The following is a 57,671-nucleotide window of genomic DNA, read 5'->3' as shown; positions in this document are numbered from 1 at the left end:
CTCATGCTCGTTCCGGCACAGACGATAACGGATGCTCCCTTCTGCGCCGCCTCTTTGATGGTGTTTTCATAGTCCTCTGTTGTCCGTCCTGCCGGAACACTTGCTTCATATTTCAGACCGCTCTCGTCTCCATACTGCGCAAGACCGTTCCATGCTGACTGATACACGGCATCGGAAGCTACCTCACTGCCGTCGGTTACCAGCACCAGATCCACTGGTTCCGTCTTTTCTTTTCCGCAGCCGCCCAGCAGCAGCAACGACACTACGCCAAGACAGAGCGCCCATTTCCAGCTCTTTCGCATGTTTACTCCCCTTGTATTTTTATTTTCCAGATTTTTTCTTTTGTATTTCTGATCTGCGTCTTTCACGCACCTTCTAGTATAGACAATTCCAGCGCAAAAAGAAAGAGAGAATACACGAACTACAAAGTTTTTTTGTATTCTCTCTTATTTTTTATAGAAGATATTTTACTGGAACAGATCGTTCAGGATTTCTGCCGGTTTCTTCCTGCGGTAGCCTTCACTGTCACTTAAGATACTGCTGCTCCAGGTGAAATGATTCACACCGGTCAGATAGGACCGGTCAAGAACTTTTACACCATACCGCTCATACGCAACCGGATAATACATTTTCATGTATTCATTTGCCAGCTCAATAGCTTCACTGTTAATACTTCCTGTTGAAGAAACGGTTCCGCCAAGCTGAATATACGGCGGTGTCGCATGAATGACAACCACGCTGCCGTCCGAGCACTGGCCAATGACAATCCAGACATGACCGCTCTTGCTGACCACATCACCCGGCGTAAATTTCTGGGACGTATCGCCTGTCACGCAGGTTCCCCAGCCTTTTCTTGCAAAGTAGGCCGGCATTCCAGTGGAGGTTGTCGTTGCATACTCTTTCGTCACCTGATGTGCGGTCCATCCGACATAGCCGGAACAGTCAAGACCTTTTCCGTACTCATACAGATGATCGGAATAGTTGTAGGTGGAATTCTGTGTATTGAAGAATTGTTTCCACTGCGCATTGACGCCGTAACTCTCTGCCTCTGCGTCTGTGTGGCCGCCTCCCCAGATATACAGGGTATTTCCAAGCGGAAGCAGTGCATTTTTCAGAAAGTTCCGTACGGTGCGGACACCGATCTGCGCGGACGGTTCAAATCCGTCCGGACTCTGTACCAGCTTGCCGTCCTCATCGAACACATACGTTTTTCCGTCGATCACCTGTTTTCCGGTTATCATGCCGCCCCAGTTTCGGAAATAGTATGTATTTCCGCCAATCGACTGCCAGCCGATTGCCATTTTCGAGTCAGATCCAAGGTAATAGAGGTTATTATCATAGGTAATAAACGCATTCTTGTACATGCCGCCCCAGCTTCTCGGATAATAATAGTTATAATCCCAGTATACCCAGCCGCTTGTCGCCATAACGCCGTTTTTGTCTACATAATAATAGTTTCCGTCGTACTGAAACAGCTCGTCATCTCTTCTGGTTCCATTGGCGTTGATCCAGTAATGCGTTCCGTCCAGAAGCAGCCAGCCCGTATGGCTTGTGCCGTCCTTATCGAAATAATACGTTTTTCCGCCGTTCTGCACCCAGCCGGTGGCAAATGTTCCATCTGAATTGGCATAGTATGTTTTACCGCCGATGGTAAATGTCTGATCATGGTACAGACCGCCCCAGCTCTGGAATGCGTATTTTGTTCCGCCGATGGTATGAATTCCGGTGTACATGCCGCCCCAGCTTCGGAAATAGTAGCGGTTTTTGTCGTAGGTGATCCATTCAGACGATGCCATCGTACCGTCTTCTTTCATCCAGTACCAGTTGTTGTCATATTTCACCCAGCCGGTCTGAAGCGACGTATCCTTGTTGATCCAGTAATACGTTCCGTTGGTCAGATACCAGCCCTCTTTTGTAATCTGCTCGCCGTCTTCCAGAAAATAGTATTTCTTTCCATTGATATCGCAGACACCTGTATAGAAGGTTCCGTCATCCTTTGCCCAGTATTTCTTTCCCTGCCAGGTAAAAGATTCGTTATGGTAAACGCCGCCCCAGCTGTGGAAATAATATCTTGTTCCGTCAACCTCTTTCATTCCGGTGTACATCACACCGTCACCGTCGAAATAATATCGGTTGTTGTCATACGTGATCCATTCAGATGCAGCACGTGTGCCGTCCGCTTTCAGCCAGTACCATTTGCCTTCCAGCTTCAGCCAGCCGGTCTGAACAGAACCATCCTGATTGATCCAGTAAGTCTGATCTCCCAGCTGAACCCAGCCGGTCTGGCTGGCATGATAGATCGATCCGTCATTCTGCGCTATGTAGGTTTTTCCTTTTACGGTAAAGAAGGTGTTTCGATATACACCACCCCAGCTCCTGAAATAATACTCGTTTCCTCCGATGCTCTGGAAACCGTTTTTATAAATGCCGCCCCAGCTCTGGAAGTAATACAGATTGTTGTTGATTTCTTTCCAGCCGGATGCCATCATGACACCATTATCATCAAACCAGTACCAGTTATCATCGTACAGCAGCCAGCCGGTCTGCAGGACGCCGTCTTCTCTTACCCAATAATATGATGTGCCTTTTTTCAGCCAGCCTTTTTGTGTGATCTGCGCTCCCGTAGTATCATCAAATGCGCAGAGATCACCATGTCCATTCATTGTTCTGACTATTCCACGGGCAACGATACCATTTTCCTGTACATAGTACATTTTTCCGCTGATGCTGAGATACACATTTCTCTGAATGCCGCCCCAGCTCTGGAAATAATAGAGGTTTCCATCTACTTCCTGAAAACCATTTTTATAGATTGCTCCGTCTCCCTTGGCATAATAAAGATTATTATCGTATGTGAACCAGCTGTTTTCTGCCATGCGGCCGTTCCGGTCCGGATCCAGCCAGTACCAGTTTCCATTCCGGTAAAGCCATCCTGTTTTCAGCTGTCCGTTCTCATAAAAATACCAGCCGCCGTCGCCTGCCTTAACCCAGCCATTCTGACTGGCCCGCACAGCAGCAACGCTGTCCTGTGAAGCCTGTGTCTGCGTTTCACTCTGTATCCCGCTCTGCTGATCCTCTGTCTCCACAGACTGGTCCATCACCGTGCTGCTCCCCACAGCACTCGCGGAAACAGTCGTCGGATGTACGCTGAGCATCAGCACCATAAAAAGTGTACCGCCCAGAAGACTTCTCAATTTTTTCTTCGATGTCATTGGTAAGTAACTCCCTTACTATATTATATCTGCTTTTCTCTCCATGTTATCATTAGAAATTATATTATCTTTTGTAATATTTTGCAATAAAAACGTAAAAAAAGAGACATTCACGAAGGAATGTCTCTTTTTTCTGTGTTTTATTTCATGCTCTATTCTGTCTTTTCAAGACAATATCCTGTGTTATTAGAACAGTCCTGTAATCTTTCCAGTAGCGTCTACATCGATACGCTCTGCTGCCGGAACTTTCGGCAGACCTGGCATGGTCATGATGTCACCGGTCAGGGCTACGATGAAGCCTGCACCTGCGGAGATTTTCAGGTTACGTACGGTAACTTCGAATCCGGTCGGTGCGCCGAGTTTGGTCTGATCATCGGTCAGGCTGTACTGGGTTTTTGCCATACAGATCGGGCAGTTGCCAAATCCGAGAGCCTCTAACTGTTTTGCCTGTTTCTGTGCATTTGCGGTCAGGACAACTCTGCTTCCGCCGTAGATCTTCTGAACGATGGCGTTCAGTTTCTCTTCGATGGAGCCTTCCAGATCGTATGCATAGGTGAAATCGTTCGGCTGCTCGCAAAGACGGACAACTTCTTCTGCCAGGGCTACGCCGCCCTCGCCGCCTTTTGCCCATACCTCGGACAGAACAACGTTAACGCCGAGCTCTTTACATTTCTCCTCAACCAGCTTCAGTTCTGCTTCGGTATCGGTCGGGAATGCATTGATTGCAACAACGCAAGGCAGTTTGTATACGTTTGTGATATTGCTTACATGTTTCAGAAGGTTCGGCATACCTTTCTCCAGAGCTTCCAGGTTCTCGCCGTTCAGTTCTGCTTTCGGAACGCCGCCGTTGTATTTCAGGGCACGAACAGTTGCTACGACTACAACTGCATTCGGTTTCAGGCCCGCCATACGGCATTTGATGTCGAGGAATTTCTCAGCACCAAGGTCAGCACCGAAGCCTGCCTCTGTGATAGTGTAATCTGCTAATTTCAGGCACATTTTGGTTGCTGTTACAGAGTTGCAGCCGTGTGCGATGTTTGCGAATGGTCCGCCGTGAACGATAGCCGGAGTTCCTTCCAGAGTCTGTACCAGGTTTGGTTTCAGGGCATCCTTCAAGAGTGCTGCCATAGCGCCCTGCGCATGCAGATCTCCTGCTGTTACCGGTTTCTGCTCTGCTACTTTTCCGTAGGTATATCCGATGATGATCTTGGAAAGTCTTTCTTTCAGATCTGAGATGTCGCTTGCCAGACACAGAACTGCCATGATCTCAGATGCTACGGTGATATCGTAGCCGTCTTCTCTCGGCATTCCGTTTGTTTTTCCGCCAAGGCCGTCTACAACGCTTCGAAGCTGACGGTCATTCATATCTACGCATCGTTTCCAGGTGATCTTTCTCGGATCGATATTCAGAGCGTTGCCCTGGAAAATGTGGTTGTCGATCATAGCTGCCAGCAGGTTGTTTGCTGCACCGATTGCATGGAAGTCACCGGTGAAGTGAAGGTTGATATCTTCCATTGGAACAACCTGTGCGTATCCGCCGCCTGCTGCTCCGCCTTTTACACCGAAGACCGGTCCAAGAGATGGCTCGCGAAGTGCAACCATTGCTTTTTTACCGATTCTGGAAAGTCCGTCTACCAGACCTACAGAAGTTGTTGTTTTTCCTTCTCCTGCCGGTGTCGGGTTGATGGCTGTAACGAGGATCAGTTTTCCATCCTCCGCATTGGTGTCTTTTAACAGGTTGTAATCAATTTTTGCTTTGTACTTTCCGTACTGCTCCAGATATTTGTCATCAATACCTGCTTTTTCTGCGATCGCTGTGATCGGCTGCATGGTACATTCCTGTGCAATTTCAATGTCTGATTTGTAACCCATTGTTTTAAAATCCCCTTTCTTTTTCCGCTTTGTCCGCCGATTGATAGCCATATTTTACCATGTTTTGTAAGATGATTCAATTGATAATTATTTATTTCACAATCTTTATACGTTTTGTACCAAAAAATGCAGAAAATTCCGCCAAAAGGCGGAGCGGCACAATTCTGCATTAAAAAAAGAAGGATTCCCGGCTTTTTGCTGCCGAAAATCCTTCTCTTTTTTATTTTTTAAGAATACTGCGATTCATCCACCTCAAACGGTTCGTCGCACGGTCCTTCGAGGAGGCGGTAGCTGCCCTGTGTGGAGAAGTAATACCATTTTCCGTCGATCAGTTTCCATCCTTTTACGGCGTAGCCGTTTGCGTCAATGTAGTATCTCTGCTCGGTGTCGTTTGCATAGCGGTGCGGGTTCAGGGAAACCCATTCGCTTTTGGCCCAGCGGTCTTCGTCTTCGATGTAGAACTTCCAGCCCTCATCGGTTTTGGTCCAGATGGAGGTTACCTGCTCTTCCATTTTTTCGAAGAATTTGGATTTCTGGGAGAGATCATCATTGAGCTGGTCGAAAGTCAGCTTCTCTGCAAGCGTCTGTTCACCTGAAAACAGGTTTGTTCCAAGACCGAGGCGGTCACCCTCAATGGTAGCTCCGAGACTTGCGATGGTGGTCGGGAACATGTCCATGGTGGTGAAACTTCTGTTTTTCTCCTGCTGCGGCTGGATCGGAGAGTTGATGATCACGTTGTATACGGTTCTGGTGTAGTCCGGATCAATGTTCTCACAGAAATCGGAATCCATCGTCAGATGGTCGCCAGAAATTACGATCGTTGTGTTCTCGTAGAAATCCTGCTGCTGAATCCAGGAAACGAACTCGGTGACCTGCTTGCTGGAGCAGTGCAGAACCATTCCGTACTGGTTGTCACCGTCGTTTTCTTCATCGCAGAGCTCACACGGATATCCATCCTCAAAATGGGTGTCTGCGGTCAGCATGGTGAAGTTGAACGGCTCTCCCTCTGCTGCGATTTCGGTCAGGCGGTCTTTGGCAAAGGAAAAGAGTTTTTCATCCTCATAGCCCCACCATTCGTAATATCCTTCCGGGATCAGGCCTTTTTCCATAGCCCAGTTGTAATCGTCTACTTCGTAGTCGCCGTGCTCTTTAAAGTACTCTTCCCGGCCGCCGAACTGTCCGATTGAACCGATGAAGAAATACTGCTTGTAGCCTTCATCCGCCAGGACATCACCCAGGGTATTGATTTCCGGGAAGAAGCTGGCCTGATATGCCATCTCATTTCGCTGGATTCCGATGCTGAGAGGCAGACCGGAGGTCTGTGCGAAAATTCCGGCAATGGTCCAGGTTGCGTTTACGGTAGGCTGGCCGCCGCCGAGCAGCTCCGAATTGGAAAAACTGATGTTGTCTGCGGCAAGCTGGGTCAGCTCTGGGATATAGTTTTTATCGAATGCTCCGCCGGAGGCTTTGTCTGCGTAGGTGCTCTCCATGGATTCCAGATAGAGATAGATCAGATTTCGTTTCTGTTCCGGGAACGTGATATTCACGCGGTCCGGATCTACGTAGTTGTCTTCTACCACGGTATTGTACGTGCTCTGATTTTTCAGATAATCTTTTACGTCCAGTGCTGCCCACACGTCATTGATGGAATAGACGATGCTGGCGGCTCCTGCCGCGATACAGATCATCCCGAACGCCACATGGGCTTTGCGTTTTTCCCGAAGAAAAATGCTGACCAGAATCAGAAGGATGAGTGCTGCCGCTGCGATCAGCGCACTTGAGCAGACATAACTCATCAGAAGATCATGGCTGGTTCCGGCAATCGGGGCCTTTAACTGGTAAACAAGCTCTTCCATGCTCAGATTCGGCCATGTTTTCCGCATCCAGCGCTCGGACGTAAACAGCAGCACGCCAAGCGTTCCGATCACCACTGCAAACACAGCCAGCAGAATGCGCCCTGCTTTTTTCGTTTTTTTCTGTTTCTTGTGTTTCATCTTCCTGCCTCCAAAAAGCATTACAGCTTACAAAATTTTAACTTTTCTTTACAATCGCCTTACGTATTATAACAAAGACCGTTTTAAAAAGATAGAAAATTTTTATAAAATTTTTGCACAAAAAGTACAGCCAAAAACATATTTTTTGTATGACACATAAAAACCCGCCCGGCACCGCAAATCTCTTCGCGGCCCAAGCGGGTTTTTCATCTCTATTCCGGGAAAGCCTTATCAGCTTGCCTTGTTCTTTCTCTGTTTGATGACCTTCAGTCGTGTGAACTCCTCGCGCTCCTTCTCCTCCAGTGCGTCCGCGATATCCTTGGACAGCTGGGTGTAATGCGGAATCGTGATGTTCTTCAGCGCGTTGGCGCGCTTCTGTGTTTTCTTGATTGCCGCAGCAAGGCGGTATGCCGAGTTCTCAATCATGGAAAGGTTTAAGGTCAGGTCTTTTACTTTTTCAAAGGCCTGTCTTGCCTGATCCAGGGACTCCTTCGTGCTGTAGTAAGCATACGTTGGGGCCTGTCCGGACGGATCAGCCTCTACCAGCGGAATTTCCACGCCCATGATACTCCTTGTCTTGATCCGGATGGATTCCTCCACCGGAACGGTATAGGACACGGTCTGTACGTTGGTGATACCGATTTCCATGTTCGCAATCTGCAGTGCCGCATAAGCCTCGCGGAATGTCACATCGATCTGACGCTGAATGTCTTTTGCCTCATCGATCAGGCCCATGAGCTCGCGGATCAGAATATTCCGCTTCTTGTCCATCAGCTCGTAACCCATGTGGGCAAGTTTCAGAGAGTTCTTTGCAAGAATCAGGTTTCCCTTGGTAGGAAAGGTATTCGGGTCCATTCCGATCTCACTCCTCTCGCTTACTCATTCATGGCATCGGCTTCTGCCTTTGCTTTTGCTACTGCATCAATGGTGGTCGGATGATAATACTGATCCAGAACCTTGGTGTTGACACGGTCGAGCTCTTCTCTCGGAAGCAGTCCAAGAAGCTCCCATGCCTTGTTCAGTGTATCTTCCATGGAACGGTTTTCATCCATTCCCTGGCCGATGAATTCATGCTCGAATTCATTACCGAATACCAGGTACTGTTTATCGATCGGAGAAAGCTCATCCTCACCGATAACGGATGCCAGGGAACGCGCATCTCCTACCTTTGCATAGCAGGAGAACAGCTGGTTCGCTACGTCCTGATGATCGGCTCTTGTGTAGCCCTCACCGATACCGTCCTTCATCAGACGGGAAAGACTCGGCAGTACGCTGATTGGCGGGTAAATAGACTGGCCGTGAAGCTGGCGGTCCAGTACGATCTGACCCTCGGTGATGTAACCGGTCAGGTCAGGGATCGGGTGCGTGATATCATCGTTTGGCATGGTCAGGATCGGAATCTGTGTTACGGATCCCTCTACGCCCTGTACGATTCCGGCGCGCTCATACAGCGTAGCCAGCTCACTGTACAGGTATCCAGGATAACCTTTACGGGAAGGAATCTCTCCACGGGAGGAGGAAACCTCACGCATAGCCTCGCAGAAGGATGTGATATCGGTCAGGATAACCAGGATATGCATGCCTTTCTCGAATGCAAGGTACTCGGCAGCTGTCAGTGCTACCTTCGGGGTGATCAGACGCTCTACAACCGGGTCGTTTGCCAGGTTCAGGAACATAACAACGTGGTCAGATACACCGCTTTCCTCAAAGGTCCGGCGGAAGAACTCTGCTACGTCGTATTTAACACCCATAGCGGCAAATACGATTGCAAACTTCTCATCGGAATCTCCAAGGGATGCCTGCTGTACGATCTGTGCTGCCAGCTGGTCGTGCGGAAGTCCGTTTCCGGAGAAGATCGGCAGCTTCTGGCCACGAATCAGGGTGGTCAGACCGTCGATTGCAGAAATACCGGTATGGATATAGTTTCTTGGGTATTTACGGGTAACCGGGTTCAGCGGCAGGCCGTTGACGTTTCTTCTTACCTCTGCGTCAATCGGTCCCATGCGGTCGATCGGTTTTCCGATACCGTCAAAGGTACGTCCCAGAATTTCCTCGGAAAGTCCGATCTCCATCGGATGTCCGGTCAGACGGGTATGGGTATTGGTAAGAGACATGCTCGAAGTTCCCTCAAATACCTGAATAACGGCTTTATCTTCGTATACAGCAACGATACGTCCCAGTTTTTTCTCATTGCCGTCTACGGTAAATTCTACGATTTCCTCGTAGGAAGCATTTTTTACACCTTCCAGAACAACCAGAGGGCCATTGACCTCACTAAGGCCTAAATATTCAATTGCCATGATGAATTCCCTCCTTAACCATTCTTCTCGAGTACCTTATCGTAGAAGGTGTCGATATCTTTTTTGTATGTGTCAAACAGATCCAGACGGTCATTCGGTACATCGTATTTAATAGAAACGACGCGGTCGAAGATCTTGTCCTCTTTCAGTACGGACATTGGCATGCCCATCGTCACGAGCGCTTTGGATTTCTTGTACAGATAAAGAATAACTTCCATCATCTTGTACTGTTTTTCCAGAGATACGCAGGTGTCATCCGGATGGAATGCGTTCTGCTGCAGGAAGCCCAGTCGAATAACTCTGGCGATTTCCAGGGTCAGCTTCTGGTCATCCGGAAGAACATCGCTACCGATCAGTTTTACAATTTCCATCAGGGAGCTCTCGGAGTTCAGGATTCCCATTAACTGGTTCCGCATATCTACAAAGTTTTTGTTTACGTGATCTTTGTACCACGGCGACAGATCCTGCAGGTATTCACTGTAACTCGTCAGCCAGTGGATCGCCGGGAAATGACGGGCGTAAGCCAGAGATTTGTCCAGTCCCCAGAAGCAGCGGACGAAACGTTTGGTGTTCATGGTAACAGGCTCGGAGAAGTCACCACCCTGCGGAGATACAGCTCCGATGATGGATACGCTTCCCTCTGCGCCGCAAAGGGTCTGCATCATGCCGGCACGCTCATAGAAAGCGGACAGACGGGATGCCAGATATGCCGGGAAACCTTCCTCGGCAGGCATTTCCTCCAGACGGCCGGACAGCTCACGGAGTGCCTCTGCCCAACGGGATGTGGAGTCTGCCATGATTGCTACATCATAGCCCATATCGCGGTAATACTCAGCCAGTGTCAGGCCGGAATACAGAGATGCCTCACGGGCTGCAACAGGCATGTTGGATGTGTTGGCGATCAGGGTGGTACGGTCCATCAGCGGGTTGCCGCTCTTCGGGTCGATCAGTTCCTGGAACTCCTCCAGAACCTGTGTCATCTCGTTTCCACGCTCTCCACATCCGATATAGATGATGATATCGGCATCAGACCATTTTGCGATCTGGTGCTGGGTCATGGTTTTTCCGGTACCGAATCCGCCAGGGATGGCTGCTGTGCCGCCTTTTGCGATCGGGAACATCGTATCCAGGATACGCTGTCCTGTGATCAGCGGAACGGATGCCGGATATCTTTTCAGGGTTGGACGCGGTACACGGATCGGCCATTTCTGTGCCAGTGTGATCTCTTTTTCGGTGCCGTCTTCCAGTTTCAGTTTTACAATCGGGTCAAGGATGGTGTACTTTCCGTCTTTGGCAGCCCAGATAACCGTGCCGTTGACATCCGGCGGAACCATCGATTTGTGAACGATGGAACGGGTTTCCTGTGTTTCTGCAATAATTGCGCCGCCCATCAGCTCTTCGCCTTCCGAAACAGTTACATGGACATCCCATTTTTTCTCTGTATCCAGAGAATCTACGGTAAGGCCGCGGCTGATGTATTTACCGGACTGCTTTGCAATCTCGGACAGCGGACGCTCAATACCGTCAAAAATGTTGTTCAGGATTCCAGGTCCCAATGTAACAGAGAGGGCATCTCCGGATGCGGTAACTGTTTCGCCTGGTTTCAGTCCTGTGGTTTCCTCGAAAACCTGTACTGTGGTAGTATCCTTTGTCAGGGCAATAACCTCGCCGACCAGACGTTCTTTACCAACGTAAACCATCTCGGACATTTTAAATCCGGTGTTTCCTTTCAGATATACGACCGGACCGTTGATTCCATAGATAACTCCGGTTTTATTCATGCTCTACACCTCCGTGAAAGATGAAATTCTCCCGCTCTTCGTTCAGAAGGGTCTCGAAGGAATTATCGATCAGAATATTTTTCTCCGGAATGACCGCGCGCACGCCGCCAAGGAACGGCATGGCCGAAATGGTAAGGGTTACGGAGAGTTTCTGCTCCAGGGAAGCCTTATGAGCTTCGTCTGACGGATCCAGATATAAGGTCAGTTTGTCGTTTCCGGCAAATGTAACGGCTTCGCGGATTTTGCGCTCCAGATACTCCTCATAGGATGGATCCTTTTTATAAGCGGTAAGTTTTTCACGAACTTCTTTAAACAGTTTTTCTTTTAATTCCAGATTTTTACGGGACAGCTTCCGTCTGATATGAAGCTGATCCGCAGACAGTGTCTTGTTGACATCACGTTTTGCTTTCTCGGTCTCGGCAGCAACTTCTTCTTCTGCCTGACGTCTTGCGGTTGCTTTATGCTCCTCGAAGATCTTATCCAGAGCTTTCTGGTGATCGCCGATCACACGTTCTGCTTCACGGTTTGCACTGTCCAGGGAATGATTATAAAAATTCTGAAGTTTTTCCTCAGTAGTCAATGTGTGTCACCTCCAGGGCATTCTTACAGTTTTAATCCAATAGATTCATTTACAAAGGAAGTGATAAAGTCCGGCGCTCTTCCGGTACCGTGACGGTCCGGAATTTCAATGAGCAGCGGAAGCTTATGGTTGAGGCGGACATCCTCCAGAATGTCCGGGAATTCCTTCCCGAACTTTTCTGTAAGGAGAATAATTCCGATCTCTTTGTCTGCCAGTGTTTTCTGCAGTGTATCATAAAGCTCCTCGCGCTCATGAACGACAACGCCTTCCACTCCGGCCAGGCGCATGCCCGTCTGAGTGTCTACGTTATCACTGATCAAGAACATTTTCATTTATGATTCCTCCAACTTAAGGTGAAGATCAATACCTTCCGGTTTTGGAATCAAAGTTTACCAAGAATCATGAAGGAGATGATCAGACCATACAGAGCGATACCTTCGGCCATAGCTACGAAGATCATGGATTTACCAAAGATGCTGCCGTCTTCGCTGATTGCTCCAAGAGCTGCGCTTGCGGAAGATGCAACGGCGATACCGGAACCAATACCGGAAAGACCTGTAACAAGAGCTGCACCGATGTAACCAAGACCGGTTGCAAGACCAGCGCCTGCTTCTGTTGCAGCAGATGCAGTTGTTGCGCCTGCGAAGGAAACAACGGTTGCGATCAGCAGAAGGCCGAAGAAGCCGCTTACATTGGCTGCCAGAGATTTTTTGTAACGATTTTTGTTGTGCTCACCTTTGAAGTAATAAGTCATAGGAACAACGATGGTTAATACCATTGCGATTGCAGTAAGTACCTGTACAAATGCTGAGTTCATAATAGTTTTCCTCCTGAAGTTAATTCATTAAATTTACTCTTTGCTGCGATCCGGAGCCATTTTCACTTTTTCCCGATACAGCTTCCCGCCATATTCACTTCCATTTCGCATGGCTCTGAATCCTCTTTTATTTCTCGCCTTTTTTCAAAAACGGAACAAACGGTTTTCCGTCTCCTTCATAGAACCGGCTGAACATCTCGTAATATTCCAGACGCAGTACCTGGATCGCTACCAGCAGTGCCTCAAGGCAGGCAACGAAGACGTTTCCGAGAACAATAACCGGCCAGCTGATGCTGCCGCCGCCTGTTGCTCCGCCGAGCATCAGGACAACCTCCATCATAGCCGCATGGCTGACTGCATATGCGCCGACACGGACAAAGGAAATTGTGTTGGAGAAGTAGCTCAAAAGCACATCGAAGAGTTCGAAGAATGCCTGTACAAAGAACATTCCCTTTCCGGTCTCCGGAAATGCATTGCCCTTCTTCTCTACCATACGCTCCAGTGGCTCTTTTAAGAAGATCGCAAGAAGCGGAATACCGAACATGACTACCATCACGCCGACAGCCGGAGCTTTATGGCCGCTGAACAGGAGAACGAGTGTAACGGCAAGGGCTCCGTAGAAAATGAAGCCTGCCAGGGAGTTCTGGCTGAACAGAAGCTCGCCGAGCTTATGGTTTCTTGCTGCATTGATCATATGCAGAACCATTCCTGTCAGAATCATGAACATACCAAATGCAACCGCTGCGACAAATACGGTGTTCATCGAACCGATGAACGGAAGCGTTGTCATCGCTTCCTTCGGATGCAGCCAGAGGGCCGGTATGACATTCTCAAATCCGAAGAAGCTGCCGAACAGGAATCCGAAGATCACAGAGAATACCGCGCAGGTACTCATGATCGCTGCCAGATCCATCTTCTTGTAGTGGTACAGCAGTGCGCCGCCAATCAGCAGACACAGTCCCTGTCCTACATCGGCAAACATGATTCCGAAAATAAATGCATAGGTAAGTCCTACGATAATCGTAGGGTCAATTTCATTGTAATTTGGCAGTCCGTACATCTTCACGTACATCTCAAACGGACGGAAGATTTTCGGATTTTTCAGCTTTGTCGGCGGCTGACGCAGAACGTTGTTTGCATCATCCTCGATGAAGCAGAAGAGATTTGTGTCGTTTTCGATGTCCTTCTGGAAGGAAGCGGCATCTTTTTCCGACATCCAGCCGCACAGAATATAGAAGGTTTCCTTCTTGGATTTTGTGCAGGCTGCCAGGCGACGGACATCAAAGTTGCCGGAGAGCTGCTCTAACTGCTCTTTTGCTGCAACCAGATCCTCTGCGGAATCCGAAAGGCATTTTGCCAGTTTCCGTGAGCACTCGCTGAGTGCATCGTCTGTCTTTTTGATTTCTGCCTGAAGTGCTGCGTAAGCATCCTCCGGCGTTCCGCTGTACTCGTCCGGAACGTAGATTCTTTCGAAGTGCAGGGATGAGAATACGGCGTCCACTTTCGTGACCTGATCTCTCGGGCAGAAGTAAATGCCCCATACATACTGCTCATCGGAATGGCAGCGGTAGAATACCGTATCGCTGTTCTCATAGCAGTAGCTCTCAAACTTGTTGTAATACTCTTTGTGATCTTTCCGAATCTGAATTTGATAAAGTGGAAATCCAGAATGGAGGAAAGATTGCAGTGCAGATCCTGGAACGGCTCGATTTTCTGTGCTTTTTCCATCAAGTCTTTCTTTTTTGCTTCCAGTTCTGTACGCTCCTGGTTCAACTGGCCAAGGGTGTGATCCAATCCGTGGACGCAGTTGATGGCATCTTCCAGGGAAAGTCTTTTCGTGGTGGTACGCTTCTCTTCCGGCAGAAGTGCTGTAAAATCTTCCGCCTGTTTTAAGGTCTCTTTGTATGGGTTGATCTGGATATACGGTGTGATATTCTGCATCGTAGACAGCTCCGTCAGAGCGTTTTCCAGATGTATCTCATATTTTGAGAGATAAGTGTTGACCACACGGTCAATGTCGGCTTTCGGCCCGGTGATGCTCAAAAATTTCATCTTGACAATCAATGAGTACACCTCCCCGTGTATTAAGTTTTTGCGATATGCTGCATTGCCTCGTCAGCGCTGATACGGTAACGTACGCACTCGAGTGCAATAATAAGCCGGTTTACCTCGTGCTCTTTGTGATAGAGGTATGAGTATATGGTGGCAACGGAATAAGGATCCTGTCTGGATTCACTGGAAAGTATGTGCTTCATAATGGCTGCATACATGGATTCCAGCGTATCGACTTTGAAGGAATCATACCGTTTCGCATAATAGGTTTGTTCCAGCAGCTGGGAAAATGCACTCATATTCTCGGCTTCTACCAGTGCCTTTACCACATCCTTTTTCAGCCGGTGATGAACCGGAATCAGCAGGGCGTAGATTTGTGCGCTGGTCATGTGATAATAGCGTTTGGAACGGTAGATCCACTGAAGGTTCAGCATGTCAAACTTGCTTCCCCATGCAGCGGTCAGCTCTTCCAGATCCCGCTTTGTCACTACTTTTGATCTGTCCTTCCACATCTGTGCAAAGTAATACAGATCCAGGGTCATCTCATAGTCGAACAGGGTCGGACGCTCGATATCCGCGAGCTGCGACAACGGGGCATAATATTCTGTCCCTTTCAGGTTCGCAATCAGTTCTTCGATCGTCCTGGAGGACGCCAGAAGATTGATGTCCAGCTGGGAATGCTTGTTAAAGAACTCGTCGAATATGGACAGGTTCAATACCACATCACGGTGATCAAATACCGTGTTCAGGCATTCTTTGATAACGGACACTTCGTATCGTTTGAAGTAGAGCGCAAGGAACTTTCTCTGCTCTACATTTGCAAAACGGTACAGCTTGGAAAAATCCCGGTATACCGTCAGGCGCAGCATTTTCTCGATCTGACCTCGGTGAAGGTCAGCTTCGTTGTAGCCCTCAAACAGATCCTCATAGCCTTTATGCTGCTTGAGGTAAGAAACTGCCTGCGGTACACTCTCCAGTTCCACGATTTCCCGAAAATTCTGGTCGTTTAAAAGATGGCTCTGCATGGCTCTTATCTTTGTGGTAAGGCCGCTGTAGGATAATAGACCGCTCATCGTTTCACTTCCTTATAATGTTTTCGTAAATCTGCGTGGACAGTGCTCCGTGATTCTGCTCGTAATAAGCGTCCAGTGAAGATAGAAGTTCGGCGGCAGAGTCCCGCTGCTTTTTCTGATCCGCATCTGTAGTAGAATGAAGTTTTGTTGTGATCTCTTCAATCCGCTTTGCCGTTTCCGCTTCCAGATCTGCATCGAATTTTGCAATCCGCTCTTCCTGCTGCTCGTCCTGGAGCTTCTTCTGATTCTCGGCAGCCTGCATAATCTTAGTAGCAGCCGTTTCGATCTCTGCAAGTTTGTTAATTACAGATTCCATAGCATCGCTTTCCCTCCTTATGATATTTGCATAACAATCAAATCTGGTCCACTGACCAATTTTGATATACAGGGCAAAAAGTACAGGAGAAACTCCTGCATCTTTGCTGTTAGTATTCTACACCTTTTTTTCCAAAGTTGACATATTGAAATCGTAAAAAAAAGTGGGATTTCGATCGACTTTTTGATTAAAAATAGACAATGGGTCATATTTTTTCTTCCAATATCAATAGCCAAAAGATGGTCCCTCATATGATTTCGATATGGATCCAATCCGATTGTCATATTGCTGATAAGAAATGCTATGTGCAGGTTGATATTGTATACAGTATTTTGAAAACTCTGAAAATTTGAAAACGGGATTTTTCTGTTTTGCTTTTTCGGGAGCTATGATATACTGGATATGATTGGCTTTTATTCTAATATTTATCACTTAAGAAAGGAATTTTACGCATATGCGCCTTAGAAATATCAGAGGATCAAAAGATGTGATTGCTTCCTGTCCGTTCGTTGTGCAGGAGCCGGAGAGCTGCCGGGGACGGTGGGCTGAGGTTTTTGGAAATGAAAATCCGATTCATATTGAGGTTGGAATGGGAAAAGGACGCTTCCTGATGGATATGGCGGTTCTGCATCCGGAGATCAACTACATTGGTATTGAGATGTACGACAGCGTACTGCTCCGCGCGGTACAGAAACGTGAAAAATTAGAAACAGAACTTAAAAACCTGTTTTTCATCCGCATGGACGCGCGCCAGCTTCCGGAAGTATTCGCAGAAGGCGAAGTTGACCGCATTTACCTCAACTTCTCCGATCCGTGGCCGAAGGACCGCCATGCGAAGCGGAGACTGACGTCGCATGAGTTTCTTGCACGGTACGAGAAGATTTTAAAGAAGGACGGAACACTGGAATTCAAAACCGATAATAAAGATCTGTTTGACTTCTCTCTTGAAGAGATGAAAAATGCAGAGGGATGGGAACTCACTGCATTCACATACGATCTGCACCACGATGTGGTTCTCTCAGAAGGAAATGTAATGACGGAATATGAGGAGAAGTTTTCCTCAATCGGAAACCCGATCTGTAAGATGGAGGCACGGTTTCTGTAAAAAACATTTCTGCATGTAAGGGGGATTTGAAAATGAAAAGAAAAGTTCTGGCGGCACCAGTGCGACAGTGGCCATGGTAACGAAAGATGCGGACGGCACCTGGAACGAGGATCTTTGTACAAGCGGCTATGTCGGATACGGCGGTGTAGGCGAAACTACCGAATGGAACCGCAAAACACCGCGCGGACAGTTCAGCTTTACGTATGCCTTCGGCATTCTCCCGAATCCCGGAACGGAACTTTCCTATACCCAGGTGGATGATACGTATTACTGGGTCGATGATGTAAATTCCAGATACTACAATCAGTTCGTCACGACGAAGACAACGCCGAAAGCCTGGAATTCCGCGGAGCACATCATCGAGATCAATCCAGCCTATCATTACGTTCTGTCTCTCGACTACAACCCAAGCTGCACCCCGGGTGTCGGTTCCGCCATTTCCTGCACTGCAGTGCAAACCGTCCGACCGGCGGATGCATTTCTGTCCCAGAAGACCAGATGATCACGATTCTGAAAAATGTTCAGCCGGGCTGCCAGATCATTATTGATTCGGCGAACGGGCTGAAGAACTACTAAATTTTTTGCTCTGAAAGACAAAACCGGCAGCGGAAAGATCCATGTCAGAAAGGATCCCTCTGCTGCCGGTTTTTCTCATTTGGAGATGCTATGATGATAGGAAAAGTTGATACGTAGATTTTCGGTATTCCGCCCGTAAAACAAGAAAAACACCGTCCCCGCAGCTCTCAGGTCTGCAAAAACAGTGCTTTCGATGCGCCTTCAGGGACTCGAACCCTGGACAAATAGATTAAGAGTCTACTGCTCTACCAACTGAGCTAAAGGCGCTTACTTTTGTTTTTCTGTGTTTCATTGGATGATCCACTCGCTGAACACAAATAAGATTATAAAGGATTCTGCCGAAAAAAGCAACCTTTTTTTCACTGTTTCTTTACTTTTGTTAAAAACAGCGAAAACAGGTCTTATAATTCTATTAAATTTCACAATTTTTTCGTATATTTCCGTTTGTTTCGACGACGGCTCCAATGGCAGCCGAACCTACTTCCGTTTCTTATCTTTCTTTTTCAAAAGCTTCTCCAGCTCCTGCATGGATTTCTGGATTTTATAAAGACAGCCGCTGCCGGCATATTTATTCTGATAGCAGAAATCCTGGAGTTTCTGCTGAAGGAAACCTGATTTTCTGATCAAACTTCTTCTCCGCTTTCCGGCGTACCGGACACGGGCACCGGAAAAGTTCTTTTTCTTCTATATTATACAGGGAATGTCAACATTGACCAGAAAATAGCTTGTTTTAGCCATTGTTTTTCCATTTTCTTTCCGCTATAATACAGCAAAAACTACTATTTATACTTTGGGGGAATTTTTATGAAAACACGAATGAATTTTAAGGACGAATTTTACCAGAAACTAAAACTCCTCGTCCTTCCGATTGCGATCCAGAATTTTATGCTGGCTCTCGTCAGCGCAACGGATGCGATCATGCTGGGCTGGATTGATCAGACTTCGTTGTCTGCTGTTTCACTGGCCGGACAGGTGCAGTTTGTTTTGAGCCTTTTTATCTCAGGCATCGCGGCGGGCGCCGGTATTATGGCAGCGCAGTACTGGGGGAAACAGGATGCCGCTTCGATCGAAAAAGTGATTCCGATCGCACTTCGCACCAACCTGCTGTTCTCCGGCCTGTTTACCATCCTTGCCGGTTTCTGTCCCGAAATGCTGATGCGCATCTTTACAAATGATGCGGCCCTGGTTGCAAGCGGAAGCCAGTATTTACGCGCTGTTGCACTCTCCTACGTACTCTGCGGTATCTCGCAGGTCTATCTGATCCTGCTGAAAAACACCGGTCATGCAGCAGTCAGCTCCCGCATCAGTTCCACTGCGGTTGTACTGAACATCATTTTAAATGCCATCCTCATCTACGGTCTTTGCGGTGCTCCGGCACTTGGGATCCGCGGAGCAGCTTATGCAACGGTAGCTGCCCGCGTTGTGGAACTGATCTGGGCTTATCTCGAGACAAAGAAACCGGAGCGTGTACGGATTCTCTGGAACCGCCTCTTCTCTTCCGCAGGGAAAATACTTTCAGAAGACTTCTGGCGCTACACGCTTCCCGTGCTTGCGGCCTCCCTCGTCTGGGGAATTGCCTACGTTCTGTACTCCGTTATCATGGGACATATGGGAAGCGATGCCGTTGCGGCAAACTCCATCACCTCGATTGCCAAGAGCCTCCTCTCCTGCCTGATCCGCGGTGTGAGCGGTGGTGCCGGGGTTCTGATCGGAAATCTGCTCGGCGCGAACGAGCTGGAAAAAGCCCGCGAGTATGGAGGACGTTTAAGCCATCTCTCCATTGCCATCGGCATTGTGACCGGCGGCCTGCTGATGCTCATTTCCCCAGCCATCGTTCATTTTGCCCCACTTTCCGATACCGCAGCCGAGTACCTGCAGTACATGCTTCTCTTCTGCGGTCTGAACCTGATGGCACAATCGGTCAACACCACCGTTCTCGACGGTATCTTTTGTGCCGGAGGCGATGCGAAATTTGATATGCAGGGAAACATCGGCGCTATGTGGTGCTTTTCTGTACCGCTTGGCTTTCTTGCCGCCTTCTGGCTGAAGCTTCCGGTTATGGTGGTTTACTGCATTGTAAATCTCGATGAAATTGTAAAGCTTCCTGCCGTTTATCATCATTATAAAAAGTACATCTGGGTTCGCAATATTACCCGCGATATCGAAGATTAATTCTCACATTATCTGCAGTCCCTGCCGCCGGCAGCTTCCACCGGATGCAATACCCAAAAAGCCTCTGAGGAAAGTCACATTCACACCGGACTTTTCTCAGAGGCTTTTGATTATTCCATTGATTGTTCCATTGATTATTTCATGGATGATTACATGGATTTTCTTTCCGCAATTTCTGCCATCTTCGCCTCGTTCAGACGGGTGTCGCCATGGACACGGCTGTAGGAAAGATAGCCGTTCATACGGTCAATCTTCGTCAGGTTCTTGGAACCGCAGACCGGGCAGACATCCATGTCGAGTTCCTGGTGGCCGCAGTCATCGCAGTAAGCCAGGGACAGGTTGACGCCCTCGTAGTAGCCAAGCTCCATCGCACGCTCGATCAGTGTCTTGATCGCGCCTTTGTTGTAGCCGACCGGATAGCGCACGTACTGGATTTTTCCGCCGTTGCAGAGCTCCCAGAAACGTCCCTCGAGATCCTGTTTCTGGATCGGGGTAATGTCCTCGGTTACGTGGCAGTGGAAACTGTTGCTCACATACGGGCGGTCCGAAACGTTGCGGACGATACCGTACTGTTTGCGGAACTGCTCTATCTGCAGGCCGCACAGGGATTCTGCCGGTGTGCCGTAGATCGCATAGAGGATGCCGTCCTCTTTCTTAAACTCGGCAACCTTGTCGTTGATATATTTCAGCGTGTCGAGTGCGAACTGTCCGTCCTCAACAAGAGATTTTCCGTTGTAAAGCTCCTGCAGCTCGTTCAGCGCCGTGATACCGAACGATGCGGTCATCGGCTTTAACAGCGGGCGGATCTTGTCGGACGGTTTTAAGTGGCCGCCGTAGAAACCTCCCTCGCAGTAAGCCAGCGGGTTCGTGGATGCACGCATCTCGCCGAGGTAATCGTAGGTCCGTTTGTGCAGATCGCGGATCATCTCGAGGTAGAAGTCGAGCACTTCGTGGAAATCGCGGTTCTCGGAACGGGATTTTGCCAGGATCATCGGAAGATGAAGGGAAACGGCTCCGATGTTGAAACGTCCGACAAAGACCGGTTTGTCGTTCTCATCTGCCGGCTCCATGCCTCCGCGCTCGTACCACGGGCTAAGGAAAGCACGGCATCCCATCGGGCTGATGACTCTCTTGTATTTCTTGTACATCTCGGCGATGTAGCCCTCGCCGCTCATCGACAGCCAGTCCGGATACATGGTTTTAGAGGAACAGTCAAGTCCTGCCTCAAAGACATCTTCTGCGATGCCGCCCTCTCCGTGAATTGCCTTGTCATATAAGAAGACGATTTTCGGGAAGAGCACCGGCTTTTTGTGGCCTTTCTTGCCCTGTCCGTTTTTGTGGACCTCGAGAAGGGAGATGGAAATCATCTTCTCGAACATGCTCGTTCCAAGGCCGAGGGTCACGGTAACGAACGGATAATCACCGCGGGAAGATCCAACAGTGTTCAGTTTATACTCAATTCCCTGCCATCCCTGATCGCACTCTCTTCTTACTTTGTCGATCGCATACTCGATGGCTTTCTCCTGTGCACCCTCCCAGGATGCGTCGGTATATTTCAGGAACTCTTTTACGTAGTAATCGTAGCTCTTCTGTGCGTACGGAGCAAGGATCTTGTCCACCTCCGGCACGGTAAAGCCGCCGTACTGCTGTGCAGCGGTGCTGAGGACGATATCGCCCATGACATCAAATGCGGTGTCGAGTGTCTTCGGCTCGTTGTACCAGACATTTCCCATCTCGAAACCGCCTTTTAAAACGTTTCCGACATCGAACAGACAGCAGTTCATGGTATCGAGACGTGCGGACTGGTCGTGGATGTAGATGTAACCGTCCTTACAGGCCTGCAGCTCGTTGCGGTTCATGAAGAACTTGCGGTACAGCTCTTTGTTCAGCTCGTTGAAAATCAGGCTTCGCTTCGTTGCAACGAGGGCGCTGTCGGTGTTGGCATTGCTCTTGTCGCCGATGTAGCGGATGGACTGGCTCTTCGTGTAGACCTCGTCCATCATATGGATAAAATCAGTTTTGTAATTGCGGTAATCGCGGTAGCTTTTTGCCACAGCCGGGTTTACTTTTTCGAGTGCTCCCTCCACGATATTGTGCATATCGCTGATCGGAATTTCGGTCTTTCCAAGGGAATATACGTGCTCGGTTGCGAACTTACAGATAAAGTCAATCTCCTGCTGTGAGAAGGTATACAGGATTCTCTGTGCGGATTTATTTACGGCACGGACGATCTTCTGCGCGTCGAATTCTTCTTTGGTGCCGTCCTTTTTGATAATATAAACCATTGTGGTGTCCTCCAAATCAAACACTATATCTTGTGTGTCCCCCACCCTTTTCTTGTAGCGGGCACCACATATTGTAGCATGTTTCTTTTGAAAAGAAAAGGCATTTCCTGTAAGTTTTTATTTTCAGAATATTGCATACTGCTCTTTCGTGCAGACAGAAATCTGCATTTTTCAAATTCATTCTGCAAGCGTTCCTTCAAAAACGGTCTCGGCCGGGCCGGTCAGAAGGACCTTATTTTTCGTCCGGTCCCATGTAACGAAAAGCCTGCCGCCGCGCAGTTCTACGGCAGTTTCTCCCTCCGAAACACAGCCGGAAACCATCGCCGCGACGGCTGCCGCACACGCTCCCGTTCCGCAGGACAGCGTTTCACCGCTCCCACGTTCCCAGACTCTCATTTTTATTGTGTGTTGATCTAAAATCTGGATAAACTCTGTATTGATACGGTCCGGGAAGCAGGAAAGGTGTTCAAAAGCGGAACCGGTCTTTGCAATGGATATTTTTTCCACATCTTCCACCGGAATCACCGCATGCGGATTTCCCATCGAAAGGCAGGTCATCGTATAATTTTCCCCGCACACGGTAATTTTATGCTCCAGCACATATTCCCCCAGAGAAACAACGGGGATCTGTGCGGCGCGGAATTCCGGCGTTCCCATCTCCACTGTCACCTGACAGATCTCATTCGGATTCTCCCCCGTCTGCAGATGAATCACACGGTTTCCGCTGACGGTTTCGATAGTCAGCGTCGTTTTTCTCGTCATCCCATGCTCGTACACGTATTTTCCCACACAGCGGATGCCGTTGCCGCACATCGCGCCCTTCGAGCCGTCGGCGTTGTACATTTCCATCGAAAAATCTGCTGTTTTGGATGCCCCGATCAGAATCAGCCCGTCCGCGCCGATGCCGAAATGGCGGTCACTTACCGCTTTTGCCAGCCGTCCCGGACTCTCCACCCGCTCCTCCATGGCATTTACATAGATATAATCATTTCCGCAGCCCTGCATTTTTGTAAAACGCATACACAGCCTCCTCCCAGACTTCTGCCCTTTCCAGTTCCTTACTAAATATGTATTCCGTACCGCGCTTTTGAAAAACCATTTTTCTCAAATCCGCTTCAGACATTGGAAAACGAAGCGGAATGTGATAGAATAGGGGGAACTGATATCGTTACTTACATGAAGTAACTTTCAAATATTTTTAACCATTTATTATGAGGAGGTTTGGATGAAAAAATACCGTTGGGTTTTAACAGCAGTATTTGCCGCTTTCCTCGTGGGAACGAGCGGCTGCGGAAAGAAAACAGAAACGATTCCGATCACAACCATCAGTCAGAGTACCGACGATGACGACCCCAAAGACAATCTGGCGGCCTCCGGCGATTCCGATGAGATTCCGGAATACGATGTGGATCTCTCGAAGAACCTGAACAGTTTTCAGCTTGCCATCTGGGGCGATACATACGAAATTCCGGAATCCTACGCGGATTTTACAGCGCTTGGCTGGGTCTACAGCGGCGACGACACAAAGGAAATCCAGCCGGAATCCTTCTCAGAGGGCGAAAGCTTTGAAAAGGACGGAAACCAGATTACCGTCGATATTGCCAATCCGGACACCACGGCAAAGCCAGTGGCGGAATGCCTGATCGGAGGCATTCACATCGATACCTCGACCGCTGAGGGCCAGAATATCTATGTCGGCCTGCCGAACGGCGTCACCCTGCAGCAGTCGCTGATGGAGGATGTGGAAAGCATCTACGGTGCGCCAAAGGACCGTTATGAGGCCGATACCTCTGTGCAGTTCACGTATGAGTACGGGCTGTACCAGACGATCACGCTCGGCTTCGATAACGAAACGGGAATTCTGTATTCCCTCGATATGCAGAACTTTACGACCACGGCTGATGCAGAAGCGCTCGATGGTGTCAGCGATGCCACAACACCGGAAGTGGAGGCCTACCAGGCACCGGAAGCCGACAGCAGTGAAATCAACGACTGGACCGTCCGCTTTGACGATGTACTCTATCATCTTCCCGTTCCGGTCAGTGAACTTCTGGACCACGACTGGACCGTCAATACGAAAGAGTCCGATACGGCCGTTTTAAACGGAAAATACGGCTACGTCACGCTGGAAAAGGGCGGTCAGAAACTTTACTGCACCGTACATAATTACGGCGCGGAGGCGACGACAGTGCGCAACTGTTTCGTTACTTCGCTGTACGGCGATCTCGATACGACAAAGATTCCGATTTCAATCACAAACGGCATCACGCTCGGCACTTCCGAGAGCGATTTTCTGACGAAGGCAGGGGATGCCAAATCAGAAAAAACGGAAAAAGAGGATAGTAACCTGACACTCTACACATTCTATAGTGATGACGAAAAGCTGGACTACACGGAAGTCGGCATCGACAACGATCTGAAGCTGGTACGCAGCATCAAGGTGGTTCACAACCAGCCGGAAGCGCCGGAAGAAGAAGCCAAAAAAACTTCCGCGGAAGATTCATCTTCCGTTTCCGACAGTCAGGAACCGTCCGAAACACCGGCTCCGTAACGATACTTTCAGAAAAATGGCTGCATGGCAGCTTACTACAGACGAAAACGAGGATTTTTATGGAAAACTTATACGACGTTATCATCATCGGCTCCGGCCCGGCGGGTCTTTCTGCCGCGATTTATGCGAAACGCGCAAAGCTCTCCTCTCTTACGATTGAGGCAAACTTTGCAAGCGGCGGCCAGGTGCTGAATACCTATGAAGTAGACAACTATCCCGGCCTTCCGGGCATCAGCGGCATGGATCTCGGAAGCACGCTGCGCGCACACGCTGAAAAAATGGACGCGGAATTTTCCCGCGAGCGTGTGAAGGAGCTTGTTCTTGACGAAGAGATCAAGATTGTCCGCACAAGAAAAAATGAGTATCATGCCAGAACGGTCATTCTTGCAACCGGTGCGGAGCACCGCGCGTTAAATGTACCTGGTGAAAAGGAACTCTCCGGCATGGGCGTCTCTTACTGTGCAACGTGTGACGGCGCATTTTTCAAAGACAAAACCGTTGCCGTTATCGGCGGCGGCGATGTCGCCGTGGAGGATGCGATTTTCCTTGCCAGAACGTGCAAAAAGGTTTACGTGATCCACCGCCGCGATGAACTGCGGGCAGCCGGTGTTCTCCAGGATGCACTGCTGGCACTGCCGAATGTGGAAATGGTGTGGGATACGGTTGTGGATTCCATCGAGGGAAACGAGATGGTGTCCGGCGTGAAGGTAACGAACAAAAAGGCAGGGGAAGCCGGTATGATCACGGTAGACGGCGTGTTTATTGCCGTCGGCATCGTTCCGGTCTCCGCACTGATCGCAGGCACCGTAGAAACCGATGAGGCTGGCTACATCAAAGCCGGCGAAGACGGTGTGACGAGCGTGCCGGGCGTGTTCGCCGCAGGCGATGTCCGCACGAAGCAGCTCCGTCAGATCATCACGGCAGCCGCCGACGGCGCGAACTGTGTGACTTCGGTAGAGAAATATCTGATCAGCCACTGATGGCTTCTTTCGAATAGAATACAGCAAAAGCAGGCATTCTTCGTATTGTACGGAGAACTGCCTGCTTTTTTCTGTTTTTCCGTAGTTTCTGAAATCTGAAAAACCTTTCATGTCAGTCGTATAAAACTTTAAAACCTCTTTTGTCGAAATTGCACAAAGAAACCGGGGTTTTTCCACACGGGCCAATTTTATAAACATACCGTCCACAAGTTATCCACATAGTTAACCACCGAAAACATGCCTAAAAACAAGTTATACACCGAGTTATCCACATTATCCACGAAAAACGGTGTGGAAAGCATGTGTTTAAATCTCGCGAAATCAGAACGCGTGTTTTGGTCATAACAGAGAAAACCGTTATTTCGCCAAAAGATTTTACAAAGCACTTGACTTTTTAAGTGTCAATCTCTGTTGGTTTTTGACTTGAATTGTGTGAATTTTTCGTACAATTTAATATTACATTTTTCGTGTTCTTTTGCTGTTTTTACAATGGCTGCAAAAAGAAAATCTCCTGTTCGGAAAACGATTGTTTCGTTCCCAGACAGGAGATTTTGATTGGATTTTTCTTTGTTTTACTCTGCCAGCTTTCCAAGCCGCTTTGCTTCTGCCCTCAGCTCTTCGATCCGGCGGTTGCACATGCCCACCGGGACGCCGGTGTCGATGACACGTTCACAGCTCTTCATCAGCTCGCAGGCGCGGGCAAATGCCTCGTCGCTGATCTCCTGGAACGGTGCTTCGGTTACCGTCTCCATCGCCAGAATGCGGGCGAGCTGGTAATCGATATCGTTCGTATACAGGACGCCTGCCGCAAACGGGACATTTTCCTTCTGCAGTTTCCGGAACACCGGGATTCCCGTTCCGCCGCCTGCGAGGACAAAGACGCGCGGTGTTCCCTCCGGCCGCGGCAGCTCGATGCTTCCGAAGCACGGGTCAAACGAACCATTGTCAATCTCGTACAGTTCGCGGATGATATCCTCGCGGAAAATTGTCTCCGGTGCGCCGAAATGGGAAATAGCATCGCCCTTGACGCAGATGATCTTATCTGAAATTTTCTGTGCCAGATCGATCTCATGCAGCGACATGATGACGGTGATGCCCTTCTCCTTTGCCATGCGGCGCAGAATCGCGAGCAGTTCCAGCTTGTGGCGGATATCGAGGAAAGAAGTCGGCTCGTCGAGGATGATGACCTCCGGCTCCTGACAGATCGCACGCGCAAGAAGCACTCTCTGGCGCTGGCCGTCGCTGATGGCGTTGAAATCGCGGCCGCCGAGCTCTTCGGCATGAACGGCGCGCATCGCCTTCTCGACCTTCTCCTCATCCTCGCGGGTCAGCATGCCGAGCCGTCCGGTGTACGGATAGCGGCCCGTTGCCACGATATCGTGGCAGGTCATCAGCTCCGGCTTCATGCGCTCCGTCAGCACAACGGCCATCTTCGTGGACAACTCACGGAACGAAAGCTCATGCAGGTTTTTCCCGTCAAACTCCACATTTCCGCCGACCAGCTTTAACTGGCGGGTGATGCTTTTCAGAATCGTTGATTTACCGGAACCGTTCGGTCCGATCAGCGTAACGATCTCGCCTTTTTCGATGCCGATGCAGATATCTTTGATCAGCGGCTTCTTATCATAGCCGACCGTCAGGTGGTCCAGATGAAAATAATATTCATTCATATTCTCTTACCCCCTTTTCCGGCGCAGCATCATGAAAATGACGACCGGCGCACCAAAGATCGATGTGACCGTACTGATGGACAGCTCCAGCGGTGCAAACGCCATACGCGCGATCAGGTCGCACATCATACAGAAGACGGCTCCGCCGAGGAACGTTCCCGGGATTACGACGAGCGGACGCGATGTGCCGAGGCTCTGTTTGACGAGGAACGGGACGGCAATGCCGACAAACGAAATCGGACCGGCAAATGCGGTGACGCATGCGGAGAGAATACTCGAAAGCAGAATCAGCGCGATGCGGAATACTTTGATGTTGACACCCATGCTCTGCGCATACGCCTCACCGAGCTGATATGCACCGATCGGTTTTGCCATCAGGAACGTGATGACAAAGGTGATGCCGATCACAGCCGCAGAGATCGCTACGTTGCTCCAGCTCATGCCGGAGAAGCTTCCCTGTGACCAGCCGTGGAGGTTGACGATATCGGAATCCTCCGCGAAGGTGACAACAAAATCCGTGACCGCCGAGCAGATGTAACCGATCATAATACCGCCGACGAGAAGTCCTGCCATATTTTGATCCGTCGGGACATCAGCAGAATGAAGCCGACGGAGAGAAGGGATCCTAAGAATGCTGCAACAATCATCGTGTAAGATGTGATATTGCGCGCCCACTCCAGATAAAAGATCATGGTCAGCGCCACGACCATTTTGGCTCCCGAGGAAATTCCAAGAACAAACGGACCGGCAATCGGGTTTTCAAAGAAAGTCTGTAAAAGGAAGCCCGACAGGGACAGAGCACCGCCCAGGATTGCCGCCATCAGAATACGCGGAAGGCGGATTTTCCAGATAATATTGTACTCTTTCCCCTCTCCGGTCCGCCGCAGCAGAATCCGGAAAATTTCCGGAATCGAAATATTTACGTTTCCGGAATTAATATTCAGCACGGTGATGGCAGCGAACGCCAGAATCAGCACCAGAAACACAGCGGCATACCGCGAACGGCGCCGGAAGTTTTCCATATGGAAACTGTTCTCTTTTCCTGTCATATTTTTTTTCTCTGACATACGTTCCTCCATCAGGATAATTTTCTTAAGAATACCATCTGATCCGGATCGCCGCCCGTTACCAGAAGGTTAATGTCGTTGGTAAACTGTGCAATTTTATCGGTTGCCTGATACATCGATTTCTCGGTTGTCCAGACATTGCCCTCTTTGACTGCTTTGTAATCGGCAAACATAGAATCCTTTGCCAGCAGGTCGTCCAGGGTTTTGACGGTGGAATCGATGCTTGCGTTGTAGATCAGGTAGTCCGCATCTTCGGCCGTATCGTAGAACTGCTCCATCGTGATCGGCACGGATGTTTTTCCGCTGTCGTCCTGGAGATCACGGAAGGCGTTGCGCGCACCGCCAAGCTCGATCATGTTGGAAATATAGTCCTCCGGGTTCCGCACAACGGCAGCTCCGCTCGTATTAATATAGAAGAAAGCGACCGTTTTTTCGGTATTCTGGAAATCCTTCAGATTTTCCACAACACTTGCCTGACTTGCAAAGAAGTCGGCTGCCTCCTCCTCTTTGTCCAGCATGGCACCGTAGAGTTTGATCCATTCGGTTCTGCCAAGAGGCTGGGATTCGTAGCTGGAACGGTCGATGAAGACCGGAATATCGAGCATCTCGATCATCTCCTGTACCTCGGGGAATGGAGGATCATCGTGGATTCAATGGCCAGATCACAGTTCTCACTGACCAGAAGTTCGTAATCCGGCTCACTGTATTTTCCGGCGAAGATCATCGTTCCGGCATTCATCGCGTCAACGGCATCCTGTACGTACCAGTTGTCTGCGGTTTCACCGGAGAGACGAATCGTATCGAGGGAGTCGATGGCATCGAACAGCGCCATCGGAGAGGTTGCTGCCATGTAGATGCGTTCCAGCGGCTGATGGATTACAATTACGTCGGAATCGAGGTCATCCGGCGCCTCTTTTCCGTCCGGGACGAGCAGATACTGCGCGCCGTCTTTGACATCGATCAGTTTATAGCCGTCTGTGCAGTAGTATACGTTAAAGCACTCGGCGTAATTCAGGACCATCTTGCTCTCGATGGTGATTCCGGTGATGTCCGGTGCGTCGCTGACATCGTCTGTCGTTGCGAAACCATCCGCGGATGCGGTATCACTCCCGGAGGTGCTGCTCGCAGCAGTGGCTTCGGAGGTGCTTTCACTTTCAGCCGTACTTTCCGAGACGGATGTGCTCTCCGTCTGGCTTTCGGAAACATCTGCTGCGGATGCTGTGGATGTGCTGCTCTGAGAAACTGCCGAAGTGCCCGACGCGGACGATGTGCTGCTTCCCGTTGATGCGGTGCTGCCGCAGGCCGTCAGTGACATCGCTGCTGCAAGAAAAAGTGCAGCCCATTTTTTCAGCTTTCTTTCGTTTTTTCCTGTCATTTGATATTCCTTTCTTAAAGAAAAAGCCGCTGCCATACGGCAGCAGCCCTTTCTCATTTTTTGCTGCAAATTATTGTACTTATTTATTCTCTTCTGCCTTTACCATCTGCTGGAACAGCTCGTTTGCCTGATCCTCGCATCCGAAGATCACGCCGTAGACTTTCAGCCACTCTGCTTTCGCAAGATCGGTCTTCTCGTCTGCGGAACGGTCAACCAGCATCGGAATGGTCAGGGTTGCCAGACGCTCTGCGGTGTCGGACAGACGCTCATTTTCCTCTTTCAGAAGTTCTTCCGGAGTCTTGTCTTCGTCTGCTTTCTCATCCGTTGTCTTATCGTCTTTATCGTCCTTCTGATCCTCAGCTTTGGTATCTGCGGTCTCGTCGGCTGCATCAGCATCTTCCTCATCTTTTGCATTTCCCGGAAGGAACTCAGACGGAAGAATTGCAAAATCGATTTCGTCTTTTACCAGAGCTTTGTAGTCCAGATCATCGAATGCTCCGTCGAAGGAGATTTTTTTGTCTTCCATTGCTTTTGCAATGTTTTCGATCTGGCAGTCTTTCTGCTCCATGCCGACTGCTTTGATGCTCTCTGCTGCGTCTAACTGCTCATCGAGAAGTTTCAGGGCATCCTCAGATGCTACGTATGTTTTCTCAACCGGAAGCTGGATCACGATCATATCTTTGTCCAGTCCTGCCGGAATCTCAACATCTTTCGGAACGATCAGATATTTGACAACATTGCCTTCGTACAGCTCTTTTGTCTTTTCGGTCAGATCTTTCGCTTTCTCAGTGCTGGTCTTTTTGGAATCGGATGCTGCTGCCGCTTCTTCCTCGTCGGTTGCTGCTGCGGTATCCTCCGCTGCTGCGGTATCGGTATCTTCTGCTTTCTTGTCGTCCTCGTTCTGTTTCTCCGGATCACGCTCGGTATCTTTTGTCATATCGATCTCCAGCAGGGTGATGCCTTCGTCGTAATGATACATCTTGAAGTACTCTGCGTAAGCAAGTTTTGTCTCTGCTTTGTATTCCAGTCCCATGATCTCTGGAGCGGTGGTATCCAGCTTGGAGTTATCGGTGCTGATCGTGGAGATTGTTCCGTCTGCTTTTACAAATCCTGTGCTGGAAGAAGTGCTGCCGCCCTTCTTTGCTGCTGCCAAGGAGATGAAGATGTTGTAGGAAATCTCATGGGCAACGGACATTCTGGTGGTCATACCGATGATGGTATTGTTCTTATTCAGCTCAACCGGAATGGTGAAGATGCTGCTTCCGCCGCTGACATTTGCCATGTATTTATTTCCGTTTGCTTTTACATATCCGTAGTACGGACTGCTGAATGCGATCGTTGCATAAGCCTGTCCGTTCGTTACAGTAATCTTGCTGCAGGAGATGGTTACCTTTCCGGATCCGCCGGAGAAGGAGAATCCGTCTGGTGTGTAAACGCCGTCTGCCAGTGTGGTTGCACTGTCTACTTTGGATGTGCCGCCGCTTAAGTCAGACTCATATTTGGATTCCTGCTCCGGTTTGGTATCTGCCGGTTTCTGGGTCGGTGCCGGAGTCGGGGTGCTGGTGGGTTTTACAACCGGTGTCTCAGATGGAGATACGGTTGGGATATTGGTCGGAACGAGGGTTGGTTTCGGAGTATCGCCCTTGTTGTCATCCGACGGAAGGTCTCCGGTCTTTTTCAGGCTGGAAGATGCAATCGTGATGGCTCTGTCGTACCATTTGCCGCTCTTTACTGCATGAGCTGCTACAGCAAATTCCTGATCAAGTGCCTCTACCGGGATTTCAAACTGCATTCCGGTTTTGGTTTCACCGTCTAAGGTGTAGTCCACTTTTCCGGTGGAAGCGATCCATGCGCCGCTCTCTGCTGCCGCATCTTTTCCGGTTCCCATATACAGATAATCATAGCCGCTTCCGCTTAAGGTGATAACTGCTGTCATTTTTCCGTTTTTCGCGGTCAGTTTTACGCCGACTACCTTGAACATTGCTGCATTAGTTGTTGCCTCTGCACTGTAAATACCATCTGCTACTTTATTGGTCTCATCTGCCGGAAGATCTGCGGTCTTTTTCAGACTGGAAGATGCAATAGTAATGGTTCTTGCATACCATTTATCCCGTTTTGCAGAATGGGAAGAAACAACAAGTGCCTGATCGAGTGCTGCTACCGGAATATCATACTGCATTCCTGTTTTCGTCTCGCCGTCTGCTGTTGTGTAATCAACGGTGCCGACGCCTGCAATCCATGCACTCTTGTCTGTGGCAGCTGCCTCTTCCGGTGTTCCCATGTACAGATAATCGTAGGCAACACCACTTAACGTGATGCGTGCTTTCATGTCGCCGTCTTTTACGGTCAGCTCTACGCCGACTACTTTGAACATAGCTGCGCCGGTCTCCGCGGTTCCGCTGTAGATACCGTTTTCTACTTTCGCCGGTTCCGGAGTTGGAGTTGCGGTTGGAACCGGAGTCTCACTCGGAGTCGGGGTTGCAGTCGGGACCGGAGTCTCGGTCGGCTCCGGTATCGGAGTTACTTCCGGTGTTTTGCTTCCCGGAACTGCAAGATAAAGCTGCTGTTTGGTGTACCAGGTTCCGTCTTTCTTTCCAAGAACGATCGGAACGGTTGTGCCGGCTTTGTCCGCATCTACTTCAAATGTAAAGGAATAACCGCCGTTTGCTTCCTGCATTCCCTGGATAGCCGGTGTTTTTGCAAGGTCATCGTTCTTTCCAAGATACAGTTTATCAAATGATACGTTGTTTGTTTTCAGTGTAAGAACGAGTTTATCGCCCTTGTTGATCATTGTTGCCTCGGAGATGACGAACATTTTGAATACGCTGCCGTCCTCTTTGGTAACCGGTGCTTCTACACTGGCTGGCTTATTCGAGGAATCCTCACCTGGATTTTCGCTTGGAGTCTCGGTTGGTTCCGGTGTTACCGTCGGGATTGCATCGGTGCTGTGGATCGTAACGGTTTTATCAGCCCATGTTTTTTTCTTGGCTGAGCGAACGGCAACATCCATCTGTTTGTCAAGCTCTTCCACCGGAATTTCAAAACGATATCCGGTCTTTTCTGCACCAGTCTTCGTATCCGTATAGGTTTCGCTTCCTGTCGGAGCAATCCAGCTCTTTTCATCTGCTGCGGCAGCTTCTGCTGCTGTTCCCATATACAGGTAATCATAGCCGGTTCCACTCAGCAGAATGGATGCTTTCAGTTTTCCATCTTTTACGATGAGTCTGGAAGAAATCACACGGAACATGCTTCCGGTTGCTTCTGCAGAAGTCTCATACTCACCATCTGCCGGTTTTGCTGCTTCCGCTGCTTTTGTTTCTTTCTCCTCGGCTGTATTGGATGCCTCATTTTTGGTTGTTTCTTTTACTTCCGTTTTCGGCTGTTCTGCCGCCGGACTGGTATTCTCTTTTACAGCATCTTTGGTTTCTTCTTTTGCCGGTGTTTCTTTTTCAGCATCTTGGGAAGTCTCATCTGCTGCTTCCGGCTCTTTTTCTGTGGTATCGGCAGTCTCTTCACCGTCTTTTGCAGTGTCCTCTGCAGTATCTTCCGAAGCATCCTCATCTGCGGATGGTGTCTCGGTCTCGTCAGATCCTGCCGGTGTCTGATCCTCTGCAGGCGCGGCCGGTGTTTCCGTCGGCTCTTCTGCCGGAGTCTCTGCAGTGCTTTCACTGCTCTCGGTTTCTGCCGGTGTTGTTTCCGGTTCTGCCGTCTCTGCTGTTTCTTCGCTCTGCGGCGCTTCCTCTGCGGCTGCGCTGCTTTCTGTCTGTGCTGCTTTTTCCTGCGTATCTGCTAATACGCTGGCAGTCGGGCTCATGATCATGGACGCCGACAGCAACAGTGCCAGAAATTTGCTTGAATTTCCTTTCATAACTTCTCCTTTTCTTCGGATCTCCTTCGCGCATCTGCTCCGGATTCCGTCTGACTTTTTCAGGCAACTGGGCGGTGCCTGTCCCCGTCAATGATGTCTCCCTGCAAGTAATCTTGTTTTTGAGGACACATTTTTTCTGCGAAAAGACAAACAGACATCTGCTTTTTCTGCAAAAGAGTTTCTCCACCGGAGCTCTTTTTCGGACGCATGGCGACAAAAAAGCAGATGTCCGATTTTACTTCGTACATCTTTCCATGAATATATGCTTTCATCGGAAGCGATTCACTAACCTTTCCAGCAGGTTTCCTGACTCGCAGATCTTCACGGCAGCCGCGCCTTCTCATGCGTTTCGCACAATGGCATTTCTGCAGCTAACACTCCCTGCTTACAGTGACCGGATCGCTCAGGATTTCCACCTGATTCTCTTTTACCTTCGCGGATTCTTTTTCAAATCCGTTCTGCACTGAAAAGTCCCTTATTTCATTCGTTACTGATTATAGCAAAGCCGTTTTGGAAAGTCAAATGAAAGGCCACGGAAAAAGCGCATAAAATCAGCATTTTTTACATACTTTATGATAACTGTCCGCACCGGAGCCTATTCTATGAAACCAGCTTCTCTGCACCGCCGCATCCTGTTCCCTCTGCTTCTGTGCGGCGGACTTCTTTTCGCCCTGCTGTTCTGGTATTTTTCCCCGTTCTTTTCCCCTGGTGAGAACCGCCGGTTTTCCGCGTATGTGGAGGAACGGTTCCACTCCGAGGTAACCTCTTCTGCCATCACGCTCCACTATACCCTCGCTGATCCGGCTTCCCGCGGAATTGCCCCCGGCACCGCCTCGTTCGGCACGGTTTCCATCCCTGACCGCACCTCGTATGATGCCCTGCTGCAGAGTGTGGAAACAACGCTCACATCCTTTCATCGCAACCGCCTCTCCGCGGAAAATCAGATCACGCTCGATCTTCTGCTCTACGAGCTGGACTGCGAGAAAATGCCGGGCAGCACCAGCCTTCTTGCGGAACCGCTCGGTCCGTCGCTCGGGATTCAGGCACAGCTTCCCATTCTGCTCGCAGAATACCCGTTCCGCACACAGCAGGATATCGCCGACTACCTCCATCTTCTGCAGGATCTCCCGCGCTATTTCTCCGACCTCATCGCACTCGAACAGGAAAAATCCCGGCAGGGCGTGTTTCAGAATGACCTTGCGGTCGATGGCATTATCCACCAGTGCAGTGCTTTTCTCGCCGACGCGGATACACCGGAAATCCATCTGCTCCACACCGTTTTTCAGAATAAACTGCAGGCGTCTTCACTGTTTTCTGAGGCGGAAAGGAATCTCTGTCTGCAGACGCATGAAAAACTCCTTACCTCCTGTGTTTTTCCCGCCTACCGCTCTCTTTCCGATGCGCTTTCTTCACTCCGCGGCAAAGGAACACAGAACGCCGGTGGTCTTTCCCGGCAGGAAGGCGGACTTTCCTACTATGCATATCTTCTCCGCAGCCGCGTCGGTGTTGATGCTTCACCGGAGGAGCTGACCCGCCTTTTAACACAGCAGCTTGCGGACCAGTGTGCCGAAATGCAGATCATTCTCGATCAGAATCCGTCGCTCTCCCTCTCCGAGCAGGCGCTCGTGCTGCCGTTCTCCACGCCGGAGGAAATGCTTGCCGATCTGCAGAATGCCGTTTCTGAAGATTTTCCCGTTCTTTCGGGTATCGCATACGAAGTAAAGACCGTGGATGACTCCCTCAAGGATTTTTTAAGCCCCGCCTTTTATCTCACACCGCCCGCCGATATCAATTCACCCAACTCCATTTACCTGAATCCCGCGGATGAGATGACCGGCATCGAACTGTATTCCACACTTGCCCACGAGGCTTTCCCGGCCATCTGTACCAGACCGTCTCGTTCTCGCGCTCCGACCCGCTTCTGATCCGCCATCTCTACGCGCCGTCGGGTTATGTGGAAGGATGGGCAACCTACGTTGAATCATATGCCTGCCGCTACGCCGCACGTAATCTCGATGCAAACACGCAGGCGCTCTGCCGTCTCTGGTATCTGAACCGCTCGGTGCATCTTACCCTCTGCTCGCTGCTGGATCTCGGAATCCACAGCCAGGGATGGCTCCTCTCGGATGCGTCAGCCTTTCTGGCGCAGTTCGGCATCACGGATGCGTCGGCCGCTGCCTCTTTATATCAGTATATTCTCGAGACACCGGCGAACTATCTGAAATACTGTGTCGGATCGCTCTCGTTTTCGCAGCTCCTCTCGGAAGTGCGGGAACAGGAAGGTGACTCATTCTCATTGATCGGTTTCCATGAAAAACTGCTCCGTCTCGGGCCTCTGCCGTTTCCGCTCGTAGAAAAATATCTGTAAACGGTTCGCCCTGCTGAAAAAAAGATCCCACAGACTTTCTTCTATAAATAATAGAAAGTTCTGTGAGATCTTTTTCATTTTCAAAATTCTTTAACCTAAATTGTAAAGAGATGGATCTGTCGGCCGCTGCGGATCAATAACAGAGGCAGAATCAAACAGATCGCTTGTTCTGTCCTCGCCGCCTCCGTAGAGGTTCTGGTACAGACGGTATCCATCCAGGTTTCTTCGTCCCATACGCAGGTAATTGTCTCTTACCTGAACAAAATACTTGGAGGAATCTACGTTGCAGTAGATGTTGAAGCCCTGGCTCTTTAAGTAAGCAAACTTCTCATTGTCCATCGTGTAATCGTGCCAGTCGGAAAGATCCTGTCCATGTGCAAAGATGATGATATCGCTTCCGCCGATGAGCGGTGCAACATACGTCAGCCATTTCTCGGTATCCGCCTGGATCGTCTCGATCGGTTTGTCGCCGACACGGATATGGCCCCAGGTATGGCTTGCGAATGTCCAGCCGTCTGCTTTGATCGCATCGGCTACTTTTTTCGCCTCCTCGCACTCTTTATCCCAGTCGAAATCCGGGTGTGCATCAAGCCATGCTACCTGATCATCCGTCAGATCTTCTCTCGTCTTGTAATCACCGTCGGTGCGGTATCCGAGGATTCCATCGTAGCCGGTCAGTGCTACGGTTCCGCGCGCATTGTGGTATACGGCATCCGGATGCGCTTCGATAAACTGATCCATCAGCGGGATGCAGTCGTAAGCACCGGTCACAACAGTTCCGTCATCCTGAATATATTCGCAGGTCGGTTTTCCGTCGTCGCCGACTACCATCTTGCTGGCAATGCCGCGTCCGTCGTAAGAGTGGTAATAGGAAAGGTCATCCAGAGAAAGAACGAATGCTTTCTTGCCCTCCGGCAGGTAAATGTCCCCTTCCTCGTAATGAACGGTTCCGTCATCATCTACGGTCTTTTTCACGAGATCGTTGATCGAAACCATGACATATCCTCTGTCGTACATCTGCTGGGTGATCGCGTTGAACTCATCCACGGTGGTCATCCACTGGCAGAAGCCTGCGGTCTGTGCGTTGTCCTGATAGAAAGCTTTCTGCGGATCGACTACAAGAGAATGATAGAAAATGTGGGTTACTTCGTTGACGTTGACGCGCACACAGGCATCTCTCGTGCTGGTGTACTCTGCTACTTTTGTGATGATATCCGCGTCGGTCGCTGCGCCCTCTACGCTCTGGAGCTTTTCAATGGCTCCATCGTAATCGTATGTCTGCGCAAGTGCATCGGCTTCCGCCATAATCTGTGCTTTCGTTGTCGGCGCTTCAGCACTTCCCGTGCTGTCCGACGATACGGAACCGTCCACCTCTGCTGTTTTCTGATCCTCTTTTTTCTGTGCTTTCTGCTGGATTTTTTCTGTTCCTCCGGCCAAAGCCCAGATTCCAATGCCGAAGATGACAAGCAGAACACATAGAATTCCTGTTTTGATCATCAGCGCACGCTTCCGCTTTCTTCTTCGGAGCTCCTTTTTACTGATGTTTTTTTTCTCACTCATTTTTCCTTCCTCCCAAAACAGCTTTTGCTTTTCTGGCAAATATTACAGTTTTACCGGATTGACAGAAATTCAGCCCGGACTCTGTTTTTTTTATTTTAGCTCAAAATACCGGTTCTGTCGAGTAGTTTTCCGGCAGGTTAAGAGAAATGTAAGAAAACCGGTAACGCTCTTTCTTTTATGCGCGCTGGCCGTGTGCCTCATACATGAGAACGGCGGATGCAATCGCTGCGTTTAACGACTCCACTTTTCCTTCCATCGGAATACGGATCAGGCACTCAGCGGCCTCTGCCATTGCATCGGTCAGGCCGTTTCCCTCATTTCCGATCAGGAATGCCGTTCCTTTTGTGTAATCCTCCTCGCGGTAGGAATGCACGCCGTGCAGATGTGCCGCGTACGTACAGATCTTCCGCGCTTTTAAGCCTTTTACAAATCCGACCACATCGTCGACGATCAGAAACGGCATACGGTAGATCGAGCCCATCGTCGAGCGGATCGTTTTCGGATTGAAGATATCCGCGGTACCGCGGCTCATGATGATGCCGGTGACTCCTGCGCCCTCTGCGGTGCGGATGATTGTTCCGACATTTCCAGGGTCCTGCAGATCCTCAAGTACCATCAGAAGCGGTGTCTTTCCGTTGTCCATCACCTCCTCTTCGGTGTAATGCGGCATGCGGATCACACTTAAAACACCCTGCGGCGTCTTCGTGTCGCACATGGACTGGAACACGCGGTCGTCCACTACTTCGTATTCTGTCCCGTCGGACGGCATTTCATGCATTTTGCTGCCACTCTCAGACACATATACTTTTTTCAGCCATTCCCGCGGCGCTTCCTGGAACATTTTCCAGCCCTCCGCCACGAAAACGTCCTGCTCCCGGCGTTCTTTTGCTTTTTTGTTCAGCGCAATAATGTTTTTTACCTGTGCATTGCTGCTGCTTGTAATCATGAATGGTCCCCTCATTTCCTGTTTTTCATCAATTTGGCAAGTTCTTTGTTTTCGCCAATCAGAATCAGCACTTCCTCTGCGCGGAGCAGCGTCTTCGGATTGACCGTGACACGGATGTCTTCCCCGTCCTTGACGGCGATTACGTTGATACTGTATTTCTTCCGCAGATCCAGCTCCTCGAGGTTATGCCCCGTCCACTCTTCCGGCACGGGAAGTTCTACCATGGAGAACGAATCCGACAGCATGAAGAAGTCCTGGAAGCCACCGGAAATCAGGCTTTTTCCGAGGCGGATGCCCGTCTCACTCTCCGCCATCACGACGCGGTCCGCGCCGACTTTTTTCAAAATATTGGCATGCATCTGGCTCATGCCCTTTGCGATGACGAGCGGCACGCCCGCCTCTTTTGCCTGCAGGGTGGCGAGGATGCTCGACTCCATATTTTCAGAGATCCCGACGATCACGACATCCATGTTGCTGATGCCAAGCGATGCAAAAACACGGCTGTCGGTGATGTCCGCGCGCGCCGCATAGGTAACAAGATCGGCAATTTCCTGTACCGGCTCAGCGTCTTTATCAACGGCAAGCACTTCTTTTCCTGCCTGCGCAAGTGTCGTTGCTACAGAAAAACCAAACTTTCCAAGTCCAATGACTGCATACTGTTTACTCATTTCTTTTCCTCGTTTTCTGAAATCTGTCCTGTTTTTTATTTTCCCAACTATCCAATCAGAATCCGCTGCTCCGGTCTCTGAATATCGACATCTTTTCTTCCTGTTCTGCGGCGCAGTGCGACAGCCAGCGTCACCGGCCCGATTCTTCCCATAAACATAACCAGAATAACAATCACCTTTCCCATAAAAGGAAGCGTCGGCGTCAGGGAACGGGTGAGGCCCACCGTTGCAACCGCAGAAATAATTTCATACGTACAATCCAGCAGCGGGCTTCCGGTTACGGAAATCAGCAGCACGGTGGCAGTAAAGACTGTCGTCAGTACAAAAAAGAAAATGACGACAGCGGTACGGATATTTTCTTCCATCACTTTCCGCCCCCAGGCCACCGTATCTGAGTCTCCGCGAATATAGGAGGCAACCAGCACAACCAGAATGGCAACCGTTGTCGTCTTAACACCACCTGCCGTTCCCATCGGGGAGCCACCGATGAACATGAGAACCATACTTACCATTGCAGAGCTGTCCGAGAAATCAGCCTGCGGGATCGTCTCAAAGCCTGCCGTTCTTGTCGTCACGGACTGAAAAAAAGCCGCCATGACCTTCTGCGCCGGTTTCAGGCTGCCAAGTGATGGCGCGTGATTCCAGTCCAGTGCAAGAATCAGCAGTGCTCCACCGAACACCAGAATCATGGTTGTCGTTAAAACCAGTTTCGTATGAAGCGTGAATCCTCGCACAAAATTTTTACGGGGCCGTTTTCCCTTCACAAGCTCCTGCACCCGCTCCATAACTTCCCACCAGACGGGAAAACCAAGACCGCTCAAAAGAATCAGTCCCATCGTCGTAAAGTTTATCAGCGGGTTCGTTACAAACGGAGCAAAAGAGGCTTCGCCAACGAGATCGATTCCCGCATTACAGAAAGCGGAAACGGCGTGAAAAATACTGTAGCCGATTCCCTTCCAGAAGCCATACTCCGGCACAAACCAGAAGCTATACAGAACCGCCCCCGCAATCTCTACGGTTGCTGTTCCAATCAGAAGCCGGCGCACGATACCCACACTGCCCTTTAAAACCGGCAGATTATAGGTATCCTGAATTAATTTCCGGCTCTGCAGACTGATTTTCCGGCGCAGGATCAGAAACACCATCGTCAGGCACGCCATGATGCCAAGACCTCCGAACTGAATCAACCCGAGGATCACAATTTTTCCAAAGGTACTCCATGTCGTCGCCGTCGGAACGGTGACAAGGCCCGTCACGCAGACAGATGTCGTTGCGGTAAACAGGGCGTCGAGCCAGTAAACGCTTTTTCCGTCCGCCGCAGAAACCGGCAGGCAAAGAAGAATCGTTCCCAGCAGGATTACCGCCGCAAATCCCAGCATCATAATCCGCTCCGCCGGTGTGTGCCATTTATTTTTGCTTTGTTTTTCGGCCATCGCTCCTCCTATTCTGCCGCTTCATTTTCTGCTTCACTGCTGTAGTAGAACTTTCCGGTCTCACTGTCCGTCACGGTAATATCCGCAAAATATTCCCCGCAGGAACCCTCACACTGGTAATAGACGTCAAACGAAACCGTCATGTCATCTTCTCCTTCCAGGTATTCCGCGTGAACCTGATTTTTCGCGGTCCCCGTCGTTCTGCTCCACACTTTATCATCCGCAAGAAGCTCCTTTTTGATCTTCACAGGAAATTCACTGGATGCAATTTCGTGCTGATTGGACTCGTTTTTGATCCGGTAATAGAGATTCATGTACAGCCCGTCATCTTCCTCATGGAAAAACCAGCCGTAGATATCATCCTCCGCAACAATCGTCGGCTGGATCAGCTCAGCGTTTGTTTTGGTCGTGAATGCATTCATCTCATGCGTAAACTCATTCTGCATCCGGCGATGCTTCATCAGCCAGCTGCCTTCCTTCACACCGGCCGCAGCCACAGCAAGAACGACAGCGCCGATGCAAAGGCCAATGATTTTCTTTTTTGTCATTATTTAATTTCCCCTTTTCTTTTTGAAATACAAAAATAAGATACCCCTAAGAACATACTTATGAGTATCTTATCAGTTTGCACATATAAAGTCAACGGAGCCGGTGGAGACTTTCCTGCCACCGTTGTGTGTAGTTTAAAATTATCCTGAAGCGAGGAATATCCCCGTCAATGACGAGGATATCTTCGATGCTTGTGTTTAATAATCTGCTTAAAATGAGAAAGTTGTCCAGACTTGGCAGGCACTTGCCGGAAATCCATTTATAGACCGCCTGTGGATTTTCAAAACCCATGGCATTCTGAATGTCTCTCACGGTGTATCCGCTTTCACGAAGAAGGGATTTGATGCGGCTGCCAGTTTCTTTCTGCTGGATTGACAAATAAATTGGTTCCATCCTGCACCTCCATATGTTTAAGCCATCCCGAAACACAGTTTTATCTTATCATCCGGTACTGGAAAAATCCAGTTTTTTCTTCCTGTTTCTACACAACCCGAATGATCTGTTCATACAAAAGGATTTTCTTTTCATCTACATTCCGATTGTCATGTGCTGCAAGATTGTTCCGTCCCTCTTCCATCTCTTCTTCGGATGCAAGCTCCTCTTTCCACCAGCTCAGGTGATTGATCCGGTACGGCTTCCAGCCGCGGTCAAAAATCTCATCTCAACGACTCTCTTGCATATGCGCTTTCCTTTTTACCGGAAGAAGATGTTTAGCTCTCCTGTTTCTTTTCTTCTATCAAATGATGATTCAGCCATTTTCCTGATTTGAACCGGATGGTAAAGAGAATGGACCGCAGGCTCCAGTCTGCCGCCATGCCGATCCAGACGGCGATCGGGCCGAATCCCCATATGCGGCACAGGTAAATACAGAGACTCACACGACACAGCCACATCGTACAGCAGGATGTGATCATGGAGAATTTTACATCCCCGGCAGCCCGCATGCCGTATCCCGGGACAAACGCCATGACCCAGCAGAGCGGCTTTACAATCGTGATAAAGATCATCATCTGCATGCAGAGCTTTGCACTCTCTGCCTCCATACCGCCGATCATCGTAATCGGTTTTGTCAGCACAAATACCAGCAGACAGCTTGCAACGATAACCACTTCTGACAGCCAGCACAGTTTTTTAATATAGTAGATTGCTTCATCCTTCCGGCCCGCGCCGAGACACTGACCGACTACCGTCATCAGTCCGATGCCGACACCGATCGCAGCGACACCGTTCAGGTTCTCAAGGATGTTCGTCATCGCCTGCGCGGCAATGGCAACCGTGCCAAGTGTGGACACAGTGGACTGAATCGCCAGCTTTCCAAACTGGAACATACTGTTCTCGATTCCCGATGGAATACCGATGAACAGTATTTTTTTGATCAAACCAAAGTCCGGCCGAATGGAAAGATACTGCTTCACAAAAATCGGTTTGCTTTCATCCCGAAGCTTCCACAGTACGACAACCGCACAGAAAATACGCGAAATTAAAGTCGAAATCGCGGCTCCTTCGACACCCATATGGAAGCCGAAAATAAGAATGGCATTTCCGCCGATGTTCATAAAGTTGGAAATCACCGAAATCACCATCGGACTGCGGCTGTTGTTCTGCGCCCGCAGAATGGATGCGCCCGCATCGTAAAGACCGATAAACGGGAATGACAGCAGCGTAAACAGGAAATACACCTGTGAATTTTTCATAACATCCGCTTCCACTGCCCCGAAAATCACGCGCAGCAGCGGAACACGGAAAATCAGACAGCCCGCGGATAATGCGACGGACAAAACTGTCATAACAAAAAGCACCTGTTGTGCCGAACGGATTGCTCCATCCCGTTTTTCGCTTCCAATATACTGCGAACAGAGAATCGCTCCTCCTGCCGCCAGCGCAGAAAGCGCCTGAATGACTAAGATATTAATGGAATCCACCAACGAGACTGCCGAAATTGCGGCAGACCCGACATTGCTGACCATCATCGTGTCGACAGTTCCCATCAGGGAAGAAAGTAACTGTTCAATGATGATCGGAATTAAAAGCTTGCGAAGATCCGTGTTACTGTATAAATGAGTTTGTTTTGTTGTAGTTTTCATTGTTTTTACTTCTGCATGACCTCATCTGCCGGATATGCTTTGCCAGCCCTGCCTTTTCCACACCTTTCTTTTTTCTCTCCATTCTATTCCATTTGACGACCCATTGCAATCATTTCGCGAATTTTGCTCTTATCTGATTATTTTTATCAAGCACAACATACTTTTCTATCTCATAATGACTTTTTCAGTCTTTCCAAATCTTCGCTGTCCGGATGTGACAAAGCACGGTCAAAATTCTGAATCAGCAGATCAAGATTGGCCGGATGTTCCGGGTTTTCTTTCATTTTCATATACCGTTCGCGCACAGACTGTGGCATCTTTCCCTGGCACATATACTCACCGATGACCGTATTGCTTGCATCGATCGACTGTTTGACTTGTCCGAGAATCTTTTCAAAATAGGCATCACTTCCGCCAAATCCAGCTGTTCCAAACAGGAAAATCTTTTTATTTTTTAATTTCGACAACAATTCTAATGTCTTTTGGTCCGCATTCCCTTTGTCCGTCCAAAATCCGATATAGCATACGTCGGATTGCGGTACCTGCGAATCGTTTGTGCCAAAATAATCGCATTTGTCCTTTGGCAACGTTTCATAGATTGCATCAGCCAGCTTCTTTGTATTACCCGTTAAGCTGCAAAACAGGATCGAATAATGTTCTTTTATCATAGCCCCTACACCTCCAGTTCAGGTATTTATGTGGAAAATCCACTTTTTCGTAAATTGTATTATCTCTTCAGATCACATCTCGATTTCGCTTACGCTGCATCCCGATGTTGCTTCTCACTATTTCCTCTCAGGCTTTTAAGTCAAGCGGATATTCGCAATCCGCTTCGCTACTTGCTCATAACCGAATAGCTGCTTTGCAGCTTCAGTTAAACTTAAAAATATTAAGTCCGGTTTCTTCATCATGAACTCTGTCTACTCTTCCGTCAATTACCGTGATGACCAGCTCACAGGTTGCACTGACAATCGCTCTGTTCAGATGTCCTCCAAACACCTCGCCCTTCTGATTTCCGGCACTCATATGAAGATGTGCATAATATTCTCCATCCATTGTATTGATTGTACCTGTCAGTGATGTAATTTCATAATACCCCTGGAAGCTGTTTGAATAATATTTCTTTTCGTCTGTCTTGTATACTCCGACTGTGAAATCATTGATCGCTCCAAGAGCCTGGACACTGGCAAGCTTTATATTCTCCTTTATGGCAATTACCCTCAGCTGCTCCAATATTTCCTCGTCTTTGTCAATCCTTGCTACTATAACATTGTCAAATTTTCTGTATTCCATTTTATTCTCCTTTCTCTTTCCGCCTGCCACTGTTCAGACATTACTGCAATAACCTCAATATTTATTCAGGAAATGCTCCCTGTTCGGATACTCCTGCCGATATGCCCGGAGGGCGGCTTCCCGGAGCAGGGTGAATTCTTTTTCCATGTGAAGCAGGCGTGGTGCCTTGAACGCGATCACACTGATCTGTTCGGCGATTTTTTTCGCGATTCCTTCTTCGGACAATTGTCCCATGCCGAATACCAGAGAGGTAAATCCTCTGCCTCCTCTGCTGACCTGAATAAATTTCAGGAATACATTGTACAGTTCATCTGCAAGAATTTTCTGGTATCCCTCATCTGACTGCATGGCTTCCGCCAGGCACAACGTAGAGAGAATCCGGGCTCCCATCTTTCTTCTGTCGCCTCCCGGATCCAGAGAGGTTCCTTCCGCCAGATACTTCAGTTCCATCAGGCATTTGACAAATTCATCCTTCTGGAGCCTGCGTTGTCCGTATCGGGCCGTCCAGAGCCGAGCCCGGTATTCTTCTTCCCAGGCTTCCTCCTCTCCGATATATTCTTTTAAGATCTGCTGCCGTTTTGCCGGATCTGTCTCCTGATAAAAATCTTTGGTCCATGTATGTTCCATCTGTTTTTCCTCATTCTGTCAGGCGGATATTCGCAATCCGCTTCGCTGCTTGCTTGATTGGTTTAAAATAAAGACACGTCTTTACTTACTCTTTCTGCCTGCAAACGCAGTCTTCCTGCTTACATTTCGGAGTGGGAAATCGTCTCTTCTGCGTTCAGGTACTCATCGATGTTGCTGCCGTCTACCTTCTGATATTCTGAAAAATAATACCGGCCTTCTTTCAGGCTTTCCTGGTCAAATTCCTCTCCCTCGAACAGCTCCACTGCCATTTTCGCCATTTTCTTTGCCTGATCCACTCTGTCATTTAGGATGCTGCCCTGCATCTCTCCTGCCTTTACGGCTTCCAGAGCCTCTTCCAGGCCATCAATTCCGAAGATCACCGGCCATTCTTCACGGACATAGCCTGCTTTCCGATAGGCCTCCACAGCCCCAAGTGCCATCTCATCGTTGTTGGACATAACAAGTTCAATCTTTTTTCCGTACTGGCTGATCAGACGGTTCATGCGGTTTTCCGCCTGTCCCCGGTTCCAGTCCGCTAACTGATAGCTTAGCTTTTCCAGTATAACATCATTCTTCATCAGTGTCTTTACGGAATACTCTGTTCTGCTGATGGCATCCTGATGGCCTGCTTCTCCTTCCAGAAGCACGTATTGGATCTTTCCATCCTGATTTTTATCGACTTCCGGATGGCTCTTGATGTATTCTTCTGCAATCTCGCCCTGCATAATCCCGGACTGTTCTGCATCACAGCCCACATAATACAGCTTTTCCCACTGCATCAGGTCTTCCCTTACCGGTTCCCTGTTAAAAAAGATCACAGGAATGTCTTCATTCCTTGCCATTCGGATGATCCGGGACGGAGCTGTCCGGTCCACAAGATTGATACAGAGCACATCACAGCCGGCATCAATCATCTCTTCCACCTTTTCGTTCTGTTCCTGCTGATCGTCGTTTCCGCTTTTTGTCGATACGATAATCCTTCGTTCTTTGTTTTCCATGGCTTTCAGCTGCGCCTTCAGTTCATCCGTCAATCCATTGATAAAAGGATCATCCTGAGTGTAGGTTATCACTCCGACCCGCAGGGTTTTCTCTGTCTGGTCCGACTTGCCGGAACACCCCGACAGCACAAGCACCGCACTCCCTATCGTGGCAGATAATAATACTGCCACCCTTCTTTTCTTTTTATTCATAGGAATATAAAAACCTTTCTAAATCTTCGTCCATAGAGAAATTTTCCTTGCCAAGTACCTGATATTCGGTTATATATCCTTGCATTTTATAAGACCTGTGCTCGATCCTTTTGGTTATTTCTTCCACACTTTTATAGCCGATTTCATATCCGTCCGGCACAGCCAGCCCCTGAATGTTTCCGTTATCCAGAAGTGCAATCGTCTTCAGACTGTAACCCACTCCATAGAGCTCCGCGCCCTCGTATGTTCCATTTTCTGCCTGCTCTCCAAACTCTTCCAATATTCCTGCATCCAGGATGACAAGAGCATCCGCCTCTGTTTCCTTCTTCATCCGCTCCACAATGTCCTGTTCTTTTCTCCGGTAAATACACCAGCTGATCTTGCTTTCGCTGCCTTCCAGTGCCTCGTTCAATCCACAAATCTCCGCCTGTACAGCCTCGGACATTTTCCAGTCGGCGATAATTCCGATCTTCTGCTTTTTTGTTCTCAGCCGTTCTCCCAGCCATCTTCCGATCTCCCGGTAATCCGGCTGGATCGTGGGACTGGCAGTTTTCCCTTCTTTTACCGCCAGACCATCTGCAATCAGCAGATACGGTTTATTTCCACACTCTTTTTTCAGCATATTTTCCGTCTCATGACCGGGTGCCGGATATATGATAAAGCCATCAATATCGTTGTCCTTCTGTTCCCTGATAAATTCTCTTTCCGCCTCCGGCCCGTCGATCTCTTCCGTATTGCAGATGATCATATGAACGTTGTTCTCTGCCGCAGCCTGCTTCATTCCCTTGATCAGGGCATCCCAGCGTTTGTCACCGGACTCCGGAAGAATCACCGCAATCCGGGGCTCTGCTACGTTCTGATCGAAAATCTTCCATACAAAGAATACTGCCAGCAGCAGCAAAAGAAACTCAATTATAAGAAATTTCATTCTGTTCTTTTTCATCCGCCCGGTCTCCTCTGTATGTATTTTTGTAATTCCAATGCTTCTGCGTTTTCCGGTGTATATGGGATTGCCGGAATACGGATCGTAACCCTTGTTCCTTCGTCCGGTTCGCTTTCTATGGAAAGTCCGTATTCTTCGCCAAACATCAGCCGGATTCTGGAATGCACATTGATTACGCCCACACCGGAACCATGCTTCGGAACCTTGCTGTTATCCGTCAGAATATTTTCCAGGACTTCTTCCCGCATGCCCATCCCATTGTCTTCGATGGTGATCAGAATGTCCTCGTCTTTCTTTTTTCCGCTGACGATGATCATGCCGCCATCATCCTCATCCATATTGCCAACGCCATAATAGATGGCATTTTCCAGGATGGGCTGGATCACCAGCTTTACGATGCAGCAGTTTTCGATCTCTTCCTCGATTCGGAATTCTGTTTTAAACCGCTCTTTGTACCGGGCCAGCTGGATATTCATATAGCTTCTGCTGTGCTGCAGCTCATCCTTAATGGGAATGATGGTCTTACCGCGGGATAGACTGACACGAAGTAATTTTGCCAGTTCAGAAATCATACGAACCGCTGCTTCATTTTCCTGGGCTTCCACCATCCACGTGATGGATTCCAGTGTATTATACAGAAAATGGGGGTTGATCTGGCTTTGCAGGGCATCCAGTTCACTTTTTCTTCGTTCATTTTGCTGCCGGATGATCTCGTCCATCAGTTTTTCGATCTGTTCATAGGACTTCTGCACAGAATGTCCCAGATGGCGGATCTCCGAGGAGCCGCCGATATAGATATCCGGTTTTCCTCCTGCCTCGTGGGCCTTGACGGAAGCATCCAGCTCCCGGATCGGTTTGGATATCTTCCGGGAAACCAGCTGGTTTCCCTCCAAAAGCATGACCATAAGAACCAGAACAGTAGCAAATACATAGTAACGGAAGTTCTTGTAGTTTGCCGCCTGCACACTCTCCGGCACAACACCGATCATTTTCCAGCCTGTATAGGCTACGCTGCCGACGATCACGGTCTCGTTCTGACCGCCTGAACGGATCTCGTAGGTTCCGTCCTCGTATTTTGCCGCTTCCAGACTGTTTTCTTCAAATAATCCGCGGTTTAATTCCGTTCCCCGTGATGATAGATCATCTCTCCGTCCTGACTGGTCAGATAATAGTAGATTCCGCCGGAACAGTCATTGATCTGCTTCATCACGTCCCTGATCACAGAATATTTCATATCCAGTAAAAGAATACCGGTTTCCGGTGTCTCTCCCTTGTTGACATCTACATACCTGCTCAGGGAAACGACCCATTGGTACCGATAAGAGCCGTCCTCAAACAGCTCCTGGATATGCGGTGTGGAAAAGTGTATATTTTCAATGGCATCTTCCGCATTTTTATACCATTCCTGCGTCTGCACCTTCACATTTTTCTTTTCTGCCGCCACCGGCTCCGATGCGATCAGATTTCCTTTTGGGTCATACAAAGCCAGACTCTGAATCTTATCGGAGTTTGTCTCATAGAGCAGGCTGAACTGCTCCGAGAATTCCCGGCTGGATATATCAAACTGCTGGACTATGTTGTAGTTTGCCCCGTTTAGGATCTGCCGGATATCCAGCAGGTCTGCATTTAACCGGTCTACGGTAGCCTCCACAGTAGCTTCCGTGTTGTCCACTGCTGTTTTTTCCAATGCCAGCTTGAATCGATGGTAGAGCAGCAATCCCATTACAATGATCGTAACCAGTGAAATCGCCATAAGGACAGACAGGATAATCGACTGTATGTTAAGTGCGATATTCTTCCGGGAATCCGGCTTTCTTTTTCTATCTTTCATGTATTTTCCCTTTCACCTGTTCCCTATTTTCCGGAAGCTCTGTATTTGGAAGGGGAAACACCGAATTTCTTTTTGAATACATAACTGAAGTAGTTCGCATCCTGATATCCCACTTTTTCTGCGATCTTATAGCTTTTTTCATCGGTGTTCAGCACCATTTCTTCTGCCCTGTCCATTCGGTAATCCGTAAGATAGGAGACGAAGGACTGACCGGTTTCCTTTTTAAAAATGGACGAAAAGTAAGAATTGGACACACCAAGATCTGCGCACACATCATCCAGAGAGAGCGCCGGTTCCATATATCTATCTTTTACAATGTTCTGCGCATCGGTAATGATCCGTCTTGAGGTACTGTTTCTGGTACTTCTCAGTTTTTCGCTGATAGCCATAGACATATTGATGATCCAGTTTGTCATAGAGCTTTCATCCAGCTGAGTCACTCTTTCGTAAAGATTCTGTACATTTCCGGAAATTTCATTGAAATCCATGGAATTATTGGCACAGAATTTGAAAAATCCGCTGACAATCTCCATGGTAGCCAGATTGTACTGGCTGATGGTGGCTGCATTCTTATGGAGCTTTTCTGTCTCCTTGATGGCTTCTTTCCGGATCTTCTCCTGATCCCCTACATGGATGGCACGAAACAGCTCCTGCATCCTTGTCTCTTCTAAGGGAACCGCCTTTTTTGACTCTTTGGGAACGATCTCCGCGATATTGATGGCTCTTTTCGTTCCGTACAGGACACGGTAGGATACCGCCTCTCTGGCTCCCTCGTAGGAAATACTGATATCGTACAGACTGTTGCAGACGGTTCCGATCCCTGCGGTAACCGCCGCCCCCATAATTCTCCATGCCCAGCGGCAGAACCGGTCACACTTGTCCGTCAATTGAGCTATCTCATCTTCTGAATGGAGTTCCATAATCAGAATGGTATTACCCATATAGATGAACTCCTGGCAATTACAGTTCTCCATCAACCGCTGTTTGATCTCCCGCTCCACGGACATGGATAACAATAAGGGATTCATGCCATCCGGCACATCATTTTCCGATGTATGAAAAATCATGCAGCAAAACAAAGGTCCCTTCATATCCACCCGATAGTCCAAAAGGAATCGTTCATAATCCTCTTCTCTGACCCTTCCCTCGATTAGGGAAATAAAGAAATTGGACTGCAGCTTTGGTAATACCTCCTGGAAATAGTCTTCCAGTTTTTTTACATTTAACTTTTCTTCCCGTTCCCTGTCCAGTGTGGTTTTCAGCTTCATCAGGCTTTCTGACAGTTCGGTGGCGTTGATGGGTTTCAGCATATATTCCTTGATCTCCAGATGGACGGCCTCTTTCGCATATTCAAATTCGTCAAAACCGGTGCAAAGCATAATGTAAATATTGGGATAGTCCTGGTTCAGTTTTCTTGCCAGCTCCAGTCCATCCATGTAAGGCATTTTAATGTCCGTCAGTACCACATCCGGCTGAAGTTTTTCCACCAGCTCCAAAGCCTTCACGCCGTTGGTGGCACTTCCCACTACGTCAAATCCCAGATCATTCCAATGGATCTTTTTTTTCATAACATCGATGACCTCTACTTCATCATCGACAAGAATCACTTTATATTGTTCCATTCTTATCCCCCTGTTTTCCGGAGTACGTTGTTGTTCCTTCATTATAGCAGAAGATTGCTCTCTGCTGAATGAATAGTTACAAAAATTTTTGCCAGAACAGAATAAAAGACCGCCCTAGTCATCCATCGGACGACCGGGCTGTCTTATATTCTATCTGTTTATGAATCTTTCATTATTTTTTCTGTACATATTTCAGACAGTCAAGTGTTACAGCTGCCAGAATAATGATACCTTCGAAGATGAACTGAAGGTTGGTATCAATACCCAGAATCGTCAGGGCATATGTCAGGGAGGTAAAGATCAGTACACCGGTTACAACTCCGGAGATCTTACCGATACCACCGGTAAAGGATACACCACCAACTACGCAGGCTGCGATGGCATCCATATCCCATCCCTGTCCGTAAGCTGCACTACCGGAACCAACCATACGGTTACATTCCAGCCAGGAACCGAAGCCATACAGGATACCTGCCAGCATAAATGCTCCCATTGTTACTTTAAATACAGAGATACCGGATACTGCTGCCGCTTCCGGGTTTCCACCTACCGCATACAGGTTTTTGCCAAAAGTTGTTTTGTTCCAGATAAACCATACAATGGCAACTGCTGCAACAGCCCACAGAATGATGGTCGGGAATTTTCCGATCTGCGGAATGAAAGTATTCGGGATGGCAGAATCAATCGCACCGAAGGATACACCCTTGGTCGCATAGGTAACCAGACCGAAGATGATCAGCATGTTCGCCATGGTAGAGATAAACGGATGCATTTTGAATCTCGCCATGAAGAATCCGGCAATCATGGCAAATGCTGTCGTAAGGATTACACACATTAACAGTGCAAACAGTGCTTTCGCTGTAGCAGGCATAGCGGAGAAGTCAAATACATGTCCGAATACGGCACCTGTATTGATTCCGTTATGCATGATGATGGTTGCTGTAACCATACCCATACCAACCATACGTCCCACGGAAAGGTCGGTACCTGTTAACAGGATCAGACCGGCAACACCAAGTGCAAGGAACATACGCGGGGATGCCTGCTGTAAGATATTCAGGATGTTGGTAACAGTCAGCAGCTGTGTATTTTTAACGATCGGTGTGATGATACACAGTGCGATGAAGATCAGAATGATTACGATATACAGACCGTTTTTGTACAGGAACTGAGATAAATCGAAGGTATATCTGTAATTTTCCAGTTTCTGTATTCTCTGCTGCGGGAATGTAAATTTGGAAGCCCGCAACAGGTCGATCAGGTGATATTTATGCATGAATGCTTCATGTCTTCTGTCCTTGATCTCCTGAAGCTTCGATTCGTGAGCCATCTGTGCATCAAACAATTTATTTTTGAGCACATATTTCTCAGCCTTAATCTCTTCTGCATCCTTCAGAGAAGCAACCTTTTTCTGATGCTCGCTCTTTAGATCTGCTTTGACCTTCTCATATCTGCTGTTTTCTTCTGCTTTTGCAGCTTTGCAGCTTTTGTTTACTACGTCGTAATAATCCTTTTTGTAATGCGCGGTCAGATAGCTTTCTGCCTCTGCGATCAGCTTTTTGATTTCTTCTTTGTTGTCTGCTTCTACTTTTTTTGCATTTTCCAGCTCTTTTTTGCTGTTTTCAATGATCTTATCTCTCTGTGTTGCGGATAAGTTCTTGTTTTCTTTTGCGATCGCGATCTGTTTTTTCAGATCGTTCACTTTGTCAAAGCCGTCTGCACGTAATGCATCGATTTTTTTCTGGATTTCTTCCACATATTCATCGATCGGCTTCAAAAGCTTTGCTTCTTCTTCCGACGAAATAATAACGCTGTTTTCTGCCATTTCCAATTTTCCTCCTGTTACAGGTATTTAGCACTGAGTCTCAATAATTCTTCCTGGTTTGTTTCTTTGGTATTTACGATTCCGGCCAGACGTCCGTTAGACATAACACCGATTCGGTTGGTAATACCAAGAATCTCCGGCATTTCGGAAGAAACAACGATGATTGTTTTTCCCTGTTTCGCCATATTGATAATCAGTTCATAAATTTCATATTTTGCTCCAACATCAATTCCTCGTGTCGGGTCATCCATCATGAATACGCTCGGTGAACGCTCCAGCCATTTACCAAAGATGACCTTCTGCTGATTACCACCGGAAAGGTTGGCGATCATATCATCCGGTCCCATACATTTTGTATGCATGATCTTGATTTCTTCAGCCGTTGCACGCACCATCTTGTCATGCGATAATGCGACTCCGCTCTTATAATGCTTCATATTCGCAATGGTAGTATTGAATGTAATATCGCCCTTCAGGAACAGACCATTGGCTTTTCTTTCCTCTGTAATCAGAGCAAATCCGTGATCCATAGCATCTTTCGGGGAGGAGAAGTTCAGTACTTTTCCGTCATATACGATATTTCCTTCTGCTCTTGTACGAATTCCGAAGATGGTCTCCAGAAGTTCGGTACGACCGGCACCGACCAGACCATAGAATCCGAAAATTTCTCCTTTTTTGATATCAAAAGAAATATTCTGCAATTTCGGTGCATATTTTGTTGATATATTCTGTACTGAGAGAATAGTTTCTCCCGGTGTATTGTCTACAGGCGGAAATCTGTTGTCCAGAGAACGTCCAACCATGGCGGCGATCAGTTCGTTCATATCCGTTTCTTTACTTGGCTTGGTCATGACCAGACTACCGTCTCGCAGTACGGATATTTCGTCACAGATTTCAAATATTTCATCCATTTTATGTGAAATGTAGATCAGAGCAATTCCCTGCGCCTTCAGCTGACGCATCATCTTAAAGAGTTTTTCAACCTCCGGTGCAGTCAGGGATGATGTAGGTTCATCCAGTACAATGACTTTGGAATGATAGGAAATCGCTTTTGCGATCTCACACATCTGTCTCTGAGATACAGACATTTTCTTCATTGGCTGCGTCAGATCAACTGTAATTCCCAGTTTTCTGAACAGGTCTGATGTTTCTTTTTTCATTCTTCCTTCGTCGATCACTCCAACGGAATTCTTTGGGTATCTTCCAAGGAACATGTTATCTACAACACTTCTTTCAAGACACTGGTTCAACTCCTGGTGTACCATTGCCACTCCGTTTTCCAGTGCATCCTTCGGGCCGGAGAAATTCACTTCTTTTCCGTCCAATACGATGGTTCCTTCATCTTTCTGATAGGTTCCAAAGAGGCATTTCATCATTGTCGATTTTCCGGCACCGTTTTCACCCATCAGTCCCATAATGGTTCCAGGTTTGACATTCATGCTGATATGTTTCAGAACCTTATTTCTACCGAACGATTTGCTCATGCCGTTAATCGATAAGATATATTTATTCTTATCATCTGTCATAGCTGCGCTTCCTTTTCTTAATAAAGAAGGGTATCATTGCTGACACCCCTCTATAATTTCATTCATTTACGGTAACGATTCAGAGACCTCATCTCGATTTCGCATGGCTCCGAATCGTCACCATTTACACTCTTATTCTGTCTCGAATTATTTGGAGAGAAGTGATGTATATGCTGCTGCATTATCGGTCTTAACCATGTTAATTGCAAAAGCATCATACTCGCTCGGGTTTCCAAGACGGTTTGTGATATTAGACTCTGTCTGTCCGTCTCCACCGATGTAATCTACCTTCAGGTTCAGCAGATCATCATATTTCTCCAGCAGTGGCTGATAGGTAGAGCTCAGGAAGTTATCCGATGCGTTGTAGATATTCAGCCATACTTTTTTGGATGGGCTCTTGCTTTCATCCAGCTGTTTTGCAACTTTATCGTAAACTTTTGTGGAATCTGTGAAATCGTTGTAGTTATCGGCTGTTACAGCAATATTTAATGCGTAGTAAGATCTCTCTTCTTCGCTGTATCTGTAATCCTCACCCTCTGTCAGGCAGTTGCCGGCTTCATCTGCTGTACCGATACCGGTATCAATGTCTACACCGTCCAGTGCGTTACGCAGAACTCTCAGTGTCAGGTAAGCCTGAACGTCTGCATGCTGAGAAATTGTTCCGCCATATCCTTCACCGATTGCTGCTACAGCATCGCTGTTTGCATCGTAACCGAAGGTAGGAACTTTGTTGTCTTTCGCCCATGCATTGAACATTGACATTCCCATACCATCGTTATTGGAAACTACAACATCGATCTGATCACCGAAGGAAGCTGTCCATGTTCCGATCGCGTTACCAGCTGTTGCAGCATCCCATGTTGCACCTGCTGAGTTTTTCATTTCCTGAGAAGCCAGCTCACGGATGGTATATGTTTTTCCGTCTACATCCAGAGTTGCATCCTGCACAACCTTTGCTTTTCCGTCTACGTTTGTTCCGGCCGGTGTAGAATCTACTCCGCCGTCTGCATCTACACCTGTTCCAAGTGCGGAACGAACACCACGTGTACGGGCGATAGAATCGTTATGTCCGATATCACCGATTGCCAGAACATATCCGATTACGCCGTCACCGTTTCTGTCGATCGTGTCTGCGTTTTTCTTGATGTAATCCAGAACCATCTGTCCCTGCAGCTCAGCACCCTGGTTTGCATCGAAACCTACATAATAAGTATTTCCGTTGAAGTTCAGAGCATCTTTGTCCAGTTCGCCGGTAGCACTGCTGGATGGCTGACGGTTGAACCAGCACAGAGGTTTGTCCTTGTTTTCTACGCTTCCGCCCGTTGATGCCGTAGAATCTGCTGTTTCTGTTTTCTGGGTAGAATCTTTAGACTCTGATGTGGATCCTCCACAACCAGCCATGGATACTGCCATAGCTACTGCCATAATTGCTGCTAATGCTTTTCTTTTCATTTTTATTCCTCCCGTTTGGTGATTTTGCTAGATTCGCTTCGTTCCTAGCTGATGAATTCATTATAATCACAAGCGGTCTGAAAAAAAATAGAATATTTTTGGATTAGTTATTGAAATTTTTGGTTATTTCTTGTCGTAATTCCCCAAAACTCCAAGAATCATGCAAAAAAGCAGTCCCACAGAGCGCAAATTACCGCATGACAGATTTTTGTCGTACCTCGGGTACGCCTTCCCATCTGTTTCCTGTAGTTTGCGTTCTGCAGCACTGCTTTTTTTGTATTATTTCTTACTTATGCTTTAAGCGGGGTAAGAGATCTAAAATCCTCTTGCAGGCGAGACTGCATCAGCTTTCTGACGTTTTAGCATCTTTATATTTTCGTATCAGAATCATATAGCTTATGATCAGTAAAACAGCCGCACTGCTCCATGCACAGATCTCGGCATAGTATATTCCCTCTTCGCCGATCCATTTCGGCAGCAGCAGCGCAACGCTGACACGCATCACAAATTCTGCAATGCCGCTGGCAAGCGGAATCAAAGTATTGCCCAGCCCCTGGATCGCGGAACGATACACATGCAGCAAATACAGTATCCACAAAAAGACAGCCATGATAAACAAATACTTATATGCAATATCTAATACCTGTCGGATCTGCTCCGGTTCACCGGATACAAACAGAGACAATATATTACGCCCAATCAGCACCATCATACCGGAAATGAAAACAGAAGTGAGCACTGCCATATACGTACCGCTGCGCACACCTTTTCGGATTCTCTGATATTTCTTTGCGCCAAGATTCTGCCCTACATACGTTGTAATCGCATATCCATAGGAAACGGCTGCCATCTCCAAAATTCCATACAGCTTGTTCGTTGCCGTAAATCCGGCTACAAACAGAAAGCCAAAGCCATTGATCACATACTGCACCGTAAGTCCTCCCACAGAAATGATCACGTTCTGTATGGCAAGAGGAGTCCCCAGCTTCAAAAGCCGCAGACTCATAGACGGCTGCCTGTAAAAATCCTCCTTTTCCAGTCGGATATCCCTGATTTTCCGTAATACAAGCAGACAGTACAAGGCTGAAAATCCCTGTGCAATAACAGTCGCCACGGCTGCTCCGGCTACGCCCCAGCCAAAAACTGCCACAAACAGCAGGTCAAGTCCCACATTGATCACTGCTGCCACGGTCATTGCAATCAATGGAGATCTGCTGTTTCCAAGTGCCCTTAAGATCGCCGCAAAGATATTATAGGCAGCTATAATCGGGACTCCCGCAAAAATCAGCCGCAAATATAGCATCGTCAGATCAATAACATTATCCGGTGTCTGCAAAAATAAAAGAACGTGATAAACTGCGCCTTCACTTACTGCAAGTACAATCACAGACAGTAATGCTGTCATAATATAGCTTTTCGCCACCGCACATTTCAGATTTTCCTTTTCCCCTGCTCCATAGTACTGCGATACAAGAATCGAAAAGCCCTGTGTGATACCTGTCATGATGCCCAGCACCAGCCAGACCAGCCAGTCTCCGGCGCCTACTGCCGCCAACGCTTCTACTCCTACCACCTGGCCAACAATCATGGTGTCCGCCATCGTATAAAACTGCTGGAAAATATTTCCGAGCATCAGTGGTATGGCAAACGTTATGATCAGTTTTCCGGGGGATCCCGCAGTCATATTCTTTTCATTTGTTCCCATAAGATTAAGAAGCTCCTTTTCTCTCTTTCTCCTCCTGCCGCTATTTTACAGGGGACCCTTGCGAAACACAATTCTATTTTTTCACAAAGTTTTTCCGATATTTTTGGTGGCTATTACTTTCTTTTGAGGTAAAAAGAGATTTTCGTTGGTTTTCCATTACAGAGTATGAAAAAGAAGCAGCGTATTTGAGACGCAGACATAATATGCATCCAATTACGTATCGGATTCTACATCTTAATTCCGCAGTATTCCCATGTCACTGTATCGAGCAAGAGGAACTCCTCTGTTCCAATTGGCTTTCCATCTCTGTAAGTTGAAAACACATCCGTGCTAATCAGATTTCCCTCTTTCGTAATTGCATCCATAGGTGTATGACCTACAACCTGCAACAACTTACGTGGCT

43 protein-coding genes, 1 tRNA gene, 3 pseudogenes and 1 riboswitch (1 of these 48 running past the window's edge) are annotated in these 57,671 nt (G+C 48.4%); of the genes and pseudogenes, 6 read left to right on the top strand and 41 right to left on the bottom strand.

The features are described 5' to 3' along the window. The 13 genes and pseudogenes from DXA55_RS12520 to DXA55_RS12460 all read right to left on the bottom strand — a co-directional run. Nucleotides 1-302: the start of a BMP family ABC transporter substrate-binding protein gene (locus tag DXA55_RS12520; RefSeq protein WP_147342023.1), read on the bottom strand. The gene continues 769 nt to the left of window position 1, outside the view; the window shows 302 of its 1,071 coding nt (coding positions 1-302); the start codon lies at nucleotides 300-302; the stop codon falls past the left edge of the window. Nucleotides 303-467: 165 nt separating this feature from the next. After that, nucleotides 468-3,212 (bottom strand): N-acetylmuramoyl-L-alanine amidase family protein, encoded by a 2,745-nt coding sequence (locus DXA55_RS12515; RefSeq protein WP_117814358.1) that lies wholly within the window; start codon nucleotides 3,210-3,212, stop codon nucleotides 468-470. Between the two features lie 186 nt (nucleotides 3,213-3,398). After that, nucleotides 3,399-5,084, bottom strand: a complete 1,686-nt coding sequence (locus tag DXA55_RS12510; protein WP_055220232.1) for a formate--tetrahydrofolate ligase — start codon at nucleotides 5,082-5,084, stop codon at nucleotides 3,399-3,401. 227 nt (nucleotides 5,085-5,311) lie between these two features. Then, a complete protein-coding gene (locus DXA55_RS12505) occupies nucleotides 5,312-7,078 on the bottom strand; it encodes a sulfatase-like hydrolase/transferase (RefSeq protein ID WP_117814357.1) in 1,767 nt (588 codons plus the stop codon). A 231-nt stretch (nucleotides 7,079-7,309) separates the two neighbouring features. Continuing rightward, nucleotides 7,310-7,933 (bottom strand): V-type ATP synthase subunit D, encoded by a 624-nt coding sequence (locus DXA55_RS12500; protein WP_022461683.1) that lies wholly within the window; start codon nucleotides 7,931-7,933, stop codon nucleotides 7,310-7,312. A 20-nt stretch (nucleotides 7,934-7,953) separates the two neighbouring features. Further along, nucleotides 7,954-9,378 carry a V-type ATP synthase subunit B gene (locus tag DXA55_RS12495; protein WP_022461684.1) on the bottom strand — a complete coding sequence of 475 codons (1,425 nt, stop codon included), beginning with the start codon at nucleotides 9,376-9,378 and terminating at the stop codon, nucleotides 7,954-7,956. Nucleotides 9,379-9,392: 14 nt separating this feature from the next. After that, nucleotides 9,393-11,159 (bottom strand): V-type ATP synthase subunit A, encoded by a 1,767-nt coding sequence (locus DXA55_RS12490; protein ID WP_022461685.1) that lies wholly within the window; start codon nucleotides 11,157-11,159, stop codon nucleotides 9,393-9,395. After that, on the bottom strand, nucleotides 11,152-11,739 hold the full coding sequence (locus DXA55_RS12485; protein ID WP_055220230.1) for a V-type ATP synthase subunit E: 588 nt from the start codon (nucleotides 11,737-11,739) through the stop codon (nucleotides 11,152-11,154). Before DXA55_RS12485 ends, DXA55_RS12490 begins: the two co-directional genes overlap by 8 nt. Before the next feature lie 23 nt (nucleotides 11,740-11,762). Beyond that, entirely contained in the window at nucleotides 11,763-12,071 is a 309-nt protein-coding gene (locus DXA55_RS12480; protein ID WP_055220228.1) for a V-type ATP synthase subunit F, read from the bottom strand. A gap of 50 nt (nucleotides 12,072-12,121) precedes the next feature. Then, nucleotides 12,122-12,556, bottom strand: coding sequence for an ATP synthase subunit C (locus DXA55_RS12475; RefSeq protein WP_022461688.1), 435 nt, complete (start codon nucleotides 12,554-12,556; stop codon nucleotides 12,122-12,124). Between the two features lie 127 nt (nucleotides 12,557-12,683). Beyond that, a pseudogene (locus DXA55_RS12470) lies at nucleotides 12,684-14,620 on the bottom strand (V-type ATP synthase subunit I). 20 nt (nucleotides 14,621-14,640) lie between these two features. Continuing rightward, nucleotides 14,641-15,681: a V0D/AC39 family V-type ATPase subunit gene (locus DXA55_RS12465; RefSeq protein WP_022461690.1), complete on the bottom strand. Its 1,041-nt coding sequence runs from the start codon at nucleotides 15,679-15,681 to the stop codon at nucleotides 14,641-14,643. A 4-nt stretch (nucleotides 15,682-15,685) separates the two neighbouring features. Then, the gene (locus DXA55_RS12460; RefSeq protein ID WP_055220224.1) at nucleotides 15,686-15,997 is read right to left on the bottom strand and encodes a hypothetical protein; all 312 of its coding nucleotides are present in this window, start codon (nucleotides 15,995-15,997) and stop codon (nucleotides 15,686-15,688) included. Nucleotides 15,998-16,451: 454 nt separating this feature from the next. On the opposite strand from DXA55_RS12460, the gene trmB reads away from it, so the two are divergent. Continuing rightward, nucleotides 16,452-17,102: a tRNA (guanosine(46)-N7)-methyltransferase TrmB gene (gene trmB, locus DXA55_RS12455; protein ID WP_022461692.1), complete on the top strand. Its 651-nt coding sequence runs from the start codon at nucleotides 16,452-16,454 to the stop codon at nucleotides 17,100-17,102. Between the two features lie 73 nt (nucleotides 17,103-17,175). After that, entirely contained in the window at nucleotides 17,176-17,604 is a 429-nt protein-coding gene (locus DXA55_RS12450; RefSeq protein ID WP_117814356.1) for a hypothetical protein, read from the top strand. Between the two features lie 268 nt (nucleotides 17,605-17,872). On the opposite strand, the gene DXA55_RS12445 is transcribed toward DXA55_RS12450, so the two are convergent. Both DXA55_RS12445 and DXA55_RS17135 read right to left on the bottom strand, forming a co-directional pair. Further along, a tRNA-Lys gene (locus DXA55_RS12445) sits at nucleotides 17,873-17,945 on the bottom strand. Nucleotides 17,946-18,155: 210 nt separating this feature from the next. Further along, nucleotides 18,156-18,305: a hypothetical protein gene (locus tag DXA55_RS17135; protein WP_156327623.1), complete on the bottom strand. Its 150-nt coding sequence runs from the start codon at nucleotides 18,303-18,305 to the stop codon at nucleotides 18,156-18,158. A gap of 177 nt (nucleotides 18,306-18,482) precedes the next feature. Between DXA55_RS17135 and DXA55_RS12440 the strand changes: the two genes are divergently transcribed. Continuing rightward, nucleotides 18,483-19,850, top strand: coding sequence for an MATE family efflux transporter (locus DXA55_RS12440; RefSeq protein WP_082424631.1), 1,368 nt, complete (start codon nucleotides 18,483-18,485; stop codon nucleotides 19,848-19,850). 149 nt (nucleotides 19,851-19,999) lie between these two features. Here the strand turns inward: DXA55_RS12440 and nrdD are convergent, their stop codons facing one another. Both nrdD and dapF read right to left on the bottom strand, forming a co-directional pair. After that, on the bottom strand, nucleotides 20,000-22,135 hold the full coding sequence (gene nrdD / locus DXA55_RS12435; protein ID WP_022461695.1) for an anaerobic ribonucleoside-triphosphate reductase: 2,136 nt from the start codon (nucleotides 22,133-22,135) through the stop codon (nucleotides 20,000-20,002). Nucleotides 22,136-22,312: 177 nt separating this feature from the next. Then, nucleotides 22,313-23,155, bottom strand: coding sequence for a diaminopimelate epimerase (dapF, locus tag DXA55_RS12430; RefSeq protein ID WP_117814355.1), 843 nt, complete (start codon nucleotides 23,153-23,155; stop codon nucleotides 22,313-22,315). A 205-nt stretch (nucleotides 23,156-23,360) separates the two neighbouring features. Here dapF and DXA55_RS12425 point away from each other — a divergent pair, with 205 nt between their 5' ends. After that, complete coding sequence (locus DXA55_RS12425) at nucleotides 23,361-24,686, top strand: hypothetical protein (protein WP_117814354.1); 1,326 nt, start codon at nucleotides 23,361-23,363, stop codon at nucleotides 24,684-24,686. 59 nt (nucleotides 24,687-24,745) lie between these two features. Continuing rightward, nucleotides 24,746-25,666, top strand: coding sequence for a thioredoxin-disulfide reductase (gene trxB, locus DXA55_RS12420; RefSeq protein ID WP_117814353.1), 921 nt, complete (start codon nucleotides 24,746-24,748; stop codon nucleotides 25,664-25,666). Nucleotides 25,667-26,238: 572 nt separating this feature from the next. Here trxB and DXA55_RS12415 read toward each other — a convergent pair. The 5 genes and pseudogenes from DXA55_RS12415 to DXA55_RS12400 all read right to left on the bottom strand — a co-directional run bounded on the left by DXA55_RS12415 (nucleotide 26,239) and on the right by DXA55_RS12400 (nucleotide 33,646). After that, a complete protein-coding gene (locus DXA55_RS12415) occupies nucleotides 26,239-27,336 on the bottom strand; it encodes an ABC transporter ATP-binding protein (RefSeq protein ID WP_055220215.1) in 1,098 nt (365 codons plus the stop codon). Between the two features lie 6 nt (nucleotides 27,337-27,342). Further along, nucleotides 27,343-28,358, bottom strand: a pseudogene (locus DXA55_RS19350) (FecCD family ABC transporter permease). Between the two features lie 56 nt (nucleotides 28,359-28,414). Continuing rightward, nucleotides 28,415-29,017 (bottom strand): ABC transporter substrate-binding protein, encoded by a 603-nt coding sequence (locus DXA55_RS17855; protein WP_242998526.1) that lies wholly within the window; start codon nucleotides 29,015-29,017, stop codon nucleotides 28,415-28,417. Then, nucleotides 29,014-29,778, bottom strand: coding sequence for an ABC transporter substrate-binding protein (locus DXA55_RS17850; RefSeq protein ID WP_242998523.1), 765 nt, complete (start codon nucleotides 29,776-29,778; stop codon nucleotides 29,014-29,016). Before DXA55_RS17850 ends, DXA55_RS17855 begins: the two co-directional genes overlap by 4 nt. A gap of 79 nt (nucleotides 29,779-29,857) precedes the next feature. Beyond that, nucleotides 29,858-33,646, bottom strand: coding sequence for a hypothetical protein (locus tag DXA55_RS12400; RefSeq protein ID WP_117814352.1), 3,789 nt, complete (start codon nucleotides 33,644-33,646; stop codon nucleotides 29,858-29,860). A 279-nt stretch (nucleotides 33,647-33,925) separates the two neighbouring features. After that, nucleotides 33,926-34,129: riboswitch (cobalamin riboswitch) on the bottom strand. An 89-nt stretch (nucleotides 34,130-34,218) separates the two neighbouring features. On the opposite strand from DXA55_RS12400, the pseudogene DXA55_RS12390 reads away from it, so the two are divergent. After that, nucleotides 34,219-36,014, top strand: a pseudogene (locus DXA55_RS12390) (DUF885 domain-containing protein). A 90-nt stretch (nucleotides 36,015-36,104) separates the two neighbouring features. On the opposite strand, the gene DXA55_RS12380 reads toward DXA55_RS12390, so the two are convergent. From DXA55_RS12380 to DXA55_RS12295, 19 genes are all read right to left on the bottom strand, one after another. Next, entirely contained in the window at nucleotides 36,105-37,574 is a 1,470-nt protein-coding gene (locus tag DXA55_RS12380; protein ID WP_117814348.1) for a polysaccharide deacetylase, read from the bottom strand. Nucleotides 37,575-37,749: 175 nt separating this feature from the next. Continuing rightward, nucleotides 37,750-38,520, bottom strand: coding sequence for a TrmH family RNA methyltransferase (locus DXA55_RS12375; RefSeq protein WP_117814347.1), 771 nt, complete (start codon nucleotides 38,518-38,520; stop codon nucleotides 37,750-37,752). A gap of 11 nt (nucleotides 38,521-38,531) precedes the next feature. Then, nucleotides 38,532-39,188, bottom strand: coding sequence for a potassium channel family protein (locus DXA55_RS12370; protein ID WP_055228547.1), 657 nt, complete (start codon nucleotides 39,186-39,188; stop codon nucleotides 38,532-38,534). Between the two features lie 47 nt (nucleotides 39,189-39,235). Then, entirely contained in the window at nucleotides 39,236-40,621 is a 1,386-nt protein-coding gene (locus tag DXA55_RS12365; RefSeq protein ID WP_055228548.1) for a TrkH family potassium uptake protein, read from the bottom strand. A gap of 8 nt (nucleotides 40,622-40,629) precedes the next feature. After that, nucleotides 40,630-41,169: a hypothetical protein gene (locus DXA55_RS12360; protein ID WP_117814346.1), complete on the bottom strand. Its 540-nt coding sequence runs from the start codon at nucleotides 41,167-41,169 to the stop codon at nucleotides 40,630-40,632. 91 nt (nucleotides 41,170-41,260) lie between these two features. Then, the gene (locus tag DXA55_RS12355; protein WP_055220202.1) at nucleotides 41,261-41,563 is read right to left on the bottom strand and encodes a helix-turn-helix domain-containing protein; all 303 of its coding nucleotides are present in this window, start codon (nucleotides 41,561-41,563) and stop codon (nucleotides 41,261-41,263) included. Between the two features lie 317 nt (nucleotides 41,564-41,880). Then, nucleotides 41,881-43,254: an MATE family efflux transporter gene (locus tag DXA55_RS12350; protein WP_117814345.1), complete on the bottom strand. Its 1,374-nt coding sequence runs from the start codon at nucleotides 43,252-43,254 to the stop codon at nucleotides 41,881-41,883. A 170-nt stretch (nucleotides 43,255-43,424) separates the two neighbouring features. Further along, nucleotides 43,425-43,922, bottom strand: coding sequence for a flavodoxin family protein BilS (gene bilS, locus DXA55_RS12345; protein ID WP_022461714.1), 498 nt, complete (start codon nucleotides 43,920-43,922; stop codon nucleotides 43,425-43,427). A gap of 202 nt (nucleotides 43,923-44,124) precedes the next feature. After that, nucleotides 44,125-44,547, bottom strand: a complete 423-nt coding sequence (locus DXA55_RS12340) for a PPC domain-containing DNA-binding protein (RefSeq protein ID WP_055228550.1) — start codon at nucleotides 44,545-44,547, stop codon at nucleotides 44,125-44,127. A 54-nt stretch (nucleotides 44,548-44,601) separates the two neighbouring features. Then, nucleotides 44,602-45,174, bottom strand: coding sequence for a DUF6553 family protein (locus DXA55_RS12335; protein WP_055228551.1), 573 nt, complete (start codon nucleotides 45,172-45,174; stop codon nucleotides 44,602-44,604). 119 nt (nucleotides 45,175-45,293) lie between these two features. Continuing rightward, nucleotides 45,294-46,343, bottom strand: coding sequence for a galactose ABC transporter substrate-binding protein (locus tag DXA55_RS12330; RefSeq protein ID WP_330411482.1), 1,050 nt, complete (start codon nucleotides 46,341-46,343; stop codon nucleotides 45,294-45,296). 13 nt (nucleotides 46,344-46,356) lie between these two features. Further along, nucleotides 46,357-47,307, bottom strand: a complete 951-nt coding sequence (locus DXA55_RS12325; RefSeq protein WP_055267736.1) for a substrate-binding domain-containing protein — start codon at nucleotides 47,305-47,307, stop codon at nucleotides 46,357-46,359. Further along, on the bottom strand, nucleotides 47,304-48,332 hold the full coding sequence (locus tag DXA55_RS18865) for a sensor histidine kinase (RefSeq protein WP_330415262.1): 1,029 nt from the start codon (nucleotides 48,330-48,332) through the stop codon (nucleotides 47,304-47,306). Before DXA55_RS18865 ends, DXA55_RS12325 begins: the two co-directional genes overlap by 4 nt. An 89-nt stretch (nucleotides 48,333-48,421) precedes the next feature. Next, on the bottom strand, nucleotides 48,422-49,138 hold the full coding sequence (locus DXA55_RS18860; RefSeq protein WP_330415261.1) for a cache domain-containing protein: 717 nt from the start codon (nucleotides 49,136-49,138) through the stop codon (nucleotides 48,422-48,424). A 23-nt stretch (nucleotides 49,139-49,161) separates the two neighbouring features. Beyond that, the gene (locus tag DXA55_RS12315; protein WP_117814344.1) at nucleotides 49,162-50,760 is read right to left on the bottom strand and encodes a response regulator; all 1,599 of its coding nucleotides are present in this window, start codon (nucleotides 50,758-50,760) and stop codon (nucleotides 49,162-49,164) included. 172 nt (nucleotides 50,761-50,932) lie between these two features. Then, entirely contained in the window at nucleotides 50,933-52,585 is a 1,653-nt protein-coding gene (locus DXA55_RS12310) for a galactose/methyl galactoside ABC transporter permease MglC (protein WP_117814343.1), read from the bottom strand. Between the two features lie 17 nt (nucleotides 52,586-52,602). Next, entirely contained in the window at nucleotides 52,603-54,111 is a 1,509-nt protein-coding gene (locus DXA55_RS12305; RefSeq protein ID WP_117761997.1) for a sugar ABC transporter ATP-binding protein, read from the bottom strand. A 147-nt stretch (nucleotides 54,112-54,258) separates the two neighbouring features. Next, nucleotides 54,259-55,563 (bottom strand): substrate-binding domain-containing protein, encoded by a 1,305-nt coding sequence (locus DXA55_RS12300; protein ID WP_055228556.1) that lies wholly within the window; start codon nucleotides 55,561-55,563, stop codon nucleotides 54,259-54,261. Nucleotides 55,564-55,906: 343 nt separating this feature from the next. After that, nucleotides 55,907-57,268 (bottom strand): MATE family efflux transporter, encoded by a 1,362-nt coding sequence (locus DXA55_RS12295; protein WP_117761998.1) that lies wholly within the window; start codon nucleotides 57,266-57,268, stop codon nucleotides 55,907-55,909. Between the last annotated feature and the right edge of the window lie 403 nt (nucleotides 57,269-57,671).

This window comes from Blautia sp. OF03-13 (assembly GCF_003460685.1).
Taxonomy (GTDB): Bacteria; Bacillota; Clostridia; order Lachnospirales; family Lachnospiraceae; genus Fusicatenibacter; species Fusicatenibacter saccharivorans.
Note: the sequence above shows the minus strand (reverse complement) of the source record. Positions and strands in the feature narration are given on the sequence as shown.

Excerpts from the sequence above, each read along its gene's own strand:
- DXA55_RS12325 (WP_055267736.1), bottom strand. The coding sequence starts at position 47,307 with ATGAAAAAGAACAGAATGAAATTTCTTATAATTGAGTTTCTTTTGCTG.
- DXA55_RS12475 (WP_022461688.1), bottom strand. The coding sequence starts at position 12,556 with ATGAACTCAGCATTTGTACAGGTACTTACTGCAATCGCAATGGTATTA.
- DXA55_RS12425 (WP_117814354.1), top strand. The coding sequence starts at position 23,361 with ATGAAAAAATACCGTTGGGTTTTAACAGCAGTATTTGCCGCTTTCCTC.
- DXA55_RS17850 (WP_242998523.1), bottom strand. The coding sequence starts at position 29,778 with ATGACAGGAAAAAACGAAAGAAAGCTGAAAAAATGGGCTGCACTTTTT.
- bilS (WP_022461714.1), bottom strand. The coding sequence starts at position 43,922 with ATGATAAAAGAACATTATTCGATCCTGTTTTGCAGCTTAACGGGTAAT.
- DXA55_RS12305 (WP_117761997.1), bottom strand. The coding sequence starts at position 54,111 with ATGACAGATGATAAGAATAAATATATCTTATCGATTAACGGCATGAGC.
- DXA55_RS12340 (WP_055228550.1), bottom strand. The coding sequence starts at position 44,547 with ATGGAATACAGAAAATTTGACAATGTTATAGTAGCAAGGATTGACAAA.
- DXA55_RS12310 (WP_117814343.1), bottom strand. The coding sequence starts at position 52,585 with ATGGCAGAAAACAGCGTTATTATTTCGTCGGAAGAAGAAGCAAAGCTT.
- DXA55_RS12415 (WP_055220215.1), bottom strand. The coding sequence starts at position 27,336 with ATGAATGAATATTATTTTCATCTGGACCACCTGACGGTCGGCTATGAT.
- DXA55_RS12460 (WP_055220224.1), bottom strand. The coding sequence starts at position 15,997 with ATGGAATCTGTAATTAACAAACTTGCAGAGATCGAAACGGCTGCTACT.
- DXA55_RS12350 (WP_117814345.1), bottom strand. The coding sequence starts at position 43,254 with ATGAAAACTACAACAAAACAAACTCATTTATACAGTAACACGGATCTT.
- DXA55_RS12380 (WP_117814348.1), bottom strand. The coding sequence starts at position 37,574 with ATGAGTGAGAAAAAAAACATCAGTAAAAAGGAGCTCCGAAGAAGAAAG.
- DXA55_RS12315 (WP_117814344.1), bottom strand. The coding sequence starts at position 50,760 with ATGGAACAATATAAAGTGATTCTTGTCGATGATGAAGTAGAGGTCATC.
- DXA55_RS12490 (WP_022461685.1), bottom strand. The coding sequence starts at position 11,159 with ATGAATAAAACCGGAGTTATCTATGGAATCAACGGTCCGGTCGTATAT.
- DXA55_RS12375 (WP_117814347.1), bottom strand. The coding sequence starts at position 38,520 with ATGATTACAAGCAGCAGCAATGCACAGGTAAAAAACATTATTGCGCTG.
- DXA55_RS12450 (WP_117814356.1), top strand. The coding sequence starts at position 17,176 with ATGGTAACGAAAGATGCGGACGGCACCTGGAACGAGGATCTTTGTACA.
- DXA55_RS18860 (WP_330415261.1), bottom strand. The coding sequence starts at position 49,138 with ATGAAAGATAGAAAAAGAAAGCCGGATTCCCGGAAGAATATCGCACTT.
- trxB (WP_117814353.1), top strand. The coding sequence starts at position 24,746 with ATGGAAAACTTATACGACGTTATCATCATCGGCTCCGGCCCGGCGGGT.
- DXA55_RS12505 (WP_117814357.1), bottom strand. The coding sequence starts at position 7,078 with ATGAAACACAAGAAACAGAAAAAAACGAAAAAAGCAGGGCGCATTCTG.
- DXA55_RS12400 (WP_117814352.1), bottom strand. The coding sequence starts at position 33,646 with ATGAAAGGAAATTCAAGCAAATTTCTGGCACTGTTGCTGTCGGCGTCC.
- DXA55_RS12480 (WP_055220228.1), bottom strand. The coding sequence starts at position 12,071 with ATGAAAATGTTCTTGATCAGTGATAACGTAGACACTCAGACGGGCATG.
- DXA55_RS12300 (WP_055228556.1), bottom strand. The coding sequence starts at position 55,563 with ATGAAAAGAAAAGCATTAGCAGCAATTATGGCAGTAGCTATGGCAGTA.
- DXA55_RS12295 (WP_117761998.1), bottom strand. The coding sequence starts at position 57,268 with ATGGGAACAAATGAAAAGAATATGACTGCGGGATCCCCCGGAAAACTG.
- DXA55_RS12440 (WP_082424631.1), top strand. The coding sequence starts at position 18,483 with ATGAAAACACGAATGAATTTTAAGGACGAATTTTACCAGAAACTAAAA.
- dapF (WP_117814355.1), bottom strand. The coding sequence starts at position 23,155 with ATGCGTTTTACAAAAATGCAGGGCTGCGGAAATGATTATATCTATGTA.
- DXA55_RS12335 (WP_055228551.1), bottom strand. The coding sequence starts at position 45,174 with ATGGAACATACATGGACCAAAGATTTTTATCAGGAGACAGATCCGGCA.
- DXA55_RS12370 (WP_055228547.1), bottom strand. The coding sequence starts at position 39,188 with ATGAGTAAACAGTATGCAGTCATTGGACTTGGAAAGTTTGGTTTTTCT.
- DXA55_RS12510 (WP_055220232.1), bottom strand. The coding sequence starts at position 5,084 with ATGGGTTACAAATCAGACATTGAAATTGCACAGGAATGTACCATGCAG.
- trmB (WP_022461692.1), top strand. The coding sequence starts at position 16,452 with ATGCGCCTTAGAAATATCAGAGGATCAAAAGATGTGATTGCTTCCTGT.
- DXA55_RS12465 (WP_022461690.1), bottom strand. The coding sequence starts at position 15,681 with ATGAGCGGTCTATTATCCTACAGCGGCCTTACCACAAAGATAAGAGCC.
- DXA55_RS12360 (WP_117814346.1), bottom strand. The coding sequence starts at position 41,169 with ATGACAAAAAAGAAAATCATTGGCCTTTGCATCGGCGCTGTCGTTCTT.
- DXA55_RS17855 (WP_242998526.1), bottom strand. The coding sequence starts at position 29,017 with ATGATCGAGATGCTCGATATTCCGGTCTTCATCGACCGTTCCAGCTAC.
- DXA55_RS12515 (WP_117814358.1), bottom strand. The coding sequence starts at position 3,212 with ATGACATCGAAGAAAAAATTGAGAAGTCTTCTGGGCGGTACACTTTTT.
- DXA55_RS12500 (WP_022461683.1), bottom strand. The coding sequence starts at position 7,933 with ATGGACCCGAATACCTTTCCTACCAAGGGAAACCTGATTCTTGCAAAG.
- nrdD (WP_022461695.1), bottom strand. The coding sequence starts at position 22,135 with ATGGTTTATATTATCAAAAAGGACGGCACCAAAGAAGAATTCGACGCG.
- DXA55_RS12365 (WP_055228548.1), bottom strand. The coding sequence starts at position 40,621 with ATGGCCGAAAAACAAAGCAAAAATAAATGGCACACACCGGCGGAGCGG.
- DXA55_RS12355 (WP_055220202.1), bottom strand. The coding sequence starts at position 41,563 with ATGGAACCAATTTATTTGTCAATCCAGCAGAAAGAAACTGGCAGCCGC.
- DXA55_RS12495 (WP_022461684.1), bottom strand. The coding sequence starts at position 9,378 with ATGGCAATTGAATATTTAGGCCTTAGTGAGGTCAATGGCCCTCTGGTT.